The sequence below is a fragment of the uncultured Roseobacter sp. genome, assembly GCF_947496515.1.
GTDB lineage: Bacteria > Pseudomonadota > Alphaproteobacteria > Rhodobacterales > Rhodobacteraceae > Roseobacter.
In genome coordinates, this window is record NZ_CANMDB010000018.1 from 1 (window position 1) to 49125 (window position 49125).

Sequence of the window (49125 nt, forward strand, 5' to 3'; positions counted from 1 at the left end):
AGCCAGAGCCAGAGCCAGAGCCAGAGCCAGAGCCAGAGCCAGAGCCAGAGCCAGAGCCAGAGCCAGAGCCAGAGCCACCTGTGGCGGTACCCGAGGCTGCCACCCCATCGGCGAAACCCGGTCTGATCGGACGGCTGCTGGGCCGTCAGCCCAGCGAAACGGTCGTCCGGCGGACACTCGATGACGCCATGCTGGAGCAGCTCGAAGAGCTGCTGATCACCGCTGATATGGGTGTCGACACCGCCCTGCGCGTCGTGGCCAACATGGCCGAAGGACGTCTGGGCAAGCGGCTCTCGGTCGAGGAGATCAAGGGGCTGCTCGCCACCGAGATTGCGCGGATCATGGAACCGGTGGCGACCCCGCTGCCACTCTATCCGAAGACACCGCAGGTGGTGCTGGTGGTGGGAGTCAACGGGTCCGGCAAGACGACGACCATCGGCAAACTCGCCAGCCAGTTCCGTGCTGCAGGCAAGAAGGTCGTGATCGCCGCGGGGGACACCTTCCGTGCCGCAGCCGTGGAGCAACTGCAGGTGTGGGGCGCGCGCGCGGGCGTGCCGGTGCTGACTGCCCCCGAAGGCTCCGACCCCGCCAGCCTTGCCTTTGACGCGATGACGAAAGCGCAGGCAGACGGGGCCGACCTCTTGCTGATCGACACAGCGGGCCGGTTGCAGAACCGCACCGACCTGATGGAAGAGCTGGCCAAGATCGTCCGCGTGATCCGCAAGAAGGACGAGACAGCCCCGCACAACACGCTGCTGGTGCTGGATGCCACCACAGGACAGAACGCGCTCAACCAAGTGAAGGTCTTCGCCGAAATCTCCGATGTCTCGGGGCTGGTGATGACCAAGCTTGATGGCACCGCGCGGGGCGGGGTGCTGGTGGCGCTGGCAGACAAGTTCGGCCTGCCCATTCACGCCATTGGCGTGGGCGAGCAGATCGACGATCTGGATGCCTTTGACCCAGAGGATTTCGCGGACGCGCTGATGGGGCTCGATCGGTGAGATCACGGCCCGGCAGCCTGACCGACCCTGTGGTATGACAGAGTGGCTGGCCAGCATCGAAGGTACGGAGACAGGCCACCGCGTCGCCCTTGTCCTCGCGCTGATGGCGGCCTTCCTGCATGCGGTCTTCGGCGCGCTGCAGAAAGGCAGGCACGACCCTTGGCTCACGCGGGGCGCCATCGACATCAGCTATATGGGTATGGCGATCCCCTTCGCACTCTTTGTCGTGCCTTGGCCCGAGCCGCATATGTGGCCCATTTTCGCCGCGGTCTGGGTGATCCACGTGATTTACAAGCTCCTGCAGGCCTCCGCCTACAGCCGCGGCGCCTACACCGTCGTTTACCCGGTCGTGCGCGGGACCGGGCCGCTTTTCACGGTGATCGGCGCCTATCTGATCTTTGGCGAGAAATTCTCCGCTGTTCAGTGGGTCGGCGTTGCGGTCCTGCTGGCGGGGATCTTCGGGCTTGCGGTCTACAACATGATCTTTCTGGTGTCCGAGCGGGAGACGCTGAACGCAGCACTCGGGCTCGCGGTGCTGACAGGGCTCTTTGTGGCGCTCTACACGACCTATGACGCCTACGGCATTCGAGCCACGGCCAATCCCTTCACCTTTCTGGCGTGGTTTTTCATGATCGACGGCTTCTTCATGCCCATCGTCGCGGCGCTGCGCTGGCGACGCATGACCGACCGGCCCGCGCTCGGGCCACTGATGCGGCGTGGGCTGGTGGGCGGGCTCGTCGCGCCCTTCAGCTTTGGTGCTGTGATGATGGCCACGCGGCTCGACAAGGTGGGTGAGGCCGCGGTGCTGCGCGAGACCTCCACCGTCTTTGCCGCGGTGATCGGCTGGCTATTTCTGAAAGAAACCGTGGGCCCGCGTCGAATTGCGCTGATGGCATTGATTGCGCTTGGTGCTGTGATACTAGAACTGGGCGGATAGGAAGAGACCATGCCAGAGCCGAAACCGATCAACCCCATCCTGAAACAGGTGCTGGAGCTTGGGCCCACCATCCTGTTCTTCCTGATCTATTTGCGGATCAAGGACGATACTTTCACCTTTGGTGGTACGGAATACACCGGCTTCATCGTCTCGGCGCTCGTCTTTGTGCCCATCCTGCTGGTGGCCATGGCGATCCTGTGGCAACTGACCGGGCAGCTCAGCCGGATGCAGGTGTTCACCGCCATCATGGTGATCTTCTTCGGCGGTCTGACGGCCTGGTTCAACGACGAACGCTTCTTCAAGATGAAGACGACCATTGTCTATGCTCTCTTTACGGTGCTGCTGGGCATCGGGCTGATGCGGGGTCAATCCTATCTGGCATTTGTGATGAACGAGATCATGCCCATGCGTCACGAAGGCTGGATGATCCTGACGCGACGGCTGTGCGCACTGTTTGCGATGCTCGCTATCGCGAATGAAGTCATCTGGCGCACCATGTCCACGGAAAGCTGGGTCAAGATCGAAACCTTCGGCTTTCCGCTGATCCTGATGGCTTTTCTGATGTGGCAGTTCGCGACGCTGCAGGACTATGTCATCACCGACGAGGGCGAAGACGCCAGCTGATCCGCTGCGCCTTTGGTTCTGCGGGGCTCCGGGCTGCGTGCAGGGACCGTATTCGGACCCACCGCCCGGGACACCTTGCGGGCCAGATCAACCGAAATCGCCGCCTCCAGCGCCAGACGGAAGCGGCTGCTGCGGGCGCATTTCCGCCTGAGATCCTCGAAGCGCCATTCCAGCACTTCCGAACCCGGTTCCAGCCAGGCCGAGGCGGAACTGGACTGCCCGATCAGAAACGCGATCTCGCCCAGAAAAAACTGGGGCGGCATGATGAATTCCCGGTCGCCCTTCTGGACGCGCGTGGCCCCTGAAATCACGTAGTAGAGCCGGTCGCCTGCCTGCCCTTCGGTGGTCACCTGCCGTTCATCCTCGACCCGGAACCGCCGGGCAAGCTTGACCAGCGCCCGGAAATCCCCGGGGGGCAGTGGCGGAAAGCTGTCGTAGATATCAGCGTAGGCGCGCGGAATGACGAGACGCATCTTGCGCGCCAGCAGACTGCTGAGACCGATGAGATTGGCGGCGCCGATCATCATGCTGACGTAGATGGCCTCCCACAAGGGCGCATCAGCGACGATCGCGTAGTAGAAAATGTAGATACCGGTCCCGCCCAGAAGCCACAAGCGCAGCACGATTTGGTTGATTGTAATCAGGCCGAAAACATAAAGAACACCGGCAAGATATACCAATATGCCGGGTGAAAAAACGTAATCAGTCATCGTTACCAAGGGTCAATTTGAAATATCATTGCGGGAGTGTGCGCGAAGCAGGCCCGTTGATGCAAGAAAATCCGGCGCGCTGAGACGACGCAGTCCAGCCCTGCCGCGCTCTGACGTCAGGAGAGCGCGCGTCGCGTGTGTTTTGGCCGCGGGTCCATCACGCGCCCTAGCAGGCGACGACCCAGACGCTGCGCGCCCGTCCAGAACGGCAGCACCCAAACCATCGCCGCCTGCCCGGGCAGCCGTGACCAGCGTGGCGTCGGATGCGCAGGGACCAGTTGCGCCAATCGCGCCTGTGGCAAAAGTTGCGGTGCGCTCAGCAGCGCGGCATAAAAGCGCATGATGCCGGGACGGGTATAGCTCGACCAGTGGCACACCCGCCGCTGCGAGGTGGCAACCACAAACCCCAACCGGTTCAGCGCCCGGACCGTGCCGGTGCAATCCAGCTGGAGGTTCAGCGCATTGGGCATGTCGATCCCCTGACCAAGGGCATGGGCCCCGGGGTGCGGCGCCTCTGCCAGCCTTTCGAACGCCAGATCAAAGAGGTCATTTTCCCGGCTGGTGATGTTGAAAAGCTCGGTCGTGCGCCCCGCGGGCGTGTTCAGCATGGCGCAGGCCTTGGCGGCAAAGCTGGCGCCGGTCAGCAGAACCATGCGTTGCACAGCCCCGCGAGGCAAATGCGCCAGCGCGCTGAGCGCCAGCTCTGACCCCAGCGAGTGCGCGATGATATGTATGGAACGTCCCGGCAGATGCCGCCTGATCAGCCCGATCAACTCCGCCAGCCGGGGGCCGAGCACTGCCGCGCGGGCGTGCGCCTGCCGCAGGCTGCCGCGCGCGAACCAGCCGAAGGCAATCAGCAGCGCAGTTGCGGGGGAGGCGCCCCCTGCGCTGAGTGCACAAGGCCAGCCGCCGGGCGTGTCGCGAAAAATCTTGGCGTGGGGGCAATGGGTTGGATGACCGGGGGCGTATTTGTAGCCGTGCACCATGACGATGACAGGACCCTGAGCCGTGGCCTGACTTTCCAGCACGGGGGCAATGGCGCTGTCGCCACTCTGCAATTGAAGCTGACCCTCTGTCGCATTGATCCTGAGTACCGGCACTGCGCGCCCTCTCTACAAGATATGGTAGATCATCTGTGGCAAAGGCATATAACGCTCGTGTGAACGAACTATTACACCACCGTGACGGTGTTGACGCGGCCAAGGCTCTATCCTAAGCCGTGACCTGTGGCGATTTGATACCGGATTGCGGGCCACGTTAAACAAACCGCTAAAAGGTCACCGATGCGGAAAAACCCCGTCGCGCTGACCGCGATACGGGGTTTTTTGTGCCCGATGGGCAGGAGTTATGACGATGACAGGTGATCTTAATCCGCGCACCAAAGCCGTTCATGCAGGCACCCGCCGCAGCCAGTACGGCGAAGTGTCCGAGGCTGTCTTTCTCACGCAGGGTTTCGTCTATGACAGCGCCGAAGCAGCCGAGGCGCGTTTCATCGAGAGCGGCCCCGATGAGTTCATCTATGCCCGCTACGGCAACCCCACGGTCGCCATGTTCGAAGAGCGCATCGCAGCACTTGAGGGGGCCGAAGATGCTTTTGCCACGGCATCGGGCATGGCGGCGGTGTCCGGCGCCCTGACCTCGATGCTGAAGGCGGGGGATCATGTGGTGTCTGCCCGGGCACTCTTTGGCTCTTGCCTTTATGTGCTGGAGGAAGTGCTGACCCGCTTCGGGGTCGAGGTCACCTTTGTCGACGGCACCGATCTGTCCGCTTGGGAGGCCGCAATCCGGCCCGACACACGCGCCGTCTTTTTCGAATCCATCTCTAATCCTACGCTGCAGGTCGTTGATATCACATCGGTTTCCGAGCTGGCCCATGCCCAAGGCGCGCTGGTCGTGATCGACAATGTCTTTGCCACGCCGGTCTGGTCCAACGCCTTTGACCAGGGGGCTGACGTGGTAATTTATTCGGCGACCAAACACATCGACGGCCAGGGCCGGACGCTGGGCGGCGTGATCCTCGGCAGCACGGAATTCATCCGCAAAACCGTGGAACCTTATATGAAACACACCGGCGGCTCCATGAGCCCCTTCACCGCCTGGGTGATGCTCAAAGGGTTGGAGACGATGGATCTGCGGGTGCGGGCCCAGACCGCCACGGCCACCGCCATCGCCGCGGCGCTGGCCGAGCATCCCAAGCTGACACAGCTGATCTATCCCGGTCATGCCAGCCATCCGCAGCATGCGTTGGTCAAGGCACAGATGGGGCAGGGCGGCACGGTCCTGTCGCTGGACATCGCAGGCGGCAAGGAGGCGGCCTTCCGGTTTCTCAATACAGTGCGGATCGGTCTGATCTCCAACAATCTCGGCGATGCCAAGACCATCCTGACCCATCCGGCAACGACCACCCACCAGCGGTTACCACAGGATCAGAAGGATGCGCTTGGCATCACCGATGGCTTGGTGCGGATCAGCGTGGGCATCGAGGATACCGATGATTTGGTGGCGGATCTCGGCCAGGCGCTGGCGGCTGTTTGACGCCGCCTGCGCCGCTTGCCGCGCGGCATTGTACGAAAAGGTGATCCTTTTCCGACGGCTAACCGTAAACTTCTTGTTAGTGGTCACTGCTGGGTTCTGTCCTATCTACTGACCAGACGTCGTCAAAAGGGACATAGAGATGAACATCCACACACCCGTACTTGATAGCACGCCGGACCGCGCCCAGGCCGAAGAAGCACTTTGCGTTCTGCGCGATTGGGTGAAGGATGCGACCCCCACAGAGATACTGGAGCTTGATCCTGCGGTTGCCCGGCTCATCCCCGGCGGTGCGCTGGCGGACTATCCTGCCTTCTCGCGTGCATATCCCGACGATTTCGCCACCGACGAGGGTTACAAATCGACCCTCCCCGATCTTCAGAACGGACCGGCAAGCCTGATCCGCGGTGCCCAGCAGCAGATCCAGCATGTCGGGATCTCGAACTTTCGCCTGCCCATCCGGTTCCAGACCCGTGACAACGGTGATGTGACGCTGGAGACGTCGGTGACCGGCTCCGTCAGCCTGGAGGCGGACAAGAAGGGCATCAACATGTCCCGGATCATGCGGTCTTTTTACAAGCATGCCGAAGAAACCTTCAGCTTCGGTGTGATCGAGGCGGCGCTGGACGACTACATCACCGATCTGGAAAGCTTCGATGCCCGCATCCAGATGCGCTTCAGTTTCCCCATGAAGGTCGAGAGCCTGCGCTCCGGTCTGTCGGGGTATCAGTACTATGACATCGCGTTGGAACTGGTGGAAAAGGGAGGCGTGCGCAAGAAGATCATGCACCTGGACTACGTGTATTCCTCAACCTGCCCCTGCTCGCTGGAACTGTCGGAGCATGCGCGCGCGACGCGCGGGCAATTGGCCACGCCGCATTCGCAGCGCTCGGTCGCCCGCGTGTCCATCGAGATCGACGGCGATGCGGGATGTCTTTGGTTCGAGGACCTGATCGACGCCTGTCGGCGCGCGGTGCCGACGGAAACCCAAGTGATGGTCAAACGCGAGGACGAGCAGGCATTCGCAGAGTTGAACGCCGCTAATCCGATCTTCGTGGAAGATGCCGCGCGGCTCTTCTGCGCCGAGCTTCAGGCCGACGTGCGTGTCGGCGATTTTCGCGTGGTGGCCAGCCATCAGGAAAGCCTCCACAGCCACGATGCCATCAGCGTTCTGGTCGAAGGAGAAACCTTCGCCGCCGAGAGCCTTGATCCGCGCATGTTCGATACGCTTTTCCACACCGGCTGAGATCCTTTGTTAAGATCGGGTAAACGGGCGTGTCTCTGACGCGCCCGTTTTCATGCTGCAGCGCCGCATTTTCGGGGTAGCGGCTATGCAGAAGTTGCAATTCTCATTCGTAGCCCGAGGGACTATGTTCGGCGCATGGGAGGGGGCCTTAATAATATGCAAGGATCTCCAATGGCTTATCAAACCTCGAGCACACATCACAACGCTGGCAGCGTCTTTCACGGCTTTCTGGCTGGCCTGCGCGGCTTTCTGTCGTCGGTTGGCACCGCGCTGATCGTTTCCAGCTCTTACAACGCACGCGCGGAACGTGTTCAGGCGCTGCAGGCGAAGACGGACGAAGAACTCGCAGCGCTGAACATCAAGCGTGACGAGATTGTGCACCACGTTTTCCGTGATCTCTACTACGTTTAAGGTGCGCTGATACCGCCACCGCTTGACACCAGCACGGCCCGCGGCCAACCCTGCGGCCATGTTGGATCTGCGCCCCGTTGGATATGTCATCGGCCTGCTGGTGGCTGTGCTGGGCGCCACAATGCTGCTGCCCATGCTGATCGACATCGCCGAAGGTCGCGGCCACTGGCCGGTGTTCCTGCAATCGGCAATCCTCACGATCCTTGGGGGCAGCATGATCGCCCTGTCCTGCGCCAACGGCGTCAAGGAAGGGCTGACGATCCAGCAGACCTTTTTGCTGACCACCAGCGTTTGGGTGGCACTGCCGCTCTTCGGTGCGCTGCCCTTCATCCTCGGTGCGACCGAGGCCCGGGTGGTGGATGCGTTTTTTGAGGCGATGTCGGGGCTGACCACCACCGGCTCCACCGTGTTGTCGGGCCTGGATGCGCTGCCAAAAGGCATCCTGCTGTGGCGCGGAATTTTGCAGTGGCTGGGTGGCATCGGGATCATCGTGGTCGCCATGGTGTTCTTGCCCGAGTTGCGTGTGGGTGGCATGCAGATCTTCAAATCCGAAGCCTTCGATACCATGGGTAAGATCCTGCCGCGCGCGGGGCAGATCGCCAGCCAGATCTCCAGCATCTATCTGGGTCTGACGATGATCTGCGCGCTGACCTATTTCACACTGGGCATGAATGCCTTTGACGCCACGGTCCACGCGCTGACGACCATCTCGACGGGCGGGTTCGCCAATTACGATGCCTCCTTCAGCGTCTTTCCGGGGGTGATGGAATACGCCGCGACCCTGTTCATCATTCTGTCGGCTTTGCCTTTTGTTCGCTATGTGCAGTTGATCAACGGACAGGCCCGGCCGTTGTGGCGCGACAGCCAGGTTCGGGTCTTCTTGCTGCTAATCGCCGTTCTGGTACTGGTGATGGCCGGGATCCTGACACAGGGTGATGCCTACACTGGCGAGGAAGCCCTGCGCAAAGCGCTCTTCAACGTGGCATCGATCATCTCGGGGACCGGCTACGCCTCTGCTGACTACATGAGCTGGGGCCCGGTTCTGATTTCGATGTTCTTTTTCATCGGATTGATCGGCGGCTGCGCGGGATCCACCGCCTGCTCGATCAAGATATTCCGCTACCAGCTGCTGTTCGCGTCAATCAAGATGCAACTGCGGCGCATCCGTTCTCCCAATGGTGTCTTCGTGGTGCGCTATGACAAGCGCCCTGTGGGGGAGGATGTGCTGAGTTCGGTGATCTCGTTTTTCATGTTCTTCATTGTGACCTTGGGCCTTTTTGCGGTCGCCCTCAGCCTGACGGGGCTCGATTTGATCACGTCGCTGTCGGGGGCGGCGACGGCGCTGTCGAACGTCGGTCCGGGGCTTGGGCCAGAGATTGGCCCGGCCAGTAACTTCGCCGGTCTCAACGACACCGCCAAATGGCTTTTGAGCCTCGCTATGCTGTTGGGGCGGCTGGAGCTGCTGGCAGTCTACGCGATACTCACGGTGAGTTTCTGGAGAGACTAGGGTGTGACGACCGCCTAGTGCGCAACCTTCGCACAGGCTGAAAGCCCGGCGAAGAGGCGGAAGGGGTCACAGACTGGCGGGCAGATATCGACGCCGAGCGGCTGGGGATGCTGCCCGTTTGACATACGGTAAGGGAGGCTATCCCAGCTGGATATTGAGCCGTTGACCCATCGCAGAGCCCCTTTTGCCGACTTGGCGGAGGTGGGAGTCCCCGCGAATTGCGCCACTCATTTGGATGTTTTCAATGGTGCCGAAGAATTGGGTAGCCGCACCTACGGGCACCTCTGGTGGCCAGACGGAGCCAAGGGTCTCCTCAACCGTGTGGTCCACCGCCGTGGTCTCCGAGCGATCAGGACCGTATCCTGTCCCGGGCGGGCTGGCGCCCGGCGAACAGTGCGATGGCACGGATCTGGTTGCGGTCGGGCAGCGCCTGAGCAGCAATCACATCCAGATGTCCGCAGACAGCTTATGCTGTCTACCGACCCAAAGACGGAGGTGTGATCTACTGGTAGTCGGAGTACGCGCGCTGGATCAACCGGCGGGCGCAGCCCTCATGGGCGGTATTCACAATGAGGTACCACACAGTCTCACCGGGGCGCCCGGCGCGGGAATACTCGCAATTGTCCGCGGTGCGCCACCATTGGCCCTTGTAGTTGGCGGGGGGCAGCATGGGGGCGCTGTGTTCCACAAGTTTGAGCGCGCTCTTTCCCGGCTTGGCGGTTTGGGCCGCCGCAGGCAGCGCAAGCGTGGCGGTAAGAAGTACCGCGGCTGCATATCTCACCATTTCAATCACTCCGTACCAACAGATCCTGGGTTTCGCATAGCCCACAGGATGGCGGCCGGAGGTTAATTGCGCGCAAAGACGACCCCGGTCAGGGGCGGTCGTTTACAGCGGATTTGAGACGATTTTGTCTCTATTCCCAACAGCTGACCAGAACGGTCATGTTGCGGGCGCGGGTGGCGATGTCTTCGGGGTCGAGCGCTTGCCCGCCGCTGGCGCTTGCTGCGCTCAGCCCTGCCTGTTGTAGCGTCCGGGCAATGGCGGGACCAGCCCGGGCGAAACGCACATCGGGCGGAAGGCCGCGGTCACCCTCCCGCAGGGGCAGCAGCATGCCCAGCACATGGCCGCTGGTGTCAAAGACCGGACCGCCCGCATCACCTGGCAACGTGTTGAGGCTGAGGCGTTTCAGGTCGGGCTCACCACCGAGACCGCCGATGTCCGAGAGGGTGCCAAAGGTGATGGTGGCCGCGTTCAGCACGCCTTCGTAAGAATAGCCTGCCGCCGCCACGTCAGCTTTCAATCGCGGGGGCGCGGGGCTGAAACGCGCCACTTCGGGCGGGGCCAACCGGTCCGAAGGCTGCAGTACCGCCACGCCCAGATCACTGTCGAGCGCGCTGATCTCTGCAGGGTAGGTGTCGTCCAGAGTGATCAGCGAACAGCTTTGCACGGCATCTGCCGTCGTGACCACCGCGCCTTGTGCGTCTACATAAAACCCCGAACGCGACAGTTTTGGCTGCCGGATTTGCAAGCCCGCGAGCAGATCAACGCCTTGATCCGACCGTGTGCCTGTCGCCGGATCCAGCACGCCGGGCAAGCGGGTAAAACTTGCCTGCATCTGTGAGATCAACCGCTCGCGCTGGGCGTCATCGCCTGCGGGCCAGACCAGCGTAAAGCCCTTGAGCGCGCCGTCTTCCAGACTGACGCGGGTCTCGCTGACGATCTCGTCGTTGCGACCGATCAGCGAAAAGCTGTTTCGATCCAGAGTGCGCGCACCCTGCAGAGGCACGATTTCAAGCGTCTGCATGACCTCATAGAGGCTGGCCAGCGTGTCCCGCCCGCCGGGTTGGCTGATCAGCAGGACCTGCGCCGGACCATCATCCGTCGCGTTGTACTGCGCAAAAGGCGGCTCGTAGCGATCAAAGGAAACCTGCGCTGTGGGCAGGTCGATCTGGATGCCTGCCGCACTGTCGGTGACGCGGCGCAGGTCCAGACCTTCGAGTACCGCATTGTACTGGCCCAGAAGCTCGGCCCGCTGCGCTGTGGTCAGCACGCCCGTTTCCGTGTGCCCGTTGGCCTGCTGCCAGGCGGTCATGGCGGCGCGGGTCCCGCGACCGAAGGCGCCATCGATGCTGGCGTTGTAGAAACCGGCCCATTCCAGTGCGATCTGCAGGCCGCGCCGCTCTGCGGCGGTCAGGGCACGCTCGCCGCGCCGCGCCTCGGAGAGTGTCTCTGGTGGAAGGGCGGGCTGTTCTGCGGGGTCTGCGGCCACGACCGGTGCCGCTGGCGGGCTTTGCTCTGAGGCGTCCAGTTCCGCCGCATCCGCTGCGGGTGTCTGCGGTTCGGTCGCCTCCGCCGCGGGCTGGGGCGCCTGCGCTGCGGTCAGACTGCCCCGGCCCGTCAGATCCGCGCCCAGCGGAAAGAACTGCTGCCGCAGCAGTGCTGTCTCGGTGATGTAGCTGTCGCGCGGGATCAGCCGATCGGCCAGATAGGTGCTGAGAACCTGATCTGCATCACCCGGCGTATAGGGCCCCAGCACGATGCCGTACCAGCCGCCCCCCAGGGAAAATCCGTTCACATCCGCCAGCGCCCGCGCGTAGTCCTGCGCCCGGCTGATCCCGTCCTGCAGGTTGGGCTGTGCCTCGATCTGGATCCAGACGACCTCGCCCTCGGACTGCGCCCGCACCCCCTGAGCCGTACTGACAAAAACCGCCAGACACACCATCATTACCCGAAACATCTACCTGCCCATCCTGCGCCGTCAAAATTTCGACGCAATTAATCAGGAAATGCGGTGCTTTACCATAAGCCATCGCGCTAAATTATCACCGCGGGCGCGATTGACGCCTCTGGCGCGGCGACGTAGGTAACGGGCTCAAATCCAGCCCGAGGCTCTTTGCCCATGTCCCACCTTCCCGATGCGCCCCGCTCCTTTCAGGAGATCATCCTGCGTCTGCAGACCTATTGGGCGGGCAAGGGGTGTGCCATCCTCCAGCCCTATGACATGGAGGTAGGCGCGGGCACCTTTCACCCCGCCACGACGCTGCGCAGTCTGGGGACGAAACCTTGGGCCGCGGCTTACGTGCAGCCCTCGCGCCGCCCCACGGACGGGCGCTATGGCGAGAACCCCAACCGGCTGCAGCACTACTACCAGTATCAGGTGCTCATCAAACCCAGCCCGCCCGACCTGCAGGAGCTCTACCTCGGCTCGCTGGAGGCCATCGGCGTGGACATGGCGCTGCACGACATCCGCTTTGTGGAGGACGATTGGGAGAGCCCGACGCTGGGCGCCTGGGGGCTCGGCTGGGAGGTGTGGTGCGATGGCATGGAAGTCAGCCAGTTCACTTATTTTCAGCAGGTCGGCGGGCACGACTGTCATCCTGTTTCGGGCGAACTGACCTACGGGTTGGAGCGGCTTGCGATGTATATTCTGGGCGTCGATCATGTGATGGACATGCCCTTCAACGATCCGCAAACGGACATCGCTCTCAGCTACGGCGACATCTTCAAGCAGACGGAGGAGGAATACGCGCGCTGGAACTTCGACAATGCCAACACCGAGGTGCTGCTGCGCCAGTTCGAGGAGGCGGAGGCCCATTGCCGCACGCTGCTGGATCAGCCGGCGGAGGACCCCAAGACCGGTAAGCGCATCGTCATGGCGCATCCCGCTTATGACCAATGCATCAAGGCCAGCCACATCTTCAACCTGCTGGACGCACGCGGCGTCATCTCCGTGACCGAAAGGCAGGCCTATATCGGGCGGGTGCGCGCGCTCGCCAAGCTCTGTGCGGATGCCTTCGTACAGACCAGCGCCGGGGGCTGGCGCCCCGAGGATGCAGCGTGACCGGCAAGATCGCGGCGCTGGCCATCCTGATCTCTGCGATCGCTGCAGGTGTATCGCTCTATTATCTGCAGATCTATGGGTTCTACGAAGAGGCCACCGCGGAGCTTACCGAGGTGCGGCTTGTCTCGCTCAACACGGATACGCCCGAGCCGATCAGCGCGCGGGCCATCCAGGCCATTGATGCGGAAAGCTCGCCGATCCGCTTTCGCGCGTGTTTCGAGACCGATGCCAGTCTGCCGATGCTGACGGAGACCTACGTGGCCCCGGCCCGCGCCACCCCGCGCAACGCGCCGCCGTGGTTTGACTGCTTTGACGCGGCGGACATCGCCGCAGAGATCGCCGCGGGCACAGCCTTGCCGTTTCTGGGCCAGAAGAACGTAAAATTCGGCGTGGACCGCATCGTGGTAATCACCGACGACGGGCGCGGTTACATCTGGCATGAGCTGAATGACTGCGGCGAAAAAGCCTATGACGGAACGATTGTGGGCGAAGAATGCCCGGGACGGGAGGGCAGCTGATGCCTGATTTGCTGATTGAGCTCTTCTCCGAAGAGATCCCTGCGCGCATGCAGCGCCGGGCCGCCGAGGATCTGCGCAAGCTGGTGACAGACGGGCTGGTCGAGGCGGGGCTGACCTATGCCTCTGCCGCGGGTTTTGCGACACCGCGGCGCCTGACCCTGACCGTCGAGGGGCTGCTGGCGGAAAGCCCTGCCACCGTGGAAGAGCGCAAGGGTCCGCGGGCCGACGCGCCGGAGAAAGCCATCGCCGGGTTCCTGCGCAGCACGGGCCTGTCCGCGGATGATCTGGAAACGCGCGAGACGCCCAAGGGTCCCGTGCTCTTTGCGCGCATCGAAAAGGCCGGGCGGCCTGCGGCAGAGATCATCTCGGATGTGCTGGGTGGGACGATCCGGAATTTTCCGTGGCCCACGTCCATGCGGTGGGGCAGTGGTACGCTCCGCTGGGTGCGGCCCCTGCAGAGCATTCTGTGCATTCTCACCGACGAGGCGGGGCATACGGTCGTGCCGCTGGAGGTCGAGGGGATCGCCGCGGGCGACCGCACCGCGGGTCACCGGTTCATGGCGCCCGCAAGCTTTGCCGTGTCGGGCTTTGACGACTATGCCGCCAAGCTGAAACGCGCCTTTGTCGTGCTGGACGCCGACGAGCGGGCGGAGGCGATCTGGCATGACGCCACCAACATGGCCTTTGCCAATGGGCTGGAGGTTGTCGAGGACAAGGGCCTTCTGGCGGAGGTCGCGGGGCTGGTTGAATGGCCGGTGGTGCTGATGGGCCGGATCGGGGAGGATTTTCTGGATCTGCCGCCGGAGGTGCTGCAGACCTCCATGAAAGAGCACCAGAAGTTCTTTTCCGTCCGCAACCCCAAAACGGGCCGCATCGAACGCTTCATCACCGTGGCCAACCGCGAGACGGCGGACAATGGCGTGACTATTCTGGCCGGCAACGAAAAAGTGCTGTCGGCGCGGCTGGCGGATGCGAAATTCTTCTGGGAGAACGATCTGCGCGTGGCCAAGGCGGGGATGCAGCCCTGGCTGGAGCAACTGAAGAACGTGACCTTCCACGCGAAGCTCGGCACCCAGGCCGATCTGGTCGGGCGCGTGGCGACGTTGTCGCGTAAAATCGCTATTCTGGTGAAGGCCGACCCTCATCTGGCCGAAGAGGCGGCTATACATGCCAAGGCCGACTTGTCGTCCGAGATGGTCTATGAATTCCCAGAGCTTCAAGGCCTCATGGGTCGTTACTACCTCGAAGCCGCCGACAGAGCGCCAGAAGTCGCGGCTGCGGCTGAAGAGCATTATGCACCTCTTGGCCCATCTGATGATGTGCCTACCGCGCCGGTGTCCATTGCCGTGGCGCTGGCCGAGAAGATGGATAAGCTAACGGGCTTTTGGGCGATTGACGAGAAACCGACGGGTAGCAAAGATCCCTACGCGCTGCGGCGGGCTGCACTTGGGATTATCCGAACCATACTTGAGAACGATCTATCAGTGTCTTTCATCGAGATGGCTTTCCTCAGCTACGCAATTTTACTTGGTAGAGCAACTGGGTACAGAGCCGCTGCCGATGCAGCGGAGATGCTGAACGCGGCGAAAGTAATTGGCGACAAGCAGCTCATCGAGCGAATGGAAGCTATCAATCGCAGTCTTCCAGAGGACTATATTGAGCAATCAGAAGAAGCTTCTCTGCAATTTACTAAGAAAAAAGTCGAGGCGCTAGGCTCCTTCCTCCACGATCGCCTCAAGGTCTACCTCCGCGACCAAGGCATTCGCCATGACATCATCGACGCTTGCATCGCCATGGAGGGCAACGACGATCTGACCCTGCTGGTGAAACGCGCGCGGGCTTTGTCGGAGACGCTTCAAACCGACGATGGGGAAAACCTCATCCAGGCTTTCAAACGCGCCAACAATATTCTTGCCCAAGCGCAGGAGGCGGATGGCGTTGAGTATTCCTTTGGTGCCGATCCTAAGTTCGCCGAGACGGAGGAGGAGCGGGCGCTCTTTGCCGCGCTCGACCGGGCGGAGGCGGAGATTGCGCCCGCGATGAAGGCGGAGGATTTCGCCACTGCGATGACGGCGATGGCAAGCTTGCGTGCGCCGGTCGATGCGTTCTTTACCGCCGTGCAGGTCAACGCAGAGAATGCGACCGTCCGGCGGAACCGGCTCAACCTGCTCAACCGGATCACCACGCTGTGCGGTTCCGTCGCCGATCTCACCCGTATCGACGGCTAACGGCCCCGAAGCGATACGAATTCCTACTCTTTACCTGAGACAAACCGCTTAGATCAAAGCACCCGCGCAACAGGCCCTTTTGCGCCGCGCCGTTCCGCCCACGTCAAACCGAAGGTTTGCTTGCAGCAAAACGGGCGGCGCGATTGCGCCACCCCTCGGAACGGCGCTTCAGCGGAACGGTCAGATATCTCTGGTCTGGGGCTAGTCGCGCAAAGCCTTGCTTGCAGAGTGTTAATCCCTATGCTGCGGCCCAACAGCAAAGGTGCCGCAGTGCAGAATAACCCCCAGATCACACTCGTTACCCCCACGTCTCCCATCGCGACAGAGACCCACGGCGGCCGGGCCAAATGCCTGCAACGGCTCGTCCGGCTGGACCTGCCGGTGCCGCGGACGGTGGCGCTGTCCTTTGAGGCGGTGGGCCGCATCGCCCGCGGTGAACTGCCGGACATTCCCGCCATCTTGTCGCAGTTTCCCGAGGGCGCGCTGCTGTGTGTGCGGCCCTCGTCGGAGGATCCGGACTGGGGCGGGCCGGGGGCTGTGCTCAACATCGGGATGACGCCGGAGCGGCTCACCAAGCTGGAGACCCAGCTGGGCACCGCGGCAGCACAGGCGATATACACCCGCTTTGTGCAGAACTATGCGCTGGATGTGGCCCGGCTGGACCCGGATGTCTTCGAGGATGTGCCCTCAGATGGCCGGGCCGCCCTGACCGAGACCCTGCGCGCCTATGAGGCAGATCTGGAAGAGCCCTTTCCCACCGATCCCTCGCAGCAACTGGCCGCCGTGCTCAAATCCATGGCGCGCGCGTGGGAGGGCACCTCCGCCCGACTGCTGCGGCAGGCCAAGGGCGCACCTGCGGACGCGGGTCTGGGCCTCGTGGTGCAGGAGATGGCTTTGGGCCTGGGCGAGGGGCAATGCGGATCGGGGGTCCTGCAACTGGTGGATGGCGACACCGGTCTGCCGCAGGTCACCGGGCGGTATCTCAGCCAGAGCCAGGGGCGCGACGCGCTCGACCGCGATGCGGCGGCCCTCTACCTCAGCCGGGATCCCCGCGGGCCGTCGCTGGAGGAACTGGCGCCCGAGGCTTTCGAGACACTGAAGACCTACGCCGCCCAGATGCGGCAGCGCTTGCGCGAGGAAATGCAGATCGAATTCGTGATCGAGAACGGTCAGCTCTTTATCCTTGACGGTGTGCGGGTCACCCGCTCCAGCCGTGCGGCATTGCGCATCGCGGTGGATCTGGCGGAGGACGGCGTCATTTCCCGATCGGATGCGCTGATGCGCATCGAGCCGCGCACCGTATCGGAGCTATTGCACCGGCAGATCAGCCCGCATGCCAAACGGGATGTCATCGGGCGAGGTATCGCGGCAAGCCCGGGCGCGGCCACGGGGCGGATCGTTTTTACCGCCTCCGAAGCGCAGGCCAGTGCGGCGCGCGAAGAACCCTGCATCCTCGTGCGGCGCGAAACCTCGCCCGAGGACATCCGCGGCATGCATGCGGCCCAGGGCGTGCTGACCGAGCGCGGCGGTATCACCAGCCACGCCGCGGTGATCGGGCGTGGCATCGGCCTTCCTTGCGTGGTCGGCGCCTCCAACATGCGGTTCAATCGCGGCAAAAAGCAGCTGGTCACCCAGGACGGTCGGGTGTTCGCGGCGGGGGAAGTGATCACGGTTGACGGGTCCAGTGGTGAGGTGCTTGCAGGCGCGCCCGAGATGCAGGAGGCCGCCCTCGACGCGGCGTTTCAGACGTTGATGGACTGGGCGGCAGCGGTCTGCGATATCGGGATCCGTGCCAATGCCGACACGCCCGCCGACGCGCGCACGGCGCGGAATTTCAACGCGCAGGGCATTGGTCTGTGCCGCACGGAACACATGTTTTTTGAGCCGGGCAGGCTAACGGTCATGCGCGAGATGATCTTTGCCGAAACCTCCGAGGATCGCCGCGCGGTGCTTGAGCGATTGCTGCCCATGCAGCGTGATGACTTTACGCAGCTCTTTCGGATCATGGAGGGCGATCCTGTCTCCATCCGGCTGTTCGATCCGCCCCTGCACGAGTTTTTGCCGACCGATCGGGCCGGTCAGCAAGAGCTTGCCGAGGCGCTGGATCTCCCCCTGTCGCGCGTGACCCGGCGGATCGAGGCAATGTCGGAATATAACCCCATGCTTGGCCTGCGCGGCGTGCGCCTCGGCGTCACGGTGCCCGAGATCTACGAAATGCAGGCCCGCGCGATCTTCGAGGCAACCATCGCAGCGAGCACCGAAGGTGTGCCCATTGTGCCCGAGATCATGATCCCGCTGGTGTCTGCCCGGCGGGAGGTGGAACTGGTCAAGACGGCCATTGATGCGGTCGCCGCCGCGGTACGGACAGAGATCAGCGGCGATTTCGACTACCGGCTCGGGGTCATGGTCGAGACGCCCCGCGCCGCGCTGCGGGCCGCGGAGATTGCCCCTTATTGCGCTTTCCTGAGTTTCGGGACGAACGACCTGACGCAGATGGCCTACGGGCTGTCACGGGATGATGCGGGCAGGTTCATGTCGGCTTACGTCCAGCAGGGGGTCTTTCCGGAGGATCCGTTTCACGTGCTGGATACCGATGGCGTGGGCGAGTTGATCAAGCTGGGCGCAGAGCGTGGCAGGCACGCCCAGCCGGATGTAACGCTGTCAATTTGCGGAGAGCACGGAGGCAATCCCGAATCGATTTCCTTCGCTCGGGATGCTGGATTCGACTATGTGTCGTGCTCTCCCTTCCGGGTGCCGGTGGCGCGTATAGCCGCAGCCCAGCTTGCCGTAAAATCAACATATTGTATTGAGGGATAAAATTTTATCTATATTTGGTTCAATCCCTCCGTTTTGCGTGAGCGATTCACTGCCGACATTAACCAAGCTTCCCTTCGTAAACTTTACGTCAACCAACATTCCACGTTAGACGGCCCTCACCAAGCTGCCTTTGGGGGATGTTATTGTGAGAATTTATCGTAAGGCGACAGCGTCGCTGGCCGTTGGGCTGTTTTTAGGCTTTTTCGGGGCAACCACCGGGTTTGCCAACCAAATTGCCGACACCGTGATAGATGCGGACGATCTGAAGTCCGTGACCGTGCGCCGTATGGTGGATACGGTCCTGCCCGCGCGCCATGAGATCAAACCCCAAAAGGTCGAATTTTCGAAAAAGTGGCTGGATGCCCAGCCCGATCCTCAGGGCGGGCCCGAGTTGCAATGTCTGGCCGAGGCACTTTACTTCGAGGCGCGCGGAGAGACGGTCAAAGGTCAATTCGCCGTGGCCGAGGTTATTCTCAACCGGGTCGATTCCGAACGTTTTCCGGGTTCTGCCTGTGGCGTGATCAATCAGGGCACCGGCAAGAAGTACCAGTGCCAGTTCACTTACACCTGCGATGGATACAAAGAGGTGATCGCTGAACCGCGTGCCTATGCGCGTGTGGCAAAGGTGGCGCGTGCGGCGCTCGACGGTCGTCCTCCGGAGCTGACAGAGGGGGCCACGCATTATCACACCACTGCGGTGAACCCACGCTGGAGCAAGGTCTACACCAAGACTGCTGCAATCGGGGATCACATCTTTTATCGTCACACCTGGCGCACGGCCAGCAACTGATCATTTCAGGTCTTGGCCTGATAGCATTCAGCCTGCTAAGGGGCGGTCATCCACGGGGCGACCGCCCTTTCCTGTTGAAAAGGGCCCGGCCATGAGTTCCGAGATCACGCTCGCTTTCGCGCATCCGTCCGAGAGGGCGGAGGCCACGGCACCCGATGGCCCGCTGGACCGGATCTCCGTGCGCGATCACGTGGTGGAGGTTGAAATCGGCGCCTTTCAGGCCGAGCGTGGTGTGACGCAGCGGATTTGCTTCAACATCGTAGTTGAAGTGCAGCCGCTGACCGGGCCCATCGACGACGATGTCGACCGGATCCTCAGCTATGATCGGGTGACCGAGGCCATTACCTTTGAGCTGTCGGCAGAACGGCTCAATCTGCTGGAGACGCTGGCGGAGCGCATTGCGGAGCGGATCCTGTTGGAACCGCAGGCCGTGCGCGCTTTTGTTCGGATCGAAAAGATCGACCGCGGCCCCGGTGCTCTGGGGGTGGAGATCGTGCGCGCGCGGCAGCCCAGCGTCGAGATCCGGGCTGAGGAAGGTCCGGCACCGCAGCCTGACCTGATCTATCTGAGCAATGGGGCCATTGCCTCACCACATCTGATCGGCTGGATCGATCAGATTGAAGCGCGCGGCAGACCGCTCATCTTCTGTGTCGGTCCTGCGGAAGTTCCGGCACCGCAGACGGGACATAAAATGGCACAACGCCGGATCGACCTGTTGAGCATCGAGCAGAATGCCTGGGTGCTGGCCTCCAAGGACGACCGCTGCGTGGTGGTGGAGACCCGGACGGAGCTGGACTGGGCCATGAAGAACGGCCAGACCTGTGTCTGGGCACCGTCCAAGATCGTGCTGGATGCGGTGGATGGTCCGTCTGCCCAGCCGCGCGATGCGGTGGCGCTGGCCGCGTGGTTCGCCGCCACATTTGACGCACCAGAGTTGACCGTGATCGGTGCCGATCTGCCTGCATCTGCGCCGGTGGTCCTGAAGGCGGTGCCGGTGGATCAAGCGCAGGTCTGAGCGGTGACAGACTATCTGCGCCCCATCGTCCAGACGGATCCCGCGCGGCCCGCCGCGGCCCTGTCGCTCGCGGGGGGCTGGGGTTGGTTCACGCACGTGGAGCGGCTGTCGCGCCACGCTGCTTCTCAGATAGTGCCCGCAGATCAGATTGCACCTGAGCGGTTGGCGCCTTTGACGGCATCCCGCGCAGCGATCGCAGGCATGCAGATGGACAGACCTCGCGTGATGGGCATTCTCAATACCACGCCCGACAGTTTCTCCGATGGCGGGCGGCACATGGGCGCCGAAGCGGCCCTTGCGGCGGCGCGCGGCATGGCTCTGGCGGATATCATCGACATCGGGGGCGAATCGACCCGGCCCGGCGCTGCAACCGTCTCGGAGGAGGAGGAGATTGCCCGCACCGCGCCGGTGATCAAGGCGCTGCGCGCGGGCGGGATCATGGCGCCTTTCTCAATTGATACGCGTAAGGCCGCCGTCGCCGAGGCCGCCCTGCAGTCGGGCGCGGGGCTGGTGAACGATGTCTCCGGCTTTACTTTTGACGATGCTCTGGCGCCGCTTTGTGCCGCGCGCGGCATACCGGTCTGCGTGATGCACGCACAGGGCGATCCGGCCACAATGCAGCAGGATCCGACATATGATAACGTCCTGCTCGATGTCTATGACTTCCTCGACGGTCAGATCGCGCGGCTGGAGGCACAGGGCATCGCGCGCGACCGCATCATTGCCGATCCTGGCATCGGCTTTGGCAAGACCCTTCAGCACAACCTGACCCTTTTATCGCGGCTTTCGCTGTTTCACGGCTTGGGCGTGCCAATCCTGCTGGGCGCCTCGCGCAAAGGGTTCATCGGCACCCTCAGCGGGGTGGAGCGGGCCGACCAGCGGATGCCGGGCTCGCTGGCCGTGGCGCTCGCGGCGCTGAAACACGGGACACAAATCGTGCGCGTCCATGATGTGCCGGAGACCGCTCAGGCCATTGCGCTCTGGCGCGCTGCCGTGGCAGGTACGCGGGATGGATAAACTCTTTGGAACTGACGGGGTGCGCGGTACCGCCAACACGCACCCCATGACAGCCGAGATGGCGCTGCGCATCGGTGCTGCCGTGGGCCAGTATTTCAGCCGCGATGGCTCCAGCGTTCACCGGGTGGTCATTGGCAAGGACACGCGGCTGTCGGGCTATATGTTCGAGAACGCGCTGACCGCGGGGCTGACCTCCACCGGCATGAATGTGCTGCTGCTGGGGCCTGTGCCCACACCTGCGGTGGGGCTGCTGACGCGATCCATGCGCGCCGATCTCGGCGTGATGATCTCCGCCAGCCACAACCCCGCGGCGGACAATGGCATCAAGTTCTTCGGGCCGGACGGGTTCAAGCTCTCCGACCAGATGGAAGCGGACATCGAGGCGCTGATGGCGCAGGGCGTCCCGCTGGCGGCCTCGAACCGGATCGGACGGGCCAAGCGGATCGACGATGGGCGCTTTCGCTATATCGAACGGGTGAAATCCTCCTTTCCGCGGCAGCAGGCCCTCGACGGGCTCAAGGTGGTCATAGATTGCGCGAACGGTGCCGCCCACCGCGTTGCCCCCGAGGCGCTGTGGGAGTTGGGTGCGACCGTGATCCCCGTGGGCGTGTCCCCCAACGGGCACAACATCAATGACAACTGCGGCTCTACCCACCCGGAACAGGCAGCGGAGGTCGTCCGGCGCGAGGGCGCGGATGTGGGCATCTGCCTTGACGGCGATGCGGACCGGCTGATCCTGCTGGATGAGACCGGCAAGGTGGGCGACGGCGATCAGTTCATGGCGCTGATGGCGCATCGCTGGGCGCAGGAAGGGCGGCTGGCGCAAAAGGCGCTGGTGGCCACGGTCATGTCCAACCTGGGGTTGGAGCAGTTTCTCCAAGGCAAGGGATTACGGCTGGAACGCACGGCGGTTGGGGATCGCTATGTGGTCGAGCGCATGCGCGCGGGTGGCTTTAACCTGGGCGGTGAGCAATCCGGTCATATCGTCATGTCGGATCACGCAACCACCGGCGACGGGCTGATGGCCGGGCTGCAGTTCCTGGCGGAAATGATCCGCTCCGGCAAACCGGCGAGCGCCTTGCTCAACAGCTTTGATCCGGTGCCGCAACTGCTCAAGAACGTCCGCTTTGCCACCGGTCAGGCTCCGCTGGAGGCCGCAGAGGTCAAGAGCGCGATCGCACAGGCGGAGGCGGATCTGGCGGGCAAGGGGCGGCTGCTCATCCGGAAATCGGGGACGGAACCGCTCGTCCGGGTGATGGCGGAGCATGAGGATGCCAGCCTCATGACACGCGCTGTCGATAGCGTGGTTGAGGCAGTGGCGGACGCGGTCTCGACGGGCTAGCGTCGCCGAAACAAGCGGCTGAACGCACCGTACTGGCTGAGGCCCACACCGGTCAGGATCAGCGTCATCGCCAGCAGCAGCGAGGCGGGCAGGGGCTCGCCCAGCACCATCGCGCCGAGGATCACCGACCACGCGGGCACCTGATAGTTCGTGAGCGACATAAACACAGGCCCCGCGCTGCGCACCACCATCACCCGCAGCAGGCTGGCCGCGGCAGTGGGGATCAGCCCCAATAGCGCGACCACCATTACCGTTGTCGGATCCAGCAGCGGCGGCGCCCCCTCCACGATCAGCGCCAGCGGCAGGATCAGGACCGCACCGATCAGCATCAGCAGTGTTGTCAGCCCGATGGGGTCTACCGGGGGCAGTCGCCGCATCAGGATCGACGAGGTGCCGTAGCAGGCCGCAGCCCCCAGACAGGCCGCGCGCCCCGCAGGCTCCATCGCAGCACCCGTCGTCTCAAACGCCTGAGCACCGATCAGCACGCAGACCCCGACGAAACCGATGCCGAATCCCACCGCTTTGCGCAGGGTCATCCGCTCTCCCGGCACCAGAAAATGGGCCAGCGGCAGCACGATGAGGGCGACAGCGGCCATGGACACCCCGGCAAAGCCCGCGGTCACGAACTGCTGACCCCAGGCCAGCAGCAGGAACGGCAAGGCAGAGCTGAGCACACCGATGGCAGCGACCGCGACCCGATCTGCTTGCGTCAGCGGGCGCTGAAACAGCCGCAGACCCGTCGCGCGCCAGACCACCAGCAGCAAGATCGCCGCGAACCCGATCCGCCCCGCCGCGAGCCAGAACGGGGTGATCCCGCGCAGGGCAATCTCCGTGACCATGAAGGTGCCACCCCAGGTGAACCCCAGCGTGGCAACCATCAGCCAGCTGCGCGTGGTGATCTGTGGCTGATCCATGCGTCCTTCTGTCCCGTAACCGGTGCGGAACCCTCCGCACAGTCGAGCGGTTATGTCAGGGAATGCAGAGGAGAGAAACCATGGACTTCACCTATCTCGTCGTCATCCTGGCACTCGTCACCATGCTGGCGGTCATCATCTTTGCGATGGTCAGCAAGGCAAAGGTCGAGGCGCGGATGAAAGACGAAAACAGCACGAAATCAACGCTGGCGGCGGACAAAAGCTCCACCGGTAAGTCGGCGGACGTGTAAGGCAGCTTTAAAAAGCCCCGGGGATGGCCCCGGGGCTTTTTCTTTAGTTCTTGGCTTTATCGACCATCTTGCCTGCAGAGATCCAGGGCATCATGCCGCGCAGTGTCTCGCCGGTCGCCTCGATCTGGTGCTCGTCGTTGATGCGGCGCGTCCCTTTGAAGAAGGGCTGGCCAACGGCGTTTTCCTGCATGAAATCACGCACGAACTTGCCGGTCTGGATGTCCGTGAGGATCGCCTTCATCCGGGCCTTGGTCTCGTCATAGGGCAACACGCGTGGGCCGGAGACATACTCGCCATATTCTGCCGTGTTGGAGATGGAGTAGTTCATGTTTGCGATGCCGCCTTCGTAGATCAGATCCACGATCAGCTTCACTTCGTGCAGGCATTCGAAATAGGCCATCTCGGGCGCGTAGCCTGCCTCGACCAATGTCTCAAAGCCCATGCGGATCAGCTCCACCAGACCACCGCAGAGCACGGCCTGCTCACCGAAGAGGTCGGTTTCACATTCCTCGCGGAAGTTCGTCTCGATGATGCCGGAGCGGCCACCGCCGATGGCAGAGCAATAGCTCAGCCCCACTTCGAGCGCCCTGCCGGAGGCATCCTCATGGACCGCAACAAGGCAGGGCACGCCGCCGCCCTTGGTGTATTCGCCGCGCACGGTATGGCCGGGGCCCTTGGGGGCCATCATGATCACGTCAACGCCTGACTTGGGCTCGATCAGACCGAAGTGGATGTTCAACCCGTGGGCAAAGGCGATTGCGGCGCCCGCGCGGATATTGTCGTGGACGTATTTCTTGTAGGTCTCGGCTTGCAGTTCGTCCGGCATGGTGAACATGATCAGATCAGCCCAGGCAGCCGCCTCGGCGATGCCCATGACCTTGAGACCTTCGCCTTCGGCTTTCGCGGCGGAGGGCGAGCCCTCGCGCAGAGCGACGACGACATTCTTGGCACCGCTGTCGCGCAGGTTCAGCGCATGGGCGTGGCCCTGGCTGCCGTAGCCCAGAATGGCCACTTTCATGTCCTTGATGAGGTTCACATCGCAATCGCGGTCGTAGTAAACGCGCATGATAGTTCCTTCCCTTGATCTATGCTGGCGCGCACTCTACTGGCCAAGGGGAACGTTCGCAGCTATATTATCGCAGAAATGCTGGCTGATTGAGGTGAAATCATGCGCTCAAATATCAATAACTGGAAAAATCATGCTCGATGATCTGGACCGGCGGTTGTTGCGACACTGGCAAGCGGACGCAACCCTGAGCCCGGCGGAGCTGGCAGCGACGGTAGGCGTGACACCGGCCAAGGTGTCGCGGCGCATCGCGCGGTTGCAGGACACCGGGGTGATTGAGGGTATCGGTGCCGTCATCGACTGGTCCGCCCTGGGCTATACGGTCGAGGTCTCGCTGCGCATCACCTTGGACAAGACACAAGCCGGATCCTTCGATGGCTTCATCACGGCGGCGCGGGCGGTGCCTGAAGTGACGGAGATCCAGACCTTTCTGGGCAGCGTCGACGTACGATTGAACATCATTGCCCGGGACGTCGCACATTATCAGCAGATCTACCGTGAAAGGATCCTGACGCTGCCCCATATCTCGGACATCGAGGCGCTGATGCAGATCGCACGGATCAAGGACGGTGAGGCGCTGCCCCTGTGATCGCGCTGGATGACATCGACCGGGCGTTGCTGCGCGCGCTGGCACGGGATGCAACCCAAAGTGCGGGTGCTCTCGGCCGGACGCTCGGCCTGTCGCAACCCGCCACCTGGCGGCGGATCCGCAAGCTGGAGGATGCGGGCGTGATCAAGGGCCGGACGCTGCGGCTGAACCCCGAAAAGCTGGGGTTTGGCGTGGCGGTCTTTCTGGGGGTCAAGCTCGCCGCCAAGGGACGCAGTAGTCTGGAAGACTTCGAGCGCGCGGTCACCGCGATCCCCGAGGTGCAGCGGGTAGAGCATGTCTTGGGGTTGTTCGACTACCGGCTGCGGGTGGTCGCCCGCGATCTGTCTGATTTCGAGCGGGTGCTGCGGCGGCGGATCATGACGCTGCCCGGGGCAGGGGCGGTTGAGGCGAATGTGCTTTTGAGCGAGGAGCGGCTGCCCGGACCGCTCGACTAAGCGCGGCGGGTGGCCAGAAGATCCCCATTGGGAACCACTGTTTCCGATGGTGTCGCCGGGGCGCGCCAAAACGCCGCCGGTATACCTAAGTAGACTTTGCCAAGGGCGAGGGGAGCGGATATTCCGGCGCAAACCTAGGGGAGTTACCACGATGGCTGCATTGCTCGATACCGTTGATCCGATGGGGCTCGAAGAGTTTTCGGTTGTTTTCACGGACCGGTCGCTGAATTCCATGAGCGCTGCGTTCCAGCAGGTGATGCGCGACATCTCCGGCATGCTGAGCGAGGTTTACAACGCCGCGGCGGTCGTTGTGATCCCGGGCGGCGGCACTTACGGGATGGAAGCGGTCGCGCGCCAGTTCGCCCGTGACGCAGAGGTGCTTGTCGTGCGCAACGGCTGGTTCTCCTACCGCTGGAGCCAGATCCTGGAGACCGGCGGGCTGACGGGCAATACCACCGTGCTGAAAGCCCGGCAGGCCGGCAACGCGACGGTGTCGCCCTTTCGGCCCGCGCCGATTGAGGAAGTGACCGCGGCGATCGCCGCCCAGAGGCCGCAGGTCGTCTTTGCGCCCCATGTGGAGACAAGCGCCGGGGTGATCCTGCCCGACGACTACATTACGCAGATGGCGCAGGCGGCCCGGGATGTGGGCGCGCTCATGGTGCTCGATTGCATCGCGTCGGGCTGTGCCTGGGTCGATATGCGCAAGCTGGGTGTGGATGTGCTGATCTCCGCGCCGCAGAAAGGGTGGTCCGCCTCCCCATCCGCGGGTCTGGTGATGCTCTCCGAACGTGCTGTGGCGCGGCTGGCGGAGACGCAATCGGACAGCTTTGCCATAGATCTGGGCAAATGGCACAGCATCATGCAGGCCTATCTGGACGGCGGTCACGCGTATCACGCGACCATGCCCACCGATGCGCTGCGCGGCTTTCGCGATACCATGCTGGAGACGCAAAGCTACGGGTTTGAGCGCCTGAAAGAGGCGCAGTGGCGGCTAGGGGACAGCGTGCGGTCGATGTTGGCGGCTAAGGGCGTCGTCTCCGTCGCGGCAGAGGGGTTCGGCGCGCCGGGTGTGGTGGTGAGCTATACGGCCGATCCTGACATCCAGAACGGCAAAAGGTTTGCGGCGGAAGGCATGCAGATTGCGGCGGGTGTGCCGCTGCAATGCGATGAGCCTGCCGATTTCCGGACCTTTCGGCTGGGGCTCTTCGGGCTCGATAAGCTTTATGATGTGGAGGCGACGCTGGGCCGGTTGCAACGGGTGATCGACCGCGTCTTGTAACCATGGGGCGTTCAGCGGCCGGGGGGAAGCGCTCTTCCCTCCATCGAGGAGGGTCGGGCGCTGCCCGGCCCCCAGGGCCGGGGGGTTCAGCGGCTGCGGTGTATCTGGTTTTCGTGAGGGTTGCTAGCGCACGCCGAGGCCCATCTGCATCAAGGTCTTGCGGACGGGCGACATCGCGTAGAGTGCGTTGAGCCCCGCAGCGCGGGCATCGCGGAGCGCGGGTGTGCTGACCTGACTGGCGCGGTTCAACAGATCAATGCCCCGCACCCGGAGGGCCACATCGCTGTGCCTTGCGGTGTGATACGCGTCGAGCATCTGGCGGTCGCCCAAGCCCTCCGGTCGCGCCTCTGCCAGAGACAACAGTGCCGCGGTATCCGCGAGGCTCATGTTCAACCCCTGCGCGCCGATGGGCGGTACCACATGCGCGGCCTCGGCGATCAGGGCGATCCGCTGGGCTGACATCCGCTCGGCCAGTTGACTGATGATCGGCCAGATACTCCGCCGCGAAGCCAGCGTCAGCGGCCCGAAGAGGTGACAGCTGCGGACGGAGGCTTCGGCCTCAAAGGCCTCCACCGGCAGGTCATAGCGCGCCTGGCTCAGGGGTCCCTCATCCATCCAGACCACGGCGGAGGATGGCACGCCGTCGTGATCGGGCAGGGGTACGAGCGTGAAGGGACCTCCTGTGCGGTGGATCTCGGTCGAGACGTTCTCATGCGGGATCGGGTGGGTGACGGCGAAGGCCAACGCCTTTTGTCCGTAGCGCATGGTGCGCACGGGAATGCCCGCGCTCTGCCGCATGGGCGAGGTGCGCCCGTCCGCCGCGATGACCAATCGGGCGTTGACGGAGCTGCCATCGCTGAGCCGCACACGGGCAGCGCTGTCTCGGGTGAAAAGCGTCTCTGCCCCGAGGCCGGGCCGAAAATCCACGGTGGTCAGCTCGCTCAGCCGCGCAACCAGTTCGCGGCGCAAGAGCCAGTTGGGCGCGTTCCAGCCAAACGGCAACTCTGAGATATCATCGGCATTGAACTCGCGCGTCAGCCGCGGTTCCGGTTCATCACCGCCCGCGTCCACAATCCGCATGATCTGCAACGGTGTGACGTGCGGGGCGAGACGCTCCCACACACCGGATGCCTCCAGCACCTGTCGCGCCGGTTGCAGCAGGGCCGTTGTGCGCATGTCCGCGCCGTCCTCGGAGCGGTCGGTGATGGGCGGGGCCGGATCAGCGCAGATGACATGAAATCCGGCGGTGCCGAATGCGGCTGCCGCGCTAAGGCCTGCGATGCCACCACCGGAGATGAAGATGTCACAGCTTTCCATGGCGGCGCCTTGTCCGTTTCGCTTTACCCGCCAGCCTAGCCTTTCGTGATCAGGAGCAGAACAACGAAAATCACCGGCACCATGGCAACCGCAGGGATGTAAAGACCGGGCAGCCCGAAGGTCAGGGCCGAAATCAGCCAAAGGCTGACGAAGATGATGATGGCAAACCAGACGTTGTTCTTGTCGCCGAGCATCAGGTCTCGGGCGATCCAACCCAACACGGGTATCTTGAAGAACAGCCGTTGCCAGAGCGGCATGTCTTGTACGGTCGCGGTCATCGTCATGGTTATTTCCTCCTGAGGTAGACAGGTAGATAGGGTCGCTGCCACAGGATGGGAGGGGCGTGATTGTCGCAGTTGACCATCTGAGCTGTCAGGTGAGGCGCGCCAGAAAACCACTCAGATCATCGGTATGAAACTGGATATGCGCGCCGGGTCCGCGGGTTTCTGCCACGTGAACCGTGCGCATTCCCATCTCATGCGGAACCTTAAGATTTCGTGCATCATCCTCGAACATGGCCGCGGTGCCGGGGCGCAACCCGTCCTTGGCAAATATCGTCTCGAACGCCGTTCGGTCGGGTTTGGGCTGAAATCCCGCGTCCTCGACGCCGTAGATCGCATCGAAAAGACCACCCAGCCCGCGGGCGGCCAGCACACGTTCTGCGTAAGGCGCGCTGCCGTTTGTGTAGACGATGCGCCGACCGGGCAGCGCGCGGATTTGTGCGGCCAGCGTCGGGTCGGGCTGCAACCGGTCGAGGGGGATGTCGTGGACGTCGTGCAGATAGGGCAGCGGATCGAGATCATGCTCCCGCATCAGCCCCGCCAGTGTGGTGCCGTGCGTGGCCCAGTAGTGTGCGCGCAGCCTGTCCGCTTCGGCATGGCCCACGTCGAGTGCCTCCATGACATAGGCCGTCATGCGCACTTCGATCAGATCAAAGAGCCGCGCGGCAGGCGGGTAAAGCGTATGATCGAGGTCGAAGACCCAGGCATCGACAGCGGCGAAAACATCCTTTGGCATGGGGCGGATCTAGCGCCACGCCCCCGCCGCTGCAAGAGCCAGGGTTGCGCTGGACGTGATGCGATCCCTATGGTGGGCAAAAAGAGGTTCAACATCATGGGTGTCCAGAAACCACAGCAGACCGATGCCTATTCAATGATCCTCGATGCCATTGATCTGGGTGTCTACCGCCCCGGTGACCGGCTGGTGGAGAGTGAGCTGGCCGAGCGTTTCGGTGTCTCGCGCACGCCCATCCGCGAGGCTCTGCAGCGGCTGGAGACGCAATCGCTTCTGGCGCGGGACGGGCGCAGCCTGATCGTCGCGTCGCTCGATCACAACCAGATGGCGGAGCTTTATGTGGTGCGGCGCGAACTGGAAGGGCTGGCCGCGCGGCTGGCCGCGCAGCACGCGACGGAGGAAGAGGTCCGTATCCTGCGCGAGATGGTCGAGGCCGACAACGCACTGGTGAACACCCCGGCGGCCCTAGCCCGGGCCAACCGGCGGTTTCACAAGCAGATCCATCTGGCCTCGCACAACCGCTATCTGGTCCAGCAACTCGACCTTGTGCACCGGACCATGGCGCTGATGGCCACCACATCGCTGGCCGCGGACGGGCGCGGCGAAATCGCGCAATCTGAGCATGATGCCATCGTGCGCGCCATCGAGACCAAGGATGCTCAGGCCGCCGATGACGCGTTGCGCGAGCATATCTCGGTGGCTTTCATGACCCGGCTGAAACTCGATGCCGCACGGCGCGAGGAAGAGGCCTGAAGGTTGTTTGCTGTTCGATTTAGCTGAGATCTTTTTGATCCGGGCCGTCGATGGCCATGTCGATCTCCGGAGGATCTGGTCAGCGCATGACCCCGGATACAGGACGTGATTTCTTTCGGCCCTGCTTAGATCAAGTAAACAAAGGCCCGATCGGTCACGCCAAAAAGCTGTCTGAACACAAGGGTATGTGGGTTTATCCGCGACTGTCTCTAATAAGCGATCAAGAGGGTCTGTCGCCGAGTACCCCCTCGGAAGTCGGCGACCAGGAGACCCAGATGCAGATCTCTTGCGGGCTTCCGCTGCAGTTTTTGGTGGCCTTACCGTACAAAATGACCCCCGAAGACAGGCGACAAGGGCGCGCCCAGCCGGGGGTACCAATGCTTACGCTCCCCTGCGCGGACCGTGGGAGTGGGCGACTGTAGAATGCAAGGTGAGACGGTTTGCCGCCCGCCACAATACCATACCTCAGCTAGCGGCTCTTTGCCGGTCAGCGGCGCACCGCCCGCTCATCCACAGAAGGCGGAGGGTCGCAACCATCGCTCCCGGCCTCAAGGCCGGGCAGCCGCCTCCCCTCCTCGATGGAGGGGAGGCGGCTTCGCCCGTCTCAAAAGGCTACATAGGCTCTAGCTGCGATCCGCCGGCGCGGTAACACCGTGTTGGGTCTTGTCCCAGAAAAACGGCGCGCGCAGCATTTCCCACAGCGCCTTGTAGCTCGCCAGCGTTCCGAGCGTGAAATAGGCCATCATGGTGGGCACATAGGCAATCAGATGGCGGTGGGCCCGCCCCGCCACCGCGTAGATCCCCATGGACAGGCTGAGCAGTTCGGAAAAGACAAAAAGCCCCATGCAGGCCCAGAGCACGCCCACGCCCAGCGTCACTTCCACCGGGTGGCTCACACCTGTCAGTGTCAGCCAGAACGACCACAGCAGCGGGGCTGCGGCGAACTGCGAGAATGTGGCTAGGAACATCGTCTGAAGCCCCATAAACCGCATCCATCCCAGATCGCGCAGCAGCGCGCGGGGGTTCCTCATATGCACCAGATAGGTAATCATGAACCCCTTGAGCCACCGCGAGCGTTGCCGCACCCAGGGCCAGGCACGGCTCGTGGCTTCCTCGTGGGTGACTGTCGGCAAAAGCTCCGTCCGGTAGCCATGCCGTGCCAGCCGCACGCCCAGATCCGCGTCTTCTGTCACGTTATGCGCGTCCCAGCCGCCGAGGCGTTCAAGCGCATCGCGGCGGAAAAACAGCGTGGTCCCTCCCAGCGGAAGCACCAGCCCCAGCCGGGCCACACCGGGCAGGACAACGCGCCACCAGGTCGCGTATTCTATCGTGAAACACCGCGACAGCCAGTTGCTGCGGGAGTTGTAGTAATCCAGCACACCCTGCAGGCACACCACGTCACTGGGCGCCTCGTTGAACCGGGTCACCACCTGTTCAATCTGATCGGCTTCCGGCCAGTCCTCCGCATCCCAGACCCCCACGATGCTGCCCCGGCAGAAATCCAGCGCGTAGTTCAGCGCCCGCGGCTTTGTGGTCAGCGTGTCCGCACTGGGCACTTCGATCACGCTCATCCAGTCGGGCAGGGTGGTTCGCGCGATGGTGTCACGGGTCATGGTGTCGTCTTCCTCCAGCACCAGCACCACGTTCAGCAGCGATTTGGGGTAGGTCAGCTTGCTTAGCCGGGTGATCAACTGCTCGGCGATCTCCGTCTCGTTCAGCAGCGGTACCAGGATAGAGACGCGCGGCATGCGGAACCGCGCGGCAGTCGTGTGGATCCGGCGGCGCCGGGGTTTTTGCTTAAAATGCGTGGCAAAGGCCGCCGCTTTCAGGCCGGTGGTCATGACCAGTGTCAAGACCGCCCAGAGCACCCCCAGCGTCAGCGTCCAGAGCGGTGCCAGCGCCACACAGGCCACCAGCCCTGCGCCGAGCGCCCCCGCCCAGAGCGTGCGTTGTTTGTCCCGGCTGGCCCAGCTCCGGCAGCTTTCCTCCTCCGCCACGCGTGACAGCGCCTTACGCGCCAACTCCTCCCCGTAAAGCCGGTTGAGATGCGACTGGATCTGCAAATCATCCACGATCACGGGGAAAAGCGACAGCCCGCGCCGCTTCATGGTCTGACACAGGGCTGCGAAATCCGCGGGGCTGCTGGTGGCGACGAGCACCCGGAGCCCGTCCCGCTTCCAGGGGACGACACCGTGGCGCAGGCAGACCTCCGCAGGCAGGGTCTTTGCCATCTTGAGCTCGGGGGGTTCGAGATCCAGATCGGCGTGCGGCGCACGGCATTGACCGGCCAGCACACCGAGCACGTCGTGCTTTTTCAGCAACCCTTCGGAGACCATGATCTCGCCCAGAGGCGCATCCACATGGCCCTGGATCTTGAGAGCATGGGTCAGATCACCGTGGGCGATCTTGCCTTGGTCTATCAGCATCTTGCCAATAGGTTCGTAGCTGACCGGTGCTGTCGTGACATCCGGTTCCGGCACCGGATCGGGCAGAACCAGCCGCAGGTTGTTCATGGGTGTCTACCTTGCGTAAATTCAACACAAGGACGCTGGCAGAACAGGGTTAACGCTCTGTTAAATTAACACTTTTTCTACCATAAGGAGAGCAGCGCGGCTCAGGCCGCGCGCTCTGCCATCGCCTGGGCGAAGCGTTCAAACAGGTAGTAGCTGTCCTGTGGCCCCGGGCTGGCCTCGGGGTGGTGCTGGACAGACCAGACGGGGCGACCCTCCATTCGGATCCCGCAGTTCGAGCCGTCGAAAAGGGAGGTATGCGTCTCAATCACGCCTTCGGGCAGGCTTTGGGCATCGACCGCAAAGCCGTGGTTCATGGAGGTGATCTCCACCTTGCCGGTGTCGTTGTCCTTGACGGGATGGTTGGCGCCGTGATGGCCGTGGTTCATCTTGATCGTGCGGGCGCCGAGCGCCAGCGCCAGCATCTGGTGCCCGAGGCAAATGCCGAAGACGGGCAGCGCTGTGTCGCGCAGTACCTGCTGGATCATCGGCACCGCGTAGGAGCCGGTGGCCGCCGGATCACCGGGACCGTTGGACAGGAACACGCCACCGGGGTCATGCGCCATCACCTCGTCATAAGTGGCGGTGGCGGGCAGAACGGTCACGTCGCATCCCGCAGAGGCGAGACACCGCAGGATGTTGCGTTTGGCGCCGTAATCCAGCGCCACAACCCGGTGTTTCGGATCGGTCTGCGGCGCATAGCCCTCGGGCCAGGCCCACCGCATCTCGTTCCAGCGGTAGGATTGCGCGCAGGTGACCGTGCGGGCGAGATCCCGCCCCTCCAGACCGTCGAACCCGCGGGCCGCGGCAACCAGCGCCTCGATATCGAAAGTGCCTGTCGGATCATGGGAGAGGGCCACATGGGGCGCGCCGGACCGGCGGATCGCCCGGGTCAACCGCCGTGTATCCACCCCGCCCAGGGCGATGCGTCCGCGCGCGGCGAGCCAGGTGCTCAGATGCTCAGCCGCGCGCCAGTTCGACGGATCCGTTGGCATCCATTTGACGACCATGCCGGCAGCAACCGGATCTGCGGTTTCGTCATCCTCGGGGTTCACGCCCACATTGCCGATATGCGGAAAGGTAAAGGTCACGATCTGCCCGGCGTAGGAGGGATCGGTCATGATTTCCTGGTAGCCGGTCATCGCCGTGTTGAAACACAGCTCCGCCACGGTCTGCCCCTCGGCGCCGAAGCCCATGCCGTAGAACACGGTGCCATCCGCCAGAGCAAGACAGGCAGTCGGGCGGTCGGCGGCGGGGCTCGGCATGGCGTAACTCTCCAGCAAAACGGCGTTAAAATCATGGGTTTCTAGACACGAGGTGGGGGGCGGTCAAGGCGCATTCCGGCGGATGGGGCCGTGGCTGTCACCCCGTGACGCGGCGGCGCGTGTTGCAGTCCCTGTCGCCATTGGATAACGTCGGCCCTTTCTATCGCCCATCGCTCCAGAGATCGGGGTGACGTGGGCAGCACAGATAAAAGGACAGCAGGGCCATGGAACTGCGCGCAAAGGTGTCAGCCGCACTGAAACAGGCGATGAAGGACAAGGCGGCGGACCGTCTTTCGACCCTGCGCCTGATCAACGCCGCGATCAAGGACAAGGACATTGCCGCCCGTGCCGAGGGCAATGACGACGGCGTTGGTGACGGTGAAGTTCGTGCGATCCTTGGAAAAATGTCCAAGCAACGCATTGAAAGCGCGCGCGCCTATGAGGAAGGCGGGCGGCTCGATCTGGCTGATGCAGAGCGGGCGGAGATCAAGGTGATTGAGGAATTCCTGCCCCAGCAACTGAGCGAAAAAGAAGCGGAGGCCGCCGTGGATGCTGCCGTGGCCGAGGTTGGTGCGCAGAGTATCCGCGACATGGGCAAGGTGATGGGGCTGCTGAAGTCGAAGTACACCGGTCAGATGGATTTCGGCACCGTGGGTCCAAAGGTCAAGGCGCGGTTGAGCTAGCCGAAAAGCCGCTTTAGAAACCGCTGCCAAATCGTTGATCTTTCTACTTCTTGCAGCTTCGGGCGCAGTTCATTTTCGATGTCGGCCCATCGGCCGAGCCTCAGGCGCATCATCGTGTAGTGGTCATAGGAAGACATCGGCAGGCTCCTTTTTTACCCTTTTGCCGAAAGCCTGCTGACAGCCTGTTGTCAGTGGTCGATGCTAGGATGTCAGCAGCCCAGATGAGATCACGCCGATGCCCCGTTCCGACCGATTGTTCGAGATCATCCAGATCCTGCGCGCCGCCCGTGCGCCGATGACGGCAGGTGCGCTTGCCGCGCGGCTGGAGGTCTCTCAACGCACGGTTTATCGTGATATCGCGACCCTGCAGGCGCGCCAGACACCGATCGAGGGAGAGGCCGGGATCGGCTATCTGATGCGCTCCGGCTATGATCTGCCGCCGCTCAATTTCGACGCCGAAGAGGTGGAGGCGCTGCGGGTGGGCTTGGCGCTGCTGGCGCGCACCGGCGACAGTGGACTGCACGCGGCGGCAGAGCGTATTCACCGCAAAGTCGATGCGCTGCACGGACCTGCGGACTGGCTTCAGGTCTCAAGCTGGGGGGCAGCACCCGATGACCCGGAAAAAGGCTGTGTTTCCATTGCGTTGATCCGAGAGGCGATCCGCAGGTCAGTCAAGCTTCGCCTGACCTACCGCGACGGGGATGGTCGCGACAGTGACCGGGTGATCCGGCCCATCGCGTTGGTCTATCACGTGGAATGTCAGCTGCTGGTGGCCTGGTGTGAGCTGAGGGCAGGTTTTCGCCATTTCAGAACCGACCGCATCTATGCCTGCGCGGTTCTGGAGGCCTCCTTCGCGGATCAGAGCGCGACCCTGCGTTCGCTCTGGCAGGAGCAGAACGCGGAGGATCCGGCGCAAGCCATGGCGCCAGAGGCATGATCTTCGATGACGGTGGATCACCTCTCCGCCCGACCGCAGGATCGGGCAGCCGCCGATCCTCCTCGATGGAGGTGAGGCGGCTTTTCCCCTGATCCGGCACAAGGCGCACCCGTGCGAAAAAATGTTTATTTTACAGCATTCTAAGCGCTGCTGTTAAACCACCATCTTAACCTTCAGCGTCGCCAGGCACGTTGCAGTTCATCGTAGAGCGATACGCGCTCATCCTCGCTGAGAAACGCGCCGATCTCCACCTCGCGCCCTTTGCCCTTCAGTGTCACGTAGTGGGGGATCGGGCCGTCGCGCTCGTATTTGGTGATGGTGGTCCAGTAGCGGTTGCAGTCCCACTCCTGCACGGCGCCCGATGGTTCGTGCCGCACCAGATGTGCCGCCTCTCCATCCAGGGTCAGTGTCTCGGTGATCTGGCGGGAGTGGTAGTTGCGTTGCAGCGCGTAGAAGATGCCCCAGACAGCCGCCAGCAGGAAGGGCAGCAGACCCCAGAAGATGGGTGAGCCCAGAAGCGGGATCGCGGGGATGCAGATCAGCGTAAACGTCGTCAGCACAAAGGCCGCCATCCCGCGTGCGGGCAGCGAGTTATGGGGCCACAGTTTCAGCGTTTGCGGGGTGGCGCCGGGTTCGGATGTCCACTGATAGGGCATATGTCGGTTCTAGCGCTGGCAGGGGGGTGAGGCAATGCGGCAGGACAGCACCTGTGCCCTGCGCAACACCCACCGCACGCTGCCGTCGGCGAATCGGTGATTAACGCCTGTTTTTCAAGGCAAACCCCGGGTCGGTATCACGTCGGTACAACGTCGGTATCACGTCGGTGCCCGCGTCGGTATCAGGGCGGATTAAGACGGCGTGCGGTAGGGCGCAGCGGCGCGCGGCATCGCCGCTGACGATCCACCCGGTGCCCGCCGCAGCACCGGGACGGTTCCTGTGGCGTCAGTGCGGTCTGGGCGTGTCCGCCACGTCATCGACGGTGCTCAGCGTCTCTTGCGCCATGCGTTCAAGCCGGGCCGAAAGTTCGATCAGTTCGGCCACAACCAACGGATCGTGGGTGCGGGCCAGACCATAGGCGCAGTCCTGCACCAGCTCTGCACAGTGCGCGAGACACGTGGACATCTCGGTGAAGAGATCGACGGTGGTCGCGCGCTGATCTGACGTCTTGGCGGAAGGGGTTGTGGCGGTACCGGTTGGTTTGCGGGGCGTGCTGCACATCTGTCTCATGGATCCATCTCCTGCGGGTTGGCGGAGATCTAGCAAAGACGCGGCGGTGCGGTCTGTCACGCAGCTGCGTGACAGCGGTTTTCATCACGTGATCCCGCCGGGGCTGTATTTCAGCAGACCTGAGCCCAGCCCGCGGATGGCGGCGGTGGTGCGGTCGTTGACGCCCAGTTTGGCAAAGATCCGGCGGGTGACCGTATCGACCGTGTTGCGCGAGATGCCGAGGATCTCGGCAATGACCGACGTGCTCTTGCCCTGAGCGATCCAGCGCAGCACCTCCTGCTCCCGGGGGGATAGCCCGGCGGTCTTGGCCTGCCGGTCACTGGTGATTTCGCAGTAGCGGATGTGGGCAATCTGCGCGGCGCATTGCAGCTCGAACACCTGCTCGGCTGTCGGCACGAAGTCACTGTGGCCGAACCCCAGTCCGACGTAGGCGTTGCGCAGATTGGGGCCGAAGACCTGCATGGCCAACCCGTCCCCGATGTCCGCCTCCTCAAGCTGGCGCAGATAGTCGATCTGCTCCGGCAGCAACCGGGTGATGCTGGCCGTCTCGGACCACAGAAAGGGTTTGGAGAAGCGCGCGGCAAGATCCGGGATCGGATCGATCTTGACCAGATTGGCGCCGAGATAGTGGCACACCCAGTCCTCCGGGAAGCCGAAGGTGGCGATCCCCCGGGAGCCATCCTCGGGCGCATCATCGCTGTGGTAGCTGACCTGGGTAATGCCCCGGGCCGCAAAGAATGCCAGCGCCAGATGCCACAGATCACCGATGCGCTCCGTGGCGCGGCAACGGTCCGCGAAGCCGGAGAGGGAAAGTTCGGTATCCAGGGCAAGGCACCTTTCTGCAGGGTCGGGTTGGATATGGTGTCAGGGTAGCGCGAATTCCCGCTCTGGGTGAGTGATTTTTCACAAACTGGCTGAGAATGAGGCCGCCGTCTTTGTGGCGGGCGAGGTGAAGATCGTGATCCGCGGGTGGGGGCGGTTCGGGGCCAGTGGAGCGCGCACTCCGGGATCGAAAAAAGAGCACTGGAACGCGCGTCCGGTGCTATGCTGGTGTCAGGCAAAGAGGTTCAGCGCATGAAAACGACCCGGCAGAAGACGAAAAACCCGCCCCGGACTGGGCGGGCAGCGGAGGGGGGCGGACCCGGACGCGCGGAGGGGCCCACCCGCGCCACTACAGGTACCGTGGGGCGATTGCAGCATCTGGCGGATCACAGCGTTGCTGCGACGCGGTTGGGCGCGGTGCAACGCCGGATGGACGACCGGGCGGTGGTGCAGGCCGTCGGGTGGGAGTTGCTCGACTACCTCAACCCGTTTTCGTACTTCCGGGGGTCGTCCAAGACACCCGAAGGCGCATCGGAGGAGGGTCTGGACAAGGCCCAGGACGTTCCGGTCGCGACCGCGGAAAAACCGGTGGACGGGATGGCGGAGAGGCACCTCCCCGAGGTCGAACCAAAGACCGAAAAACCGGTGGAGCCCGGGGCGAACGCCGGAGGCGCGATGCTCGCCGCGGTACCGGCCCTTACCAAGACCCAGCGGAAGAACCGACGAAACCGGGAGCGGAGCAAGGAGCGCAAAGCGCAGACCAAGGCGAATGACAACGCCGGCGGCATGGAACCGGTCCCGCTGGTCAAGCCGTTGGGTGGCAAGGCGATGCCGCCGCCAAGAGTGGGCCGTGGTGCAAAGCCACCGGCGCGACGCAAGCCCCCGTCCGACGATGGGTTCACCACGGTGACTTACAAGAAGACCCGCTCACCGGAAGCCCAGCTGAGGAAAAATCAGCGCGATGGGATCAAGGCCGCGGTACGCGGCAAGAAGATGCTCTGGGACTGGATCGAGAAGCCGACGGAGGACGGGACCAGCGGAAAGTATGGTCAAGGCTCGGCCTATGCGCATAAGCTGGAAGACCGGGCGAAAACCTTTGCTCGGTATGGGGATGTCGACGCGGCCATCGATGCGCTTGATCAGGCCATCAAGGAACGTCAGGCGGATCCCAACCAGCAATCAAACCCCGACAGGCGGCACGACGGAGCCATTGGGTATCTGCAGTGGTGTGTGGATGCGTTGAAGGTCATCCGGGATGGGGGCGCCTAGGGTTCAGACAGGCGTTAGGCTACCTGCTTGGGGAGGACCGAATTGCCCGATATTCGCCGCCCTTTGGCGGGGTTGATCCGCGGGGTGGCGCCGATGCTGTTGCGAGACCCGCGCTGGTTTTCTGTCCTTCCGGCGGTTTCCGTCGCGGCGGCTACCCTGCAGTGCGGGCTGCCGAGAGTGTTGCCCTGCGGTGCCGATGGGGTAGCCCGTATTCCTGGCATGGCTTCAACAGAGCAGGCGTTTTCGCGCGGCGCAGGACCAACGGGTACTGATACCGAGGAGAGGGTGGAGTGATCGCCCGACTTGATGGCGCTTGTGATGAGCGCGGACTGCGCCGGGCGCAACTCACCCCACGGTTGGGGCATGGGTGCTGTGTTGGGCGATATGTGACACTGAAGGCTCGGCGATACTTGACGCGTCGTGATGTCGATGGGGGCATTCTCGACATCTGACCGCGCGTTGTGACCAGAGCAGGAGGTGTGCTTGCTGACCGTGCTCCGCGGAGACGTCAGGTCGGTGTTCTGGCCCCGGAACGACAAAAGGCCCCGGAGGTGATCCGGGGCCCGTTGCTGTCTGTTTGCCGGTCAGTGGCTGGGCTGTTTGTCCCAGTCTTCCCGCTTTGGCAGCTGCTCGAACGTGTGTTCGGGCGGCGGGCTGGGCAGGGTCCATTCCAGCGTGTCTGCGTATTCGTTCCACGGGTTGCTCTCCGGTGCGGGCTTGCCGCGACGCAGGGCGTAGAACATCACGCCGAAGAAGAAGAGGAAGGACGCGAAGCTGATGAAGGCCCCCAGGCTCGACCACCAGTTCCAGTAGGCAAAGGCCTCCGGATAGTCGATGTAGCGGCGGGGCATGCCCTGACGGCCCAGGAAGTGCTGGGGGAAGAACGTCAGGTTGGCCCCGATGAAGAACGTCCAGAAGTGCAGCTTGCCCGCCCATTCAGGGTACATCTTGCCGGTCATCTTGGGGAAGTAGAAGTAGATACCCGCGAAGATGGCAAAGACCGCACCGAGCGACATCACATAGTGGAAGTGTGCCACCACGTAATAGGTGTCGTGGTAGTAGCGGTCCACGGCGGCCTGGCTGAGCACGATGCCGGTGACCCCGCCCACGGTGAAGAGGAAGAGGAAGCCGAAGGCCCAGAGCATCGGTGTCTTGAACTCCACCGAGCCGCCCCACATGGTGGCGATCCAGCTGAAGATCTTGACCCCCGTGGGCACCGCGATGACCATGGTTGCCAGCATGAAGTAGGCCTGCTGGTTGAGGCTCATGCCCACGGTGTACATGTGGTGCGCCCAGACCACGAAGCCTAAGGCGCCGATGGCGATGAGGGCCCAGACCATCGGCAGGTAGCCGAAGATCGGTTTGCGCGCGAAGGTCGCGATCACGTGGGAGATGATGCCGAAGCCCGGCAGGATCACGATGTAGACTTCCGGATGGCCGAAGAACCACAGGATGTGCTGGTAGAGCACCGGATCCCCGCCGCCTGCGGGATCGAAGAAGGTGAAGCCGAAGTTCCGGTCCATCAGCAGCATGGTGATGGCACCGGCCAGTACCGGCAGCGACAGCAGGATCAACCAGCTGGTCACGAAGATCGACCAGGAGAAGAGCGGCACCTTGAAGAGCGTCATGCCCGGGGCGCGCATGTTCAGGAAGGTGGTGATCATGTTGATCGCACCCAGGATCGAGGACGCACCCGAGACGTGTACCGCAAAGATCGCAAGGTCCATGGACCAGCCGCCCTCATTGGTGCTGAGCGGCGGATAGAGCACCCAGCCCACGCCGGAGCCCGGCTGATCATTGCCCCCCGGTGCAAGCACCGAACAGACCGCCAGCGTGGTACCGGCCACGTAGAGCCAGAAGCTGAGGTTGTTCATGCGCGGGAAGGCCATATCCGGCGCGCCGATCTGCAACGGCATGAAATAGTTGCCAAATCCACCGAAAAGCGCGGGGATCACCACAAAGAACATCATCAGGATGCCGTGGCCGGTGATCAGAACGTTCCATAGATGCCCATTGGGGGTGCAGGCTGCATCGGATGCAAACAGGCGTGCCCCTTCCATGCACATGTACTGAACGCCCGGATCCATCAGCTCCAGCCGCATGTAGACGGTAAATGCCACCGAAACGAACCCCGCGAGGGCCGAGGTGATCAGGTAAAGAATGCCGATATCTTTGTGGTTGGTGGACATGAACCACCGTTGGAAAAACGATCGTTCGTCATGGTGCTCTTGCCCATGTACGGCTGCGTCTGCCATGCGCTTGCCTCCTGCATGTCGTCGTTATCGCGTGCTGGCGTTCCCAGGCCAAAACGCGGAGTCTTGCCGGTTTTAGAGGGAGTTGCACCGGCAAGCAATGATCGTATTGCCGCAGCCGGTTAAAAATGCCTGAGCGCTGCCGGGCTCAGTGCGTTGAATTGGATCTATCAGAGTAATCTTTACCGCGGCTTAAGTTTCATACGTCAATTTACACAAGCCGGGGAGGTGTCTGTCTGGCTCAGAGTGCGGAGAATATCTGAACATGGGTTTGGACAAACCCCCCAAAAGAAGTGATGTCGATACGCCTCTGGATGTTACCAGCAGGGGTTTTCTTGCGCGCATCGTCCGGATGGTTCCGGGCATTGTCTATGTCTACAATCATCGCCTGAAGGCCAATGAGTATTCCAACCGGTCGATTGCGGACCTGCTTGGGTATTCGCCCGAAGAGATCCAGGCGATGGGTGACCGCCTGGTGGAACAGGTGGTGCACCCGGCGGACTGGTCCCTGCTTGAGGAACATTTTGACCATCTGCAGAACTTGCCCGACGGCCAGTACATCAGTGTCGAGTCGCGGCATTACGCAAAGAATGGCAGCGTGGTCTGGCTGCGCGGGCGCGATACGGTGTTTGAGCGCGCCGCCGATGGCAGTCTGTTGCGTCACGTGGGCATCGCCACGGATATCACGGCGGAGAAGGAGGCGGCGGAGCGGCTTGCCAGCGCCAACCATGAGCTGGAGGCGCGGGTGCGCGTCCGGACGGCGGAGTTGCAGTCGCTGAACGAAGAGTTGGAGGCGCGGGTGGTCCAGCGGACGGAAAAGCTGCGCGAAATCAACCGTGACCTGAAGGATCTGACCTATGCGGCGACCCATGACCTCAAGGTGCCGGTCAGCAATATGGCGAGCCTGACAAACATGCTGGCAGAGGCCGAGCCACTGCTGACAGATGAACATGTCGAAACGCTCGGCTGGATGAAGGAAGTCTGCCAGCAGGCTGGCGAAAAGGTCGACGCGCTGATCTGTGTGACGCAGGCGCGGTCGGGGGCGTTTTCGGCGTTTCACGATGTGGATCTCGCGGAGGTGACGGGACAGGTGCTGGCGGATCTGGATTTCCAGATCACCGATCTGCGCGCTAGTGTGGAACTGGATTTAGGGGTGCCGACGGTGTGGTTTCTTGATCTGGAGCTTGGAAATGCGCTCAAAGCTCTGGTGGCCAATGCGCTCAAATACACGCGCAGCGGGGTGCGCCCGCGGATCACCATCACCTCGCGGCAGGAGGTCGGCCATGTGCGGATTTCGGTGCAGGACAACGGCACCGGGCTCAGTCTGCCGCGCGACATCGACAAGGTCTTTGGCCTGTTCAAGCGCGCACACAGCCATCCCCCCGGTGCGGGGGTCTCGCTTTATGCCATCCGCCGGATACTGGAGCGGGCAGAGGGCGATATTTCTGTCATAAGCACGTTGGGCGAGGGCAGCACCTTTTCCATTCGTCTGCCGAACCGCCCGGTGCCGTAATGGAGGTGGATGGTGTCGTTCTTCAAAAGGCGTTGCTGATCGATGACGATACGGTCACCAACCTCATGCACCAACGGTTGATCCGCCGCAGCGGTCTCATCGCTCAGGTGGATGTGGCAACGGATGGAGAAGCGGCCTTGCGCCATCTCGACGAAAGTGACCGGATGCCCGACCTGATCGTGCTCGACATCAACATGCCGGGGATGAACGGGTTCGAATTTCTGGAGGCCTACGTGCCGCGGTTGGCGTCAGAGGGATCGGGCAACCCGCTGATCGCCATGGTCTCCACCTCCGAGGCGCGCGAAGACAGGGAGCAGGCGATGGCCAATCCCAATGTGCATTGCTTCATCAACAAGCCTCTGAACGAGGCAGCGATACGCGATCTGGTGGCGGCCTGCCAGGAGGCGCAGGGGTAAACCGCGTGCCGCTGGAAAGGCGGCCCGCAGACGGCCGAGCCGCCTTGCGGGATCTGACCGGCTGCGTGGAGCGCTTCACTGTAGCCGGTATCGTTGCGCCTGCGCGACTGTGGCTGTCCTGCGCCCCACTTTTTCGACTGTGAATGCCGTATCGCTGAAAAGGTCCACGATCCCCGTGTGACTGGATGACACCCCATCAGCCGACAACAGCACCCTCGACCCTATTTGAACTACGGCCCGCCGACGGCTACTGCTTGCGTGCACCTCGTCGGACAAAGCCGCCTGTGGAGATCTCGATATTATGAGCGAAAGGATACTTCACCTCGGGGCGCACCGGACCGGGACCACATCGCTCCAGCGATTTCTGCGGCAGAATGCGGATGTTCTGAAAGACGCCGATATCCGAGTGTTGAGCCCGCCCGACAGCCGGCAGGGCACCTTCACGGATCTCGTCTCCAGATGGGTGACGTGTGAGCCAAGCGGCCCGCGCACGCGGCTGGTTGTCAGTGAGGAAAATGTCCTGGGAACGATGGGGCATAACATTTCAACGGGCATCCTCTATCCCAACGCCAAGGAAAACCTGCGCAGTCTGGCGGCCGTCTACCGGCCAGATGTGATCCTGCTGTCGGTGCGGGAACTTGCTGACTACTGGACGTCGGCGATCTTGTATTCGCTATGCCGGAAGGAGATCCGCTTTCCGTCAGCCTCGCAGCTGGGCCGTATTTGCGAGGGCGCGCGCAGCTGGAAGAACGTCGTCGAGGATGTGCAATCGGTCTTTCCTCAGGCGCGGCTTGTGGTCCGGGAATTCGCCCATCTTCAGGATAATCCAAAGCGGTTCCTGAGGGTTGCCACCCAGTGGCAGGATCTGGCCGAGGCGAAGCTCAACAGGCAACCCCGGAATGCCGGACCGGGCGAGGACGCGGTGATCTCGCATCTTCTTGACAGTGGTGATTTCGACGGTCTTGCCAGATTGGGTCGCACCAGGGAGAGCCGGGTTTTCTCCGACGCGCAGCGGCAACAGATGGATGCTGCCTACCAGAGCGACCTCGAAGCGCTTTGGCGGCTTCTGGGGCCATCCTTGCTGGAGAGCCGGGAACATCCAAGAGGGGCCGCCGCCAAGCCAGCCAGCAAACCGGCGAAACGCACACCCGACCGCCCGGCCAGAACCGTTTTTCTCACCATCGGCAGGACGGGTGGAAGTCAGTTAAAATCGCTGGCGCAAGCGGATGGCGACAGGCCCGAGGCGCTTTATTTCGGCGGCCATGAAGACACGCTGGTGAGCACCATCAAGCGCTTTGGCCGGGCGCGGAAGCTGGCGTTTTTCTTTCGCGACCCGCAAACCCGTTTTACGTCTGGGTTCAACGCGCGGCTGCGACAGGGGCGACCGTGCCAGGAGGTCAGCTGGAGCACTGCGGAGGCGGTCGCGTTTTCGTTTTTTCGAACGCCCAACGCGCTTGCCGAAGCGCTTTTTGCGCAGGACGACTATCTGAAATCCGCTGCCCGCTTTTCCGCAGCTTCCATTTTCCATCTCAAGTACGGTCACGCGCATTATCTGCATTCCCCCGAGGCAGTCTCTTATGAGCTGGAGCGTGGCACGTTGCTGGTATGTTGCGAGACCGCGCACATCGACCGCCAGATGACCAAGATCCTGAGCCGTCTGGATCTGGCCCCGCCGGGTCCGGACACTGTGCCGAAAACCGCGGTGCCGACGCTGGAGACGCCGTTGAGCAAGCTGGCGATCAGCAATCTGACGGCGTTCTATCCGAAGGAGTTTGAGGTCTACGCCGCATGCAGGTCGGCGGCGGAGGCCTTGGGCTTTTCGTAAAAGGGGATCAGGGTTGCGCCGCGCGGTCGGCTGCTTGAGATGCGCCGGACTGCGCTAGGTCCTTTGGATAGCGGGCATTTACATGGTCACCCGGCGCTAAGTCGGCATCGGAGCCGGGTGCGCTGTGGCGTCGACGGGGACGTCGCCGAAGACATGTGCAAAACTCAGCCGTAGCGCGATGTCCACCTCCGCGAACCCTACAGGGATGCCCAGGTCAACGAGGCTGGTCACCCCGTGGCCCGCAATGCCGCAGGGCACGATGCCGTCAAAGTGCGCCAGATCCGGTTCTACATTGAGCGAGATTCCGTGGAAGCTGATCCATTTGCGCAGTCTGATCCCCAGAGCGGCGATCTTGTCGTCGGCTACCGCGCCATCGGGCAGCCGGGGTTTGTCAGGCCGTTCAATCCAGACGCCCACCCGGTCGGGCCGCAGCACGCCGGTGATATTGAATTGCTGCAGCGTGGCGATGATCCAGGCCTCCAGCGCCTGAACGAAACGGCGCACATCGCGACCGCGTTTGCCGACGTCCAGCATCACGTAAACAACCCGCTGCCCCGGCCCGTGGTAGGTGTATTGCCCGCCGCGCCGCGTGGGGTAGACCGGAAAGCGGTCAGGTCGGATCAGATCCGCGGGTTTCGCACTGGTGCCCGCAGTATAGAGCGGCGGATGCTCCAGCAGCCAGACGCATTCGCGGGCGGTGCCAAGTGCTATGGCCTCGGCCCGCGCCTCCATCCAGCTTTCGGCGGCGCGGTAGTCTGTCAGCCCGTCGGTTATGATCCATTCCACCATGCCCGCGATCTATAGCGCAGGCTGCGTGATCTGCAACACGGGTCTGGGCCGGGCGGTCCCTGCGCATCCTGCGGTTTGCGGCGACCGGGTTGGCATTTGAGTGTGTCACGCGAGGCGCATCGCATCTCCTTGTGAGCGGAGGCGTTTTGATCTCCGCCCACGGAGCCGGGATAGGATCATAGACGACCGGGATGCCCTGAGCACGGTCTTACGCTGCAGTTTCGACGCAAAGGTTGGCCTGTGTCACGGCGACCTCGGCGGGGCGGCGTTGCCAGGTCGCAGCAATCGCTTGGGTACCTCGGCGGTTTTGCCTGACACACCCCGGTGCAGCGCGTGTTCTGACGACCTACGGGTCGGGCGGAGGCGCTCCGACGTCAGTCGGTCGAGCCGCGGCTGTTTCGGCTGACCCGTTGCGAGCGGGCGATCATGGAGAGCCAAGGCGCCTGTCGGAGGCGATGTCATTGGTGGCGTTTTGCGAAAAATAGGCTCTTCACAAGGGTGCCGTGTCGGGCTAAAGACAGCGCACCTTGTAAAGCATGCGGATGTGGCGGAATGGTAGACGCGCAGCGTTGAGGTCGCTGTGGGGTAACACCCGTGGAAGTTCGAGTCTTCTCATCCGCACCATTTTACATTTTGCTGTGAATTTCTCAAAAAACTCAAACATAACAGAGGGTTGCGGCGTTCGAAAACCGCTTTTGCGGTCGTATGCCAAGGGGCCTTTGAATGCTGTTCGGAGGATGGTTTTCTTGAGGGTCAGTGAGCCATTTTCGTAGATATACCAAGGGTTTGAGAGGAAGGCTTTCAAAAGTTCGAAAATCTCAGTCATGCTGTGCTTGGGCGTTGCTTTTTGCTCTGTGTTTTCAGCGAGAACCAGTTTTTCCTCTTCAAGCTTGGCGATTTTGGTTTCAAGCGCTGTGATGACCCTGGCGTTTGACGTCTCCACCAGCCGCTCAACCAGCGTGTCTTGCTGCTTGGTGATCTTGGCAATGTCGCGCTTAAGCGTGATCTTGGCATGTTTGGCCTGATCCATGCGCTGATCCCAGGCGTCTTTCAGCATGGTGGTGACAATGCCCAAGAGAGATTTGCTCGGGGTCATGGACTGTAAAATGTCTGCAAAGCCAGCGTCGATTTTTTCCGCGCGGATGCTCTTGCGGTATTCTGAGCAGTCGCGGCTCTGGCACCAATAGTAAGGGTAACGCTTGCCGGTCGAACTTTTGGACCAGCACGACGTCATGGGTTGATCGCAACAGGCGCAGTTCAGCGCGCCGCGCAGGGGAAAGTCCTCATTGATATCCTTGCGTGCAGGCGCGATGGGCCGGGCGTGTCTGCGATCTTGGATTTTGGTGTAGGTCTCTAGCGAGATGATGGGCTCATGATGGCCCTTGCGGCGGGAGACACCCCAGGTGTCGGACTCGACGTATCCAGCATAGACTACCCGGTCCAACAGATCGGTGATGCGCTGCTGGCGGATCTGGCCGTTGGGCAAGCACTTCGGGAAGTCGGGCTGTGCTTCGAAGAAGCGTCTGAGTTCTGCCTGTGATGCGATCCGGCCAGAAGCATAGGCTTCCAGACCTTCGGCGATGATCGAGGCAAGCGGCTCCACGCGGGTGAGCAGTTTGTTGTGCGATCCGGTCTTTTTGTAGACGTACCCCATCGGCGCAGCAAAGACAGCATAGCCATTCATCATTCGCCCACGCATTCTTGCCTTGGTTTGTTCCGCATTCTTTTCGCGCTGATGCTGGGCCACAGAGGCCAGCATGTGTTCGACAAGACGAGAGTCACTGTCTTCGCCAAACTCAATCGACGGGCTTTCTAGAATGCCACCTGCATCAGCGAGTGTTTCTCGCAGTTTGATATGGGCCTGCACATTCCGGGCAAATCGGCTGATATCATCGATGATCACGACATGGCTGTTCTTCTTATTGAGGCGTAAGAATGCCAACATGCGATCCATCGCCGGGCGACGCTCGAACTTGCCGGACATGTCATCAGAGAAAACCTCAACGACATCATAGTCTTTATAGGTGGCATACTCGCGGCAGCGGTTTTCTTGAGAGGCGAGGCCATCGCCCTCGCGCACCTGCTTGGCCCCAGATACACGGGTGTAGATCACCGCCTTGGTGGTTTTGGTGGTTACTGATCCGTCCATGGGGCCTCCTGTCTATACGCGTGCCCATTCTCGGGGTCTTGATTAAGTGTTTCCTGTTCCAACAAGTATAGCAGATCGGGAGGATCATCGGACAAAGCATCCTCGCTTGATCAACAGATTTGCTGCACAGGGTTCAGCTCAAAGCCCATATCGACAAACATCACGACGATGGACCATAGCGTTTCGATCAGCTCGCGCTGCGCGTCCAATGACATGTCTGAATCTTCCAGCATCGCAGCATAGACCTCCCAATCGATGCTGAGCGTTGGTCTGGGTTGTAATGGGTCATGCGTTTCGTCTGGCTGGGACATGGGCCGGTCCTTTCTCTATCAATTTTTGGGAAATGTGGTTCGATTGGCGTTCTCCAAAACCGGGCGCACAATCAGAACAAATATAGAACATAGTCTCACATAACCCGTGATATCGCAAGGAAATTCTTCATGATTTCCAATGCGATATGGGATTGATACCAAACTGAAAGGATGCCGAGATGAGGTGATTGCAAGGTAAATGCGGGTGTAGGACACGGCCATGCTTGCATCCGACACATCGCCAGATACCGTCAGAGTCTATGACCAAGAGAGAATTTGACTGGCGCAACGCATCGCCAGAGGCGCGCAAAGGTCCGACCAAGACGCTCTATCGCATCTTGCGCGAGCTACACGCGCAAGTGGGGGGCGGTTCAATGATTTGTTTGAGCAGGCTCAGGGCAAGCCGCTCAGCCAAAGCCTGCACCCCTACACAAACATCAAACGCGGGGTTTATGACCGCCTCAAAATGCGGACCATCCATGAATGGTTAGCGACCAACCACTTTGAATTTGCCCAGAGCCAAGCGCCGGACCTGTTCCAGTATCCCCGCCGCGATCCATGGGAGGTGTTTCTGGAGACGCACGGCGTCGAGACTGGTCTGTCCATCATCCCGGCCGATGGCTTTGGCATCGCCAGCCGCAAACCGCCCGACGATGATGGCCTGCCGGTGCTTCGGATCGGGCAGCAATACATCTTTGAACTGACATCACCAAGCACAGTCTATGTGATCGCCTTCGAAGAGGTTGACAGCACATGGTATCCGCTGCCCTTGGGCGACACCGAGAAAGACCTGATCGTTCAAGTCGGCACCGGCAAGACTAAGCTGCCATGCACCCAAGACGGAACGCCGATCCCCCTACAAGAAAACGACCACACCGGCACTCACCGCTTTGCCTTCATCCTCTTGATCAGCCCCACCTGAGTGGTCCAATTTGATTGTTAGTGCATGATTGGCGTTTGGTCCATCTGGACGATGGTTTCT

Annotated in this window: 46 protein-coding genes, 1 tRNA gene, 2 pseudogenes and 1 riboswitch; of the genes and pseudogenes, 29 read left to right on the plus strand and 20 right to left on the minus strand. The window is 62.3% G+C overall.

The features are described 5' to 3' along the window. The 3 genes from ftsY to Q1A53_RS21170 all read left to right on the plus strand — a co-directional run. Positions 1-1001: signal recognition particle-docking protein FtsY (gene ftsY / locus Q1A53_RS21160; RefSeq protein ID WP_299970600.1), on the plus strand; the 1001-nt coding region annotated here is incomplete at its 5' end. 34 nt (positions 1002-1035) lie between these two features. Beyond that, on the plus strand, positions 1036-1938 hold the full coding sequence (locus Q1A53_RS21165) for an EamA family transporter (RefSeq protein ID WP_299970603.1): 903 nt from the start codon (positions 1036-1038) through the stop codon (positions 1936-1938). Between the two features lie 9 nt (positions 1939-1947). Next, complete coding sequence (locus tag Q1A53_RS21170) at positions 1948-2562, plus strand: inner membrane-spanning protein YciB (RefSeq protein WP_299970606.1); 615 nt, start codon at positions 1948-1950, stop codon at positions 2560-2562. Here Q1A53_RS21170 and Q1A53_RS21175 read toward each other — a convergent pair. After that, a complete protein-coding gene (locus tag Q1A53_RS21175) occupies positions 2526-3272 on the minus strand; it encodes a cyclic nucleotide-binding domain-containing protein (RefSeq protein ID WP_299970607.1) in 747 nt (248 codons plus the stop codon). The genes Q1A53_RS21170 and Q1A53_RS21175 overlap by 37 nt on opposite strands. Before the next feature lie 116 nt (positions 3273-3388). Then, on the minus strand, positions 3389-4372 hold the full coding sequence (locus Q1A53_RS21180; RefSeq protein WP_299970610.1) for an alpha/beta hydrolase: 984 nt from the start codon (positions 4370-4372) through the stop codon (positions 3389-3391). 116 nt (positions 4373-4488) lie between these two features. Continuing rightward, a riboswitch (SAM riboswitch) is annotated at positions 4489-4565 on the plus strand. A 60-nt stretch (positions 4566-4625) separates the two neighbouring features. Between Q1A53_RS21180 and metZ the strand changes: the two genes are divergently transcribed. The 4 genes from metZ to Q1A53_RS21200 all read left to right on the plus strand — a co-directional run bounded on the left by metZ (position 4626) and on the right by Q1A53_RS21200 (position 8968). Then, positions 4626-5807, plus strand: a complete 1182-nt coding sequence (gene metZ, locus Q1A53_RS21185; protein ID WP_299970613.1) for an O-succinylhomoserine sulfhydrylase — start codon at positions 4626-4628, stop codon at positions 5805-5807. Positions 5808-5946: 139 nt separating this feature from the next. Then, positions 5947-7050: a GTP cyclohydrolase FolE2 gene (folE2, locus tag Q1A53_RS21190; RefSeq protein ID WP_299970616.1), complete on the plus strand. Its 1104-nt coding sequence runs from the start codon at positions 5947-5949 to the stop codon at positions 7048-7050. A gap of 171 nt (positions 7051-7221) precedes the next feature. After that, the gene (locus Q1A53_RS21195; RefSeq protein ID WP_299970618.1) at positions 7222-7461 is read left to right on the plus strand and encodes a hypothetical protein; all 240 of its coding nucleotides are present in this window, start codon (positions 7222-7224) and stop codon (positions 7459-7461) included. Between the two features lie 58 nt (positions 7462-7519). Continuing rightward, positions 7520-8968, plus strand: a complete 1449-nt coding sequence (locus Q1A53_RS21200; RefSeq protein ID WP_299970621.1) for a TrkH family potassium uptake protein — start codon at positions 7520-7522, stop codon at positions 8966-8968. A 502-nt stretch (positions 8969-9470) separates the two neighbouring features. Here the strand turns inward: Q1A53_RS21200 and Q1A53_RS21205 are convergent. Continuing rightward, on the minus strand, positions 9471-9752 hold the full coding sequence (locus Q1A53_RS21205) for a hypothetical protein (protein WP_299970623.1): 282 nt from the start codon (positions 9750-9752) through the stop codon (positions 9471-9473). Positions 9753-9882: 130 nt separating this feature from the next. Then, positions 9883-11706 (minus strand): serine protease, encoded by a 1824-nt coding sequence (locus Q1A53_RS21210; RefSeq protein ID WP_299970626.1) that lies wholly within the window; start codon positions 11704-11706, stop codon positions 9883-9885. A gap of 162 nt (positions 11707-11868) precedes the next feature. Between Q1A53_RS21210 and Q1A53_RS21215 the strand changes: the two genes are divergently transcribed. The 8 genes from Q1A53_RS21215 to glmM all read left to right on the plus strand — a co-directional run bounded on the left by Q1A53_RS21215 (position 11869) and on the right by glmM (position 22537). Continuing rightward, a complete protein-coding gene (locus tag Q1A53_RS21215; RefSeq protein WP_299970629.1) occupies positions 11869-12810 on the plus strand; it encodes a glycine--tRNA ligase subunit alpha in 942 nt (313 codons plus the stop codon). Beyond that, positions 12807-13328, plus strand: coding sequence for a DUF6446 family protein (locus Q1A53_RS21220; protein ID WP_299970632.1), 522 nt, complete (start codon positions 12807-12809; stop codon positions 13326-13328). The genes Q1A53_RS21215 and Q1A53_RS21220 overlap by 4 nt, the downstream gene beginning before the upstream one ends. After that, entirely contained in the window at positions 13328-15556 is a 2229-nt protein-coding gene (glyS, locus tag Q1A53_RS21225; protein WP_299970634.1) for a glycine--tRNA ligase subunit beta, read from the plus strand. Before Q1A53_RS21220 ends, glyS begins: the two co-directional genes overlap by 1 nt. A gap of 240 nt (positions 15557-15796) precedes the next feature. Continuing rightward, a complete protein-coding gene (locus Q1A53_RS21230) occupies positions 15797-18373 on the plus strand; it encodes a putative PEP-binding protein (RefSeq protein ID WP_299970636.1) in 2577 nt (858 codons plus the stop codon). A 145-nt stretch (positions 18374-18518) separates the two neighbouring features. Beyond that, on the plus strand, positions 18519-19163 hold the full coding sequence (locus Q1A53_RS21235) for a cell wall hydrolase (RefSeq protein ID WP_299970639.1): 645 nt from the start codon (positions 18519-18521) through the stop codon (positions 19161-19163). Between the two features lie 91 nt (positions 19164-19254). Then, positions 19255-20178, plus strand: a complete 924-nt coding sequence (locus Q1A53_RS21240; protein ID WP_299970642.1) for a dihydroneopterin aldolase — start codon at positions 19255-19257, stop codon at positions 20176-20178. Positions 20179-20181: 3 nt separating this feature from the next. After that, positions 20182-21195 (plus strand): dihydropteroate synthase, encoded by a 1014-nt coding sequence (folP, locus tag Q1A53_RS21245; protein ID WP_299970645.1) that lies wholly within the window; start codon positions 20182-20184, stop codon positions 21193-21195. After that, positions 21188-22537 carry a phosphoglucosamine mutase gene (gene glmM / locus Q1A53_RS21250; protein WP_299970648.1) on the plus strand — a complete coding sequence of 450 codons (1350 nt, stop codon included), beginning with the start codon at positions 21188-21190 and terminating at the stop codon, positions 22535-22537. The genes folP and glmM overlap by 8 nt, the downstream gene beginning before the upstream one ends. Here glmM and Q1A53_RS21255 read toward each other — a convergent pair. Next, positions 22534-23451, minus strand: a complete 918-nt coding sequence (locus Q1A53_RS21255) for a DMT family transporter (protein WP_299970651.1) — start codon at positions 23449-23451, stop codon at positions 22534-22536. The genes glmM and Q1A53_RS21255 overlap by 4 nt on opposite strands. 80 nt (positions 23452-23531) lie before the next feature. On the opposite strand from Q1A53_RS21255, the gene Q1A53_RS21260 reads away from it, so the two are divergent. Then, positions 23532-23702 (plus strand): hypothetical protein, encoded by a 171-nt coding sequence (locus Q1A53_RS21260; RefSeq protein WP_299970654.1) that lies wholly within the window; start codon positions 23532-23534, stop codon positions 23700-23702. A gap of 43 nt (positions 23703-23745) precedes the next feature. Here the strand turns inward: Q1A53_RS21260 and ilvC are convergent, their stop codons facing one another. Further along, entirely contained in the window at positions 23746-24768 is a 1023-nt protein-coding gene (gene ilvC / locus Q1A53_RS21265) for a ketol-acid reductoisomerase (RefSeq protein WP_299970657.1), read from the minus strand. Positions 24769-24901: 133 nt separating this feature from the next. On the opposite strand from ilvC, the gene Q1A53_RS21270 reads away from it, so the two are divergent. The 3 genes from Q1A53_RS21270 (at position 24902) to Q1A53_RS21280 (ending at position 27091) form a co-directional block, all read left to right on the plus strand. After that, a complete protein-coding gene (locus tag Q1A53_RS21270; RefSeq protein ID WP_299970662.1) occupies positions 24902-25357 on the plus strand; it encodes an Lrp/AsnC family transcriptional regulator in 456 nt (151 codons plus the stop codon). Then, complete coding sequence (locus tag Q1A53_RS21275) at positions 25354-25812, plus strand: Lrp/AsnC family transcriptional regulator (protein ID WP_299970665.1); 459 nt, start codon at positions 25354-25356, stop codon at positions 25810-25812. Before Q1A53_RS21270 ends, Q1A53_RS21275 begins: the two co-directional genes overlap by 4 nt. Positions 25813-25963: 151 nt before the next feature. After that, a complete protein-coding gene (locus Q1A53_RS21280; protein ID WP_299970668.1) occupies positions 25964-27091 on the plus strand; it encodes an aminotransferase class V-fold PLP-dependent enzyme in 1128 nt (375 codons plus the stop codon). A 123-nt stretch (positions 27092-27214) separates the two neighbouring features. On the opposite strand, the gene Q1A53_RS21285 is transcribed toward Q1A53_RS21280, so the two are convergent. From Q1A53_RS21285 to Q1A53_RS21295, 3 genes are all read right to left on the minus strand, one after another. Further along, positions 27215-28408 carry a UbiH/UbiF family hydroxylase gene (locus Q1A53_RS21285; protein ID WP_299970671.1) on the minus strand — a complete coding sequence of 398 codons (1194 nt, stop codon included), beginning with the start codon at positions 28406-28408 and terminating at the stop codon, positions 27215-27217. Positions 28409-28443: 35 nt separating this feature from the next. Continuing rightward, positions 28444-28692: a hypothetical protein gene (locus Q1A53_RS21290; protein ID WP_299970674.1), complete on the minus strand. Its 249-nt coding sequence runs from the start codon at positions 28690-28692 to the stop codon at positions 28444-28446. A gap of 88 nt (positions 28693-28780) precedes the next feature. Further along, positions 28781-29425 (minus strand): pyrimidine 5'-nucleotidase, encoded by a 645-nt coding sequence (locus tag Q1A53_RS21295; RefSeq protein ID WP_299970677.1) that lies wholly within the window; start codon positions 29423-29425, stop codon positions 28781-28783. 69 nt (positions 29426-29494) lie between these two features. On the opposite strand from Q1A53_RS21295, the gene Q1A53_RS21300 reads away from it, so the two are divergent. After that, the gene (locus tag Q1A53_RS21300; protein ID WP_299970680.1) at positions 29495-30175 is read left to right on the plus strand and encodes a GntR family transcriptional regulator; all 681 of its coding nucleotides are present in this window, start codon (positions 29495-29497) and stop codon (positions 30173-30175) included. Positions 30176-30798: 623 nt separating this feature from the next. On the opposite strand, the gene Q1A53_RS21305 is transcribed toward Q1A53_RS21300, so the two are convergent. After that, entirely contained in the window at positions 30799-32688 is a 1890-nt protein-coding gene (locus tag Q1A53_RS21305) for a glycosyltransferase (RefSeq protein WP_299970682.1), read from the minus strand. 101 nt (positions 32689-32789) lie between these two features. Further along, the gene (carA, locus tag Q1A53_RS21310; protein ID WP_299970686.1) at positions 32790-33950 is read right to left on the minus strand and encodes a glutamine-hydrolyzing carbamoyl-phosphate synthase small subunit; all 1161 of its coding nucleotides are present in this window, start codon (positions 33948-33950) and stop codon (positions 32790-32792) included. A gap of 224 nt (positions 33951-34174) precedes the next feature. Between carA and Q1A53_RS21315 the strand changes: the two genes are divergently transcribed. After that, entirely contained in the window at positions 34175-34633 is a 459-nt protein-coding gene (locus tag Q1A53_RS21315) for a GatB/YqeY domain-containing protein (RefSeq protein ID WP_299970689.1), read from the plus strand. Here the strand turns inward: Q1A53_RS21315 and Q1A53_RS21320 are convergent. Next, positions 34630-34770 (minus strand): hypothetical protein, encoded by a 141-nt coding sequence (locus Q1A53_RS21320; protein WP_299970692.1) that lies wholly within the window; start codon positions 34768-34770, stop codon positions 34630-34632. The two genes, Q1A53_RS21315 and Q1A53_RS21320, sit on opposite strands and share 4 nt — an antisense overlap. A gap of 98 nt (positions 34771-34868) precedes the next feature. Here Q1A53_RS21320 and Q1A53_RS21325 point away from each other — a divergent pair, with 98 nt between their 5' ends. Beyond that, positions 34869-35570: a YafY family protein gene (locus Q1A53_RS21325; RefSeq protein ID WP_299970695.1), complete on the plus strand. Its 702-nt coding sequence runs from the start codon at positions 34869-34871 to the stop codon at positions 35568-35570. 173 nt (positions 35571-35743) lie between these two features. Here the strand turns inward: Q1A53_RS21325 and Q1A53_RS21330 are convergent, their stop codons facing one another. From Q1A53_RS21330 to Q1A53_RS21340, 3 genes are all read right to left on the minus strand, one after another. Then, on the minus strand, positions 35744-36226 hold the full coding sequence (locus Q1A53_RS21330; protein WP_299970698.1) for a DUF2244 domain-containing protein: 483 nt from the start codon (positions 36224-36226) through the stop codon (positions 35744-35746). Between the two features lie 286 nt (positions 36227-36512). Beyond that, positions 36513-36797, minus strand: a complete 285-nt coding sequence (locus Q1A53_RS21335; protein WP_299970701.1) for a hypothetical protein — start codon at positions 36795-36797, stop codon at positions 36513-36515. A gap of 84 nt (positions 36798-36881) precedes the next feature. After that, complete coding sequence (locus Q1A53_RS21340; protein ID WP_366873027.1) at positions 36882-37655, minus strand: LuxR family transcriptional regulator; 774 nt, start codon at positions 37653-37655, stop codon at positions 36882-36884. A gap of 216 nt (positions 37656-37871) precedes the next feature. On the opposite strand from Q1A53_RS21340, the gene Q1A53_RS21345 reads away from it, so the two are divergent. Next, positions 37872-38888: a hypothetical protein gene (locus Q1A53_RS21345; RefSeq protein WP_299970704.1), complete on the plus strand. Its 1017-nt coding sequence runs from the start codon at positions 37872-37874 to the stop codon at positions 38886-38888. A 584-nt stretch (positions 38889-39472) separates the two neighbouring features. Here the strand turns inward: Q1A53_RS21345 and ctaD are convergent. Next, on the minus strand, positions 39473-41143 hold the full coding sequence (gene ctaD, locus Q1A53_RS21350) for a cytochrome c oxidase subunit I (RefSeq protein ID WP_299970707.1): 1671 nt from the start codon (positions 41141-41143) through the stop codon (positions 39473-39475). Positions 41144-41492: 349 nt separating this feature from the next. Between ctaD and Q1A53_RS21355 the strand changes: the two genes are divergently transcribed. The 3 genes from Q1A53_RS21355 to Q1A53_RS21365 all read left to right on the plus strand — a co-directional run bounded on the left by Q1A53_RS21355 (position 41493) and on the right by Q1A53_RS21365 (position 44894). Next, positions 41493-42653 (plus strand): PAS domain-containing sensor histidine kinase, encoded by a 1161-nt coding sequence (locus tag Q1A53_RS21355; protein WP_299970710.1) that lies wholly within the window; start codon positions 41493-41495, stop codon positions 42651-42653. Then, positions 42653-43069, plus strand: coding sequence for a response regulator (locus Q1A53_RS21360; RefSeq protein ID WP_299970713.1), 417 nt, complete (start codon positions 42653-42655; stop codon positions 43067-43069). Before Q1A53_RS21355 ends, Q1A53_RS21360 begins: the two co-directional genes overlap by 1 nt. Positions 43070-43370: 301 nt before the next feature. Then, positions 43371-44894: a hypothetical protein gene (locus Q1A53_RS21365; RefSeq protein ID WP_299970716.1), complete on the plus strand. Its 1524-nt coding sequence runs from the start codon at positions 43371-43373 to the stop codon at positions 44892-44894. 96 nt (positions 44895-44990) lie between these two features. Here Q1A53_RS21365 and lipB read toward each other — a convergent pair whose 3' ends face one another. Beyond that, positions 44991-45683, minus strand: coding sequence for a lipoyl(octanoyl) transferase LipB (gene lipB, locus Q1A53_RS21370; protein WP_299970720.1), 693 nt, complete (start codon positions 45681-45683; stop codon positions 44991-44993). Positions 45684-46221: 538 nt separating this feature from the next. On the opposite strand from lipB, the gene Q1A53_RS21375 reads away from it, so the two are divergent. After that, positions 46222-46307: transfer RNA gene (locus Q1A53_RS21375), tRNA-Leu, on the plus strand. Positions 46308-46851: 544 nt separating this feature from the next. Here the strand turns inward: Q1A53_RS21375 and Q1A53_RS21380 are convergent. After that, positions 46852-46917, minus strand: a pseudogene (locus Q1A53_RS21380) (hypothetical protein); the annotation flags it as partial. A 138-nt stretch (positions 46918-47055) separates the two neighbouring features. On the opposite strand from Q1A53_RS21380, the gene Q1A53_RS21385 reads away from it, so the two are divergent. Further along, positions 47056-47223 (plus strand): hypothetical protein, encoded by a 168-nt coding sequence (locus tag Q1A53_RS21385; protein WP_299970722.1) that lies wholly within the window; start codon positions 47056-47058, stop codon positions 47221-47223. A 195-nt stretch (positions 47224-47418) separates the two neighbouring features. Here Q1A53_RS21385 and Q1A53_RS21390 read toward each other — a convergent pair. Beyond that, a pseudogene (locus tag Q1A53_RS21390) lies at positions 47419-47832 on the minus strand (recombinase family protein); the annotation flags it as partial. A 110-nt stretch (positions 47833-47942) separates the two neighbouring features. Then, positions 47943-48143 carry a hypothetical protein gene (locus tag Q1A53_RS21395; RefSeq protein ID WP_299970725.1) on the minus strand — a complete coding sequence of 67 codons (201 nt, stop codon included), beginning with the start codon at positions 48141-48143 and terminating at the stop codon, positions 47943-47945. A 379-nt stretch (positions 48144-48522) separates the two neighbouring features. On the opposite strand from Q1A53_RS21395, the gene Q1A53_RS21400 reads away from it, so the two are divergent. Next, positions 48523-49065: a hypothetical protein gene (locus Q1A53_RS21400; protein WP_299970727.1), complete on the plus strand. Its 543-nt coding sequence runs from the start codon at positions 48523-48525 to the stop codon at positions 49063-49065. Positions 49066-49125: the final 60 nt, after the last annotated feature.

Bases quoted from the DNA above. Each gene is read 5' to 3' on its own strand.
- Q1A53_RS21165 (WP_299970603.1), top strand. From the start codon at position 1,036: ATGACAGAGTGGCTGGCCAGCATCGAAGGTACGGAGACAGGCCACCGC.
- Q1A53_RS21170 (WP_299970606.1), top strand. From the start codon at position 1,948: ATGCCAGAGCCGAAACCGATCAACCCCATCCTGAAACAGGTGCTGGAG.
- Q1A53_RS21175 (WP_299970607.1), bottom strand. From the start codon at position 3,272: ATGACTGATTACGTTTTTTCACCCGGCATATTGGTATATCTTGCCGGT.
- metZ (WP_299970613.1), top strand. From the start codon at position 4,626: ATGACAGGTGATCTTAATCCGCGCACCAAAGCCGTTCATGCAGGCACC.
- folE2 (WP_299970616.1), top strand. From the start codon at position 5,947: ATGAACATCCACACACCCGTACTTGATAGCACGCCGGACCGCGCCCAG.
- Q1A53_RS21195 (WP_299970618.1), top strand. From the start codon at position 7,222: ATGGCTTATCAAACCTCGAGCACACATCACAACGCTGGCAGCGTCTTT.
- Q1A53_RS21200 (WP_299970621.1), top strand. From the start codon at position 7,520: ATGTTGGATCTGCGCCCCGTTGGATATGTCATCGGCCTGCTGGTGGCT.
- Q1A53_RS21205 (WP_299970623.1), bottom strand. From the start codon at position 9,752: ATGGTGAGATATGCAGCCGCGGTACTTCTTACCGCCACGCTTGCGCTG.
- Q1A53_RS21210 (WP_299970626.1), bottom strand. From the start codon at position 11,706: ATGTTTCGGGTAATGATGGTGTGTCTGGCGGTTTTTGTCAGTACGGCT.
- Q1A53_RS21215 (WP_299970629.1), top strand. From the start codon at position 11,869: ATGTCCCACCTTCCCGATGCGCCCCGCTCCTTTCAGGAGATCATCCTG.
- glyS (WP_299970634.1), top strand. From the start codon at position 13,328: ATGCCTGATTTGCTGATTGAGCTCTTCTCCGAAGAGATCCCTGCGCGC.
- Q1A53_RS21230 (WP_299970636.1), top strand. From the start codon at position 15,797: ATGCTGCGGCCCAACAGCAAAGGTGCCGCAGTGCAGAATAACCCCCAG.
- Q1A53_RS21240 (WP_299970642.1), top strand. From the start codon at position 19,255: ATGAGTTCCGAGATCACGCTCGCTTTCGCGCATCCGTCCGAGAGGGCG.
- glmM (WP_299970648.1), top strand. From the start codon at position 21,188: ATGGATAAACTCTTTGGAACTGACGGGGTGCGCGGTACCGCCAACACG.
- Q1A53_RS21255 (WP_299970651.1), bottom strand. From the start codon at position 23,451: ATGGATCAGCCACAGATCACCACGCGCAGCTGGCTGATGGTTGCCACG.
- Q1A53_RS21260 (WP_299970654.1), top strand. From the start codon at position 23,532: ATGGACTTCACCTATCTCGTCGTCATCCTGGCACTCGTCACCATGCTG.
- ilvC (WP_299970657.1), bottom strand. From the start codon at position 24,768: ATGCGCGTTTACTACGACCGCGATTGCGATGTGAACCTCATCAAGGAC.
- Q1A53_RS21270 (WP_299970662.1), top strand. From the start codon at position 24,902: ATGCTCGATGATCTGGACCGGCGGTTGTTGCGACACTGGCAAGCGGAC.
- Q1A53_RS21280 (WP_299970668.1), top strand. From the start codon at position 25,964: ATGGCTGCATTGCTCGATACCGTTGATCCGATGGGGCTCGAAGAGTTT.
- Q1A53_RS21285 (WP_299970671.1), bottom strand. From the start codon at position 28,408: ATGGAAAGCTGTGACATCTTCATCTCCGGTGGTGGCATCGCAGGCCTT.
- Q1A53_RS21290 (WP_299970674.1), bottom strand. From the start codon at position 28,692: ATGACGATGACCGCGACCGTACAAGACATGCCGCTCTGGCAACGGCTG.
- Q1A53_RS21295 (WP_299970677.1), bottom strand. From the start codon at position 29,425: ATGCCAAAGGATGTTTTCGCCGCTGTCGATGCCTGGGTCTTCGACCTC.
- Q1A53_RS21300 (WP_299970680.1), top strand. From the start codon at position 29,495: ATGGTGGGCAAAAAGAGGTTCAACATCATGGGTGTCCAGAAACCACAG.
- Q1A53_RS21305 (WP_299970682.1), bottom strand. From the start codon at position 32,688: ATGAACAACCTGCGGCTGGTTCTGCCCGATCCGGTGCCGGAACCGGAT.
- carA (WP_299970686.1), bottom strand. From the start codon at position 33,950: ATGCCGAGCCCCGCCGCCGACCGCCCGACTGCCTGTCTTGCTCTGGCG.
- Q1A53_RS21315 (WP_299970689.1), top strand. From the start codon at position 34,175: ATGGAACTGCGCGCAAAGGTGTCAGCCGCACTGAAACAGGCGATGAAG.
- Q1A53_RS21320 (WP_299970692.1), bottom strand. From the start codon at position 34,770: ATGTCTTCCTATGACCACTACACGATGATGCGCCTGAGGCTCGGCCGA.
- Q1A53_RS21325 (WP_299970695.1), top strand. From the start codon at position 34,869: ATGCCCCGTTCCGACCGATTGTTCGAGATCATCCAGATCCTGCGCGCC.
- Q1A53_RS21330 (WP_299970698.1), bottom strand. From the start codon at position 36,226: ATGCCCTATCAGTGGACATCCGAACCCGGCGCCACCCCGCAAACGCTG.
- Q1A53_RS21335 (WP_299970701.1), bottom strand. From the start codon at position 36,797: ATGAGACAGATGTGCAGCACGCCCCGCAAACCAACCGGTACCGCCACA.
- Q1A53_RS21345 (WP_299970704.1), top strand. From the start codon at position 37,872: ATGAAAACGACCCGGCAGAAGACGAAAAACCCGCCCCGGACTGGGCGG.
- ctaD (WP_299970707.1), bottom strand. From the start codon at position 41,143: ATGGCAGACGCAGCCGTACATGGGCAAGAGCACCATGACGAACGATCG.
- Q1A53_RS21355 (WP_299970710.1), top strand. From the start codon at position 41,493: ATGGTTCCGGGCATTGTCTATGTCTACAATCATCGCCTGAAGGCCAAT.
- Q1A53_RS21360 (WP_299970713.1), top strand. From the start codon at position 42,653: ATGGAGGTGGATGGTGTCGTTCTTCAAAAGGCGTTGCTGATCGATGAC.
- Q1A53_RS21365 (WP_299970716.1), top strand. From the start codon at position 43,371: ATGAGCGAAAGGATACTTCACCTCGGGGCGCACCGGACCGGGACCACA.
- lipB (WP_299970720.1), bottom strand. From the start codon at position 45,683: ATGGTGGAATGGATCATAACCGACGGGCTGACAGACTACCGCGCCGCC.
- Q1A53_RS21385 (WP_299970722.1), top strand. From the start codon at position 47,056: ATGATGGCCCTTGCGGCGGGAGACACCCCAGGTGTCGGACTCGACGTA.
- Q1A53_RS21395 (WP_299970725.1), bottom strand. From the start codon at position 48,143: ATGTCCCAGCCAGACGAAACGCATGACCCATTACAACCCAGACCAACG.